Raw genomic sequence first — 57,671 nt, 5'->3', positions numbered from 1 at the left:
CGATGCCCAGGCCGACAATGCCAGCCGCACCAACTACGCGCTGCGCGAAGCGATGATCAAGGAAAAGCACGACAAGCCCGGCGGCGCGACGGCGGTCTCCACCTGCGGCGCCAATCCCGGCATGGTCTCGTGGTTCGTCAAGCAGGCGCTGGTCAACCTCGCCACCGATCTCGGCCTCGAGTTTTCAGAGCCGACGCAGGATGACCGCGAGGGCTGGGCCAAGCTGATGAAGAAGGCCGGCGTCAAGGGCATCCACATCGCCGAGCGCGACACCCAGCGCACCAAGAAGCCGAAGCCGATGGATGTGTTCTGGAACACCTGGTCGGTCGAGGGCTTCATTTCCGAGGGCCTGCAGCCTGCCGAGCTCGGCTGGGGCACGCATGAGACGTGGATGCCGAAGAACGCCAAGAAGCACAAGCACGGTTCGAAGGCCGCCATCTATTTGGAGCAGCCCGGCGCCAACACGCGCGTGCGTTCATGGTGCCCGACGCCTGGGCCGCAATACGGCCTCCTGGTCACGCACAACGAGGCGATCTCGATCGCCGATTTCTTCACCGTGCGCTCCAGGAAGGGCAAGGTTCAATACCGTCCGACCTGCCACTATGCCTATCATCCCTGCAATGACGCGATGCTGTCGCTGGACGAGATGTTCGGCGCCGCAGGCAAGCCGCAGCCTGTGCACCACGTGCTCGACGAGAATGAACTGGTCGACGGTGTCGACGAACTCGGCGTGCTGCTCTACGGCCACGACAAGAATGCCTACTGGTACGGCTCACATCTTTCGCTGGCCGACGCGCGCAGGCTGGCGCCCTATCAGAACGCTACCGGCATGCAGGTCACCTCGGCGGTTCTCGCCGGCATGGTCTGGGCTCTGGAAAACCCTGAAGCCGGTATCGTCGAGGCCGATGAGATGGACTACAAGCGCTGCCTGGAAGTGCAGTCGCAATATCTGGGACCGGTCAAGGGCCACTATACCGACTGGACGCCACTCGATAACCGGCCCGGCCTGTTCCCGGAAGACCTCGACCGCAGCGACCCGTGGCAATTCCGCAACATCCTCGTCCGATAGCGCTCTGCTAGGGATACTCCCTTGCCTTGCAATCGCCCGGAAATCGGGCGATTGAAGGGGTGCGGCCTAGAGCGACGTGCGTCCAATCGGAAGCACAAAGTACGCTCTAGCACTTTGGGTGTGCGCATCGAGCATCCCAAAAATCGATTCCGATTTTTGGGCCGATGCGAGAGGAGAGGATTTCATAATGAACATTGCGCGCAAGATTGTTTGGATGAGCGTTGCAGCAGCTGTAGTGGGACTTGCTGGCTGTGCGACCAGCGGCCCGGATGAACCGCCGATGGCGGCTTCGCCGAAAGGTGTCGAAGGCTCCTGGATCGACGCCAAGGGCACCGGCCTTTCGACCTTCGCCAGCGGCACCTTCACGACCGTCGCCACCGACACCGGCCAGAAGCTTGCCGATGGCAGCTACACCATGACCGGCGCCACGTCGGTGCAGATCAACGGCACGTCGCTGATCCGCCAGACCGCGGTCAGCTTCAACTGCCTGATGGTGTCGACTAGCCAGCTCAACTGCACCAGCTCCAGCGGCCAGAACTTCGTGCTGACACGGCGCACCTGAGCCAGCGAGCATTCGCTTCCCCAGGGGGCGGCGGCCATTGGCCGCCGTCCCTTTTTTATGCCGGCAAAAGTCCCCGGATTTCCGCTTGCGTCATCTGGAACGCGATGGGAACATGCTCCAAACGCCGACTGTTATGTTCCAGTCAAGCAAGAGCGTTAAACGCCTCTGATCAGCCTTCCGGGAGACGAAGATGAAGAAATTTGCCGCCATTGCCGCCCTCTCCGCCTCGACGCTCGCTCTGTCGTCCGGCGCATCCTTTGCCGACTACACGCTGAACATCCTGCACATCAACGACTGGCACAGCCGCATCGAAGGCAACAACAAATATGAATCGACCTGCTCGGCCGATGAGGAGACCAAGGGCGAGTGCATCGGTGGCGCGGGCCGGCTGATCACCGCCATCGCCCAGGAGCGCAAGAAGCTGGAAGGCCAGAACGTGCTGTTGCTCAGCGCCGGCGACAATTTCCAGGGATCGCTGTTCTACACGACCTACAAAGGCAAGGTCGAAGGCGAATTCCTCAACGAGATGAAGTTCGACGCCATGGCGCTCGGCAACCATGAATTCGACGATGGTGAGACGGCGTTGGCGCCGTTCCTCGACATGATCAAGTTCCCGGTGCTCGGCGCCAATGTGAAGGCCAACGCGCAATCCAAACTCGGCGACCGCGTCAAGCCGTCAATCGTCGTCGAGGTCGGCGGCCAGAAGATCGGCATCATCGGCGCGGTGACCAATGACACCCCAGAACTCGCTTCCCCCGGCCCCAACATCACCATCGAGGACGACGTCAAGTCCATCACCGCCGAGGTCGAGAAGTTGAAGGGCGAAGGCGTCAACAAGATCATCGCCGTGACCCATATCGGCTACAAGCGCGAGCGCGACGTCATTGCCAAGATCCCAGGCATCGATGTGGTCGTCGGCGGCCACAGCCACTCGCTGCTGTCGAACACCGACCCGAAGGCGGAAGGCCCCTATCCGACGATGGTCGACAATCCCGACGGCTACAAGGTGCCGGTCGTGCAGGCGGCGTCCTATTCCAAATATCTCGGCGAGTTCAAGGTGGTGTTCGACGACAATGGCGTCGTCAAATCGGCCAGCGGCGACCCGATCTATCTCGACAAGTCGATCACCCCTGACCCGGCTGTGCTCGCCCGCATCAAGGAGCTTGGCGCGCCGATCGAGGCGTTGAAGAACAAGGAAGTGGCCGAGACCACCGACGTCATCGACGGCAGCCGCGAGAACTGCCGCACCCGTGAATGCGCGATGGGCAACCTCGTCTCCGACGCCATCCTCGACCGCGTCAAGGGACAGGGCGTCGAGATCGTCATCTCCAATGGCGGCGGCCTGCGTGCCTCGATCGACAAGGGCACCGTGACCATGGGCGAGGTGCTGACCGTGCTGCCGTTCCAGAACACGCTGGCAACCTTCCAGATTTCCGGCAAGGACCTGGTGGCCGGCCTCGAGAACGGCCTCAGCCAGATCGAGGACGGCGCCGGCCGCTTCCCGCAGGTCGCCGGCCTGAAATATTCCTTCGACAAGTCGGTTGCGCCCAATGCCGGTCGCGTCAAATCGGTGGAAGTCATGGAAGGCGGCGCTTGGACGCCGATCAATCCGAACAAGGACTACCTCGTCGCCACCAACAACTATGTCCGCCAGGGTGGCGACGGCTACAAGATCTTCGCCGACAAGGCCAAGAATGCCTATGACTACGGTCCGGGCCTCGAACAGGTGGTTGCCGACTATCTCGGCGCGCACCGGCCTTACACGCCCAAGCTCGATGGCCGCATCACGGAGATCGCCGCGACCGTCGCGGCGGCGCCAACTGCCCCGGCAGCTGAGCCGGCCAAACCTGCCGAAGCAAAGCCCGTTGAGGCTGCGCCTGCAATGCCCGAACTGCCCGCCAAGTCGGGCGATATTGCCAACACACCGCCGGCCGTATCGACAGAGACAGCGCCGGCCGCACCGGCCAAACCTGCGGAAGCGGCACCGGCGCCCGCCCCCGCCGAACCGGCAAAGCCCGCCGAGGCCGCGCCGGCCGAAAGCAGCCATGTCATCGTTGCCGGCGACACCTATTGGGATCTGGCAAAGAAGGCCTATGGCGATGCGACCAAGTGGAAACTGATCTACGAGGCCAACAAGGGCCAAAGGCCTCACCGGCTTGCGCTTGGCGCAACCCTGACCATCCCGCCAAAGTAAGGTTGCTTCGCCTCTTTCAACGACGCGCCCGCCCGGGAAACCGGGCGGGCTTTTTCGTTGCCTGCTAAGGTGCGGCCAGACGCTGCATTGAAAACTGGCGTGGCATCGCTAGTTTCGCGCCGTGTCCGGAGACCATGTATGACCCTTTCCAGTCCTGCCGATCCCAAAGCCGCGAAGGCCGGCGGCCCGTTGCCCGCCGGGCATCCGCCGGTCAAGGCTGGCAAGATCGGTGTCATGCTGGTCAATCTCGGCACGCCGGACGGCACCGATTTCAAGCCGATGTGGCGCTATCTCCGTGAATTCTTGTCCGATCCGCGCGTCATCGAGCTCAACAGGGCGATCTGGTACCCGATCCTCTATGGGCTGGTGCTCACCAGGCGGCCGAAGGCGTCGGGCGCCAACTACGCCCGGATCTGGAACCGGGACAGGAATGAATCGCCCTTGCGCACCTACACCCGCGCTCAGGGCGAAAAGCTGGCCGAGGCGTTGCGCGATCTGCCGGAGGTCGTCGTCGACTGGGCGATGCGCTACGGCAACCCTTCGACCGCGAGCGTCGCCCAGGGGCTGGTCGAAAAGGGCTGCGACCGCATTCTTTCATTCCCGCTCTATCCGCAGTACTCGGCGACCACCACCGCCACCGCCAACGACCAGCTATTTCGTGCCCTGATGAAGATGCGCCGCGCACCCGCCATCCGCAGCGTGCCGCCTTACTACGATGAACCGGTCTATATCGAAGCGCTGGCGCGTTCGATCGAGCGGCATCTGGCCACGCTGGATTTCGAACCGGAGGTTGTCATTGCCTCCTTTCACGGCATCCCGAAACCCTATTTCGAGAAGGGCGACCCTTATCATTGCCACTGCCAGAAAACGACGCGGCTGTTGCGCGAACGGCTCGGCTGGGATGACAACAAACTGATCATCACCTTCCAGTCGCGCTTCGGCGCGCAGGAATGGCTGCAGCCCTACACCGACAAGACCGTGGAGAAACTGGCCAGGGACGGCGTCAAGTCGATCGCCGTCGTCAATCCGGGCTTTTCGGTCGACTGCATCGAGACGCTGGACGAGATCGGCCGCGAGGCGGCCGAGACCTTCCATCACGCCGGCGGCAAGAACTTCGCCCACATACCTTGCCTCAACGATAGCGCCGAGGGGATGGCGGTGATCGAGGCGATGGTACGGCGCGAACTGTCCGGCTGGGTCTGACACCGGAACAACACAAGCTCCGGGGCGTTGTGCAGCACCTCCGGAGAATTTGATGCCTCGCAAACTTGACCTCAGAAGCGGCCGGCCTGTCTGGTCCGCCTACCGGGCGCCTGCGGTCCCGACGGCCGCGCTGACCCGTGACGCCAAGGCTGACGTGCTGATCGTCGGCATGGGCATCAGCGGCGCCATGACGGCCGAGGCGCTGACGGCGCACGGTCATGCGGTGATCTGCATCGACCGGCGCGGCCCGCTGAAAGGCTCGACGTCCGCCACCACTGCTCTCGTGCAGTTCGAAATAGACCAGCCGCTTTCAGTGCTCTCGAAGATGATCGGCAAGACCTCGGCGGAGCAGGCCTGGCGGCGCTCGCGGCTCGCCGTTTCCAACCTCGCTGCCCGCATTGCCGAACTCGACATCAACTGCAGCCCGAGCTGCAACCCGTCGCTCTATCTGGCGGGCACTCTACTCGGCCCGTCGGAACTCAGGAACGAGGCCGAAGCGCGAAGACAGGCAGGCATCGCCGCGACCTATCTCACGGCGGCACCGCTGGCGGAGAAATTCGGCATCGACCGCGAAGGCGCCATCCTCAGCCACGGCAACATCGCCCTCGATCCGCGCAAGCTGACGGCCGGGCTGCTGCTGAAGGCCGCGGAGCGCAAGGCGCGCTTCCATGCCCCCGTTGAAGCAACGGCGATCGAGGACAGTGCCGATGAGGTGGTCGTGGCAACCAGGGATGGCCCCACCATCACGGCCAGGCATGTTGTTCTGGCCACTGGCTACGAACTGGTCGACATCGTGCCGGCGGCCGCCCACCGGATCATCTCGACATGGGCGATCGCGACACGCCCGCAACCGCGAAAGATCTGGCCGCGGGCAGCGTTCATATGGGAGGCGTCGGACCCGTACCTCTATATGCGCGCGACATCAGACGGCAGGGTCGTCTGTGGCGGCGAGGACGAGGACTTTATCGACGAGACGCGGCGCGACGGGCTGATCGCCGACAAGAGTGCACGCATCGCCGAAAAACTTGGGCGGCTGTTCCCGCATCTCGACGTCAGGCCCGAATTCGCCTGGACCGGTTCGTTCGGCACCACGACCACCGGCTTGCCCTATATCGGCGCCATTCCCAGGCACCCGCGCATCCACGCCGTGATGGGTTACGGCGGCAACGGCATCACTTTCTCGCAGATAGCTTCCGAAATTGTCTCGGCCTCGATCAACGGGCTGAGCGACACGGATGCAGAGTTGTTTGCTTTCAACCGCCGATAGCAAACCTACAAACAATCCATCATCACCTGATTGTAACGCACTTGAAACACACTTAAGTCTTTGTTGAAGCCGGCTGCGAGAGAATGGCTTTCGCGGCCTGCCTCTGAGGGAGAGCCAAATGGATTTCAGTGGTTTCGATATTGCGGTCATTGTTCTGGTCGCGCTTGTCGTGCTGGTGCTGTTCAAAGGCATCAAGACAATTCCGCAAGGCTATAACTATACGGTCGAACGTTTTGGCCGTTACACCAAGACACTGAGTCCAGGCCTCAATCTCATCACGCCTTTCGTCGACCGCATCGGCGCCAAGATGAACATGATGGAGCAGGTGCTCGACGTTCCGAGCCAGGAAATCATCACCCGCGACAACGCCATCGTCGGCGTCGACGGCATCGCCTTCTACCAGATCCTCAATGCGGCGCAGGCCGCCTACCAGGTTGCCGGACTGCAGAACGCCATCCTCAACCTGACGATGACCAACATCCGTACCGTCATGGGCTCGATGGACCTCGACGAGCTGCTGTCGAACCGCGACGCCATCAACGAGCGCCTGTTGCGCGTCGTCGACGAAGCCGCGCATCCGTGGGGCATCAAGATCACCCGCGTCGAGATCAAGGACATCAACCCGCCGGCCAACCTGATCGAATCGATGGGTCGCCAGATGACGGCCGAGCGCAACAAGCGCGCGCAGATCCTCGCCGCCGAAGGCCTCAAGCAGTCGCAGATCCTCGAGGCCGAGGGCCGCAAGGAAGCCGCCTTCCGCGACGCCGAGGCGCGCGAGCGCTCGGCCGAAGCCGAAGCGCGCGCCACGCAAGTGGTGTCGGAAGCAATCTCGAAGGGCGACGTGCAGGCGCTGAACTACTTCGTGGCGCTGAAATACACCGAAGCGCTTGGCAGGATCGGAACGGCCACCAACAGCAAGATCGTGCTGATGCCGATGGAAGCCTCGTCGCTGATCGGCACGCTTGGCGGTATCGGCGAAATCGCCAAGGAAGTCTTCCGCAGCGAAGGCACGGCCGGCGCTGCCCGGCAGGCCGCCCGCCCGCCCGTGGTTCGCCCAAGCGAGAACTGAGGGGTACACTCCCATGTTGGACCGCATCATTTCCGAACTCGGCCCGTGGAACTGGATGGTTCTGGGCTTCGTCCTGCTGGTGATGGAAATCATCGCGCCAGGCATCTTCATGCTTTGGATCGGCATCGCCGCCTTGATCATCGGCGCGGTGTCGCTGTTGATCTGGGATGCCGGTTTCTGGACCTGGCAAGTCCAGGTCCTCGCCTTCCTGGCGCTGTCACTGATCTCGGCCTATGTCGGCAAGAAACTGGTCGGTGGTCGCGATGATCCGACCGACCAGCCGCTGCTCAACCGGCGCGGCGCTCAGATGGTCGGCAAGATGGCGACGCTAGCCGAACCGATCCGAGACGGGCGTGGCCGCATCAAGCTGGGCGATACGCTGTGGCGTGTCTCCGGCCCCGATCTGCCGGCCGGCACCCAGGTGCGGGTGACGGCTGCGGCCGACACGGATCTGGAACTGGCCGTGGAGCGGGTCTGATATCGAAGCATTGGTTTTGGGAAATCCGAGCGTGGCTGGAAAATGTCATCCAGTCGCGATTGTGGCCGCTTCGTTTCTCGCTTTTGTCAGGACGGCATCGTCCCGCGCAACCGCAAACCTGTCACAATACGCATCGAGGTGGTTCTGGCCCCTATCCGCCTCTCTGATGGCGATGAGGACCAAGCCCCACGCGAGGTCCGTTTGCACATAATTTTCCAACGAAAAGCGTCGAAACTCCATCTTCGATCGTCGTTCGAAACTATCAGCAACGTCGTTTAGCGAAGTGATTCCGGACCAGTCCTGTCGTGCCGCATCGAGCACCTTCAAGGCGGCGTGTGCGACTCGATCATCGCGATCATTGCTGTAAAACGAGCACCAGCTAGGGATCCGGCCTGATAAGTCAATGGGGTCGATACAGAGATCGAAGTTTGCCGACTTCGCTGTCCTTTTCCACCGTAAGCTTCCACCTCTGGAAATTGGAACAAAGTCGACTGAGAGGCCCCAGCAGGCAGAGAAGGTCATCCCTTTCATCGCCTGAAATTTCAGCAGATAACGGATATGATCTGTCGAGCTTCCCGCCCAGGACAGATCGCCCACTCGTTGAAAATCAGGCGCCAGGCTGCCTTCCAATGCTCCAGCGACGATGTCGCCCAACACTTTTCCACATTGCGGCGGACGACTAAAGTCCGGCCGCCGACGAAATCTTTCGATTAGGCTGGAGAACATCTGACCTCGTCAACGGCAATCGTGAGCTAGGGCTTTGCAAGCAATCATTGCCGATCGCAACAGGTCGAATCAAGTCGTCCAGAGCGGCTTGAGTTAGACTAGGCCGCGCCGATGCGCAGGAGATCGTGCAGGTGGATCAATCCGACCGGCCGTCTGCCTTCCACCACCATCAGACTGGTGATGGCTGAATTGTTGATCGTCTGCAGCGCCGTTGCCACCAACGTGTCCGGCGACGCCGTCTTCGGTCCTTTTGTCATCACCTCATCCACCGTCATTGCCAGCAGATTGCTGCCGATGTGACGCCTTATGTCACCGTCGGTGATGATGCCCACCAGCGCGCCGTCGGCGTCGGTGATCGCCACGCAGCCAAATCCCTTGCTCGACAGTTCAAGGATCGCGTCCTGCATTCCGGTGCCCGAGACCACCAGCGGCAGCCTGTCGCCGACATGCATGATCTCGTGGATCTGCGTCAGGTTGGCACCGAGCTGACCACCGGGGTGAAAGGTGCGGAAATGGTCCGGCGTGAAGCCGCGCGCTTCGAGCAGGGCGATCGCCAGGGCATCGCCCATCACCAGTTGCAGCAGCGTCGACGTCGTTGGCGCCAGGCCGTGTGGACAGGCTTCAGGCGCGCGGGGCAGCAGCAGCATGACGTCCGCGGCTCGCGCGAGCGCCGATGTCTCTCCGGCGGTGATGGCGATAAGCGGAATGGAGAAGCGCCTGGAATAGGCGACAATGCCCATCAGTTCCCTGCTCTCGCCCGACCACGACATGGCGATGATGGCATCGTCCCTGGCAATCATACCGAGATCGCCGTGATTGGCTTCGGCGGGATGGACGAAAAAGGCCGGTGTGCCGGTCGAGGCCAGCGTCGCCGCGATCTTCGAACCGATATGGCCGCTTTTGCCGACGCCGGTGACGATCAGCCGACCCTCGATCTTCGAGATCATCTCGACGGCCTGGGCGAAAGGCTCAGCCAGTCCGTTCTCGAGTGCCTCGGCAAGGGCCGCGACACCAGCCTGCTCCGTTGCCACCGTTCTCAGCGCCGAAGCGATCGAGGCTTGCCTGTCCAAAGGCTTCTTATTCAGGGATCCCGCATGCATGGCTGATGCGATTAGCGCGTTGCCGCCCGCCTGTCCAACAGAAATGGCCCCACGGTGCTTCGGGACAACGATAAGCAGGCAACCAGAAGGCTTAACGCACGCCGCATGAAACCCTTTGAAAATCGGCACTTGAGGTCGCTGGCGGGTTGCCGCCTCAACCCTCCGTTAACCATCCCCATTTACGGTTCGGTAAGTATGGCGCGCGTGCGCCGCGCAAGCAGTGGTGAAGATGTCCGGGGGCCAGCCAGAAAAATCAGGAAGACGAAAGGGCAAGGCTGCCTGCGCCTTGCTGCTGGCGACCAGCATGCTTGCCTTGCTGCGCCCAACGGCGCTCCATGCCCAGGAAACGGAGCTGCGCGGCGAGGTCTCCGAAACGGCGATCCTGTCCGACCAGCAGCGCAAGGCGAGACAGCTGGCTCTGGCAGCCCAAGGCCAGCAGGCGCCGGCCAACGCCGCGCAGGACAATGCGCCGGCACGAACCTACCTGCCGGCCAGCGCCGGCGCGGTGGCTGACGACACGGATATCGACTCGGCGACTGCGACCGGCAGCGTGTTCGATCCGCCTTCGGCCACCGACGATGCCTCCGCCGATACCGCGGCACCGCCAAAACCTCGTCGCCGGCCATCGACTGCCAGACAAAGTGCGGCGGATCAGGCCAAGGACAAGGCGGCCGGCAAGTCGAAGAAGAAAAAGTCGACGGCCGCGGCCACGGACGCCGCGACCACGGGTGCCATCACCTCCCCGACGGACGACGACACCACCGAAGCGGATCAGGAGGCAGCCAACCGCCGCGCCGTCACCATCGACAGCGTCGACAGTCAGAAGCTTGACCGCGGCGCCGAACGCACCGCCTCCATCGAAGGCCAGGACAAGAAGGCCGAGGACGATCCGTTTGCCGCCACCGGCGTCAAATGGGGCTCTTTCGTCATTCGGCCGACGATCGAACAGGGCCTGACCGCCACCTCGAACGGCGACGCGAGCAGTGCCGGCACGTCGGCGCTGCTGTCCGAGACGGCGCTGCGCTTTTCCGCCGCCTCCGACTGGCGTGAGAACTCGGCGACGATCGACGGCTATGGCCTTTTCCGCGAGACCGTGTCGGGCTATTCAGTTCACAACGAGCAGGGCCGCATAGAAGGCCAGCTCAACGTCGACCTCGACAACGAGCTGCGCGCCATCGCCAAGCTCGGCTACGAGGCGGTGCCGGAATCGGCCTCCTCGCCGGACGCCATTGCTGGCGTCAACACGCAGCCGCTGCGGCAGACCGTGGACGGCAGCCTCGGCATCGAGAAGGACGTCGGCAAGATGCGCTATGCGTTGACCGGCGCGGTGACGCACGACTTCTATGGCGACGCCGAGCTTTCGGACGGCACCACGTTGTCGCAGAAGGACCGCGACTCCACACTCTATACGGCAACCCTGCGCACGGGCTACGAGATTTCTCCGGCACTCACCCCCTTCACCGAAATCGAGGTCGGCCGCCGGACTTATGATCAACGCATCGACACCGATGGGTTCGAGCGCTCGTCGAAGCGGCTGGGCGCGCGCGCCGGCCTTGAGCTCGACATGGGCGAGAAGCTGTCGGGCGAATTCTCGGCCGGCTGGCTGAGGGAGGCGATCGACGACGATCGGCTCGAAGCAATTTCGGGTGCGACCGTCAACGCCGACCTCAAATGGTCGCCGGAACGCGGCACGACGATCGGCCTGACCGGCCTGACCACCGTCGAGCCCACGACCACCGCCGGGCAAAGCGGCGATATCCTTTATTCAGGCCGCTTGACGGGCGAGCGCCAGATCCGCGCCAACCTAACCGGAAATGCGGCTCTGGGCCTGGATTGGCGCGATTATATCGGCGTTGACGGCCATGACAGGACCTTGAGCGCCGAGGCCGGCCTGACATGGTGGCTGAACCGCTATGCCGGCCTCACCACCCGGGTGAGGACCGAAAAACTGACCAGCAACCTGCCGGGCCGCGACTACACGGCCAACAGCATCTTCCTGGGCGTGAAGGTGCAGCGCTAAGGTCTGCACACGCATCAAGGCTATGTCGAGATTTAGGTCGGGCTGGCGTCACCTGAATTATCGACATGGCCCTAGAAGGCGGCGCCGCGACGCTCCGACGGTTTCAGTTCGTCGAGAAGCGTGCGGATGACGCCGGCCATGCTCTCGTTCATGTCGCTGCGCCACAGCGCGAAGGCGACATTGGCCTCGACGAAGCCTTCCGGCGATCCGCAATCGAAGGTACGGCCCTGATAGTGGTAGCCATAGAAGGGCTGCTGCTTTTCCAGCTTCAGCATCGCGTCGGTGAGTTGGATCTCGTTGCCGGCGCCCTTTTCCTGGCCTTCGAGGATCTTGAAGATCTCCGGTTGCAGGATGTAGCGCCCATTGATGTAGAGATTGGACGGTGCGGTGCCGGTCTTCGGCTTTTCCACCATCTCGGTGATGCGGAAGCCGTGATGCGTGTCCTCGCCACGGCCGACGATGCCGTATTTGTGGGCTTCGGCCGGGTCGCATTCCTGCACCGCGATGATGTTGTTGCCGGTTTCCTGGTAGAGTTCGACCATGTCCTTCATGCAGCTCTGTTCTGACTGCATGATCATGTCGGGCAACAAAAGGGCGAACGGTTCGTCGCCGACCAGCTCGCGCGCGCACCAGACGGCATGGCCAAGGCCGAGCGGCACCTGCTGGCGGGTGAAGCTGGTCTGCCCCGGCGCCGGCTGCAGGCGTTGCAGGCGGGCGAGCTGGTCGTCCTTGCCGCGCTGGGCGAGCGTGTCATAGAGCTCGAACTGGACGTCGAAATGGTCCTCGATGACCGCCTTGTTGCGGCCGGTGACGAAGATGAAATGCTCGATACCGGCCTCGCGCGCCTCATCCACAACATATTGGATCACTGGCCGGTCGACGACCGTCAGCATTTCCTTAGGGATGGCCTTGGTGGCCGGGAGAAACCGTGTGCCGAGACCGGCGACCGGGAAGACTGCCTTGCGAACTCTCTTCATACTGTCAATTATCCATTTGATGGCCTGCTCCGCAATCCCCGTTTCAAGACATTTTCACGCCGGAATTGAGGACTACCGAGCAACTGAGGGGAACATTCCCCGGTAAAGCTTTGAGGCGTCTTTTCGTTCCCGGCAGCACCTATGGTAAACTAATTCCTAACCTGGTTCGGCGATGAATGGTCTTTCCTGAGACAGAGAAAGGGGAAAAGATGTCCGTTCGCAGTGCCGCAAAGCGTTTTACCGGCGTCATCGCGGCAGCCAGCCTCTCGCTCGCCCTGCTGATGCCCGGCCCGGCTTTCGCCGATGCCAGCTTCCGGCAGTGGGTCGCCGGCTTCCGCGCCACCGCCGTGCAGAGCGGCGTTTCCGGTGCCCTCTACGACCAGGCCTTCAGGGACATCAGGGATATCGACCCGGTGGTGCTGGAAAAGGCGCGTACGCAGCCTGAATTCACCGCACCCGCCTGGGACTATTTCGACAACCGCGTCCATGACCAGTCTGTCGCCGTCGGCCAGCAAATGGCCAAGAAGTGGAAGCCATGGCTGGACAGGATCGAGGCGAGGTTCGGCGTCGACCGCTACATTCTGCTCGCCATCTGGTCGATGGAATCCAACTATGGCGAAATCCTCAAGCGCGACGACATCATGCGCAACGTCGTGCGCTCGCTGGCGACCCTGGCCTATGCCGATCCGAAGCGGGCGAAATTCGCCCGCACCCAGCTGATTGCCGCACTCAAGATCCTGCAGACCGGCGATATCGACGAAAGCCATCTGAGCGGATCCTGGGCCGGCGCCATGGGCCACACCCAGTTCATCCCGACCAGCTATCTGCACTATGCCGTCGACATGGACGGCAACGGCAAGCGCGACATCTGGAATTCGATCCCCGATGCGCTGGCGACGTCCGCCAATCTGTTGAAGAAGAATGGCTGGCAGGCCGGCAAGACCTGGGGCTATGAGGTCGCCTTGCCGGCCGGCAAGCTTCCTGGCGGCTCGAAGACGCTGTCGCAATGGCAGGCGCTCGGCGTCGTCAGGGCCAACGGCAAGCCGTTCAAGAACGGCTCCGACAAGGCGACGCTGAAAGTGCCGGACGGCCGCGGCGGGCCGGCCTTCCTGATGATCAAGAATTTCTCGGTCATCAAGGCCTACAACAATGCCGACAAATATGCGCTTGCCGTCGGTCTTCTCGCCGACGAAATCGCCGGCTCCAGCGGTCTCGTGCAGGACTGGAAGCGGCCCTTCACCAAGCTCACTTTCGAGGAAAGGCAGGAGCTGCAGAAACGGCTTTCCCAGCATGGCCTCTACGACGGCAAATTCGATGGCAAGATCGGCGACGGCTCGAAAACCGCCATCATGGCCTTCCAGGCCAAGGCCGGATTGGCCCAGGACGGCTATCCGAGCATGGAAGTGCTGAAGTGGCTCCGGCAGAAATAGAGCCACCTGCGGTGCCGCGCGGCCTTTCGGACGCGCAAAGGACACTGTAGCAATCTGTTTGGTGCAATGACCTTCGAAAAGTCGACGCGACTTTTCAAGGCAGTGCGCCACGGGATGGAGGAAACGATTGGCTTCGGCTGCGCGCATCGCAGGGCTTGTTCGTCGCATGCCGGTGCTGATTCTGGCCGTCGTCGTGCTCGCCGTCGGCGTGGCTGGCGCCTTCCATGCGCCGGCCATGGCGCAGGAGCAGCAATACCGCGGCTGGTCGCTGCGCGACCTTTTGTTCCCACGCCGCAGCGAGCGGATCGAGCCGCCGCTGAACATCCAGAAGGCGAAGCCAAAGCCGCGCAAACCCCGCGTCCCGCGTGCGCCGGCCGAGCCGCAAATGCCGATCGCCGAGAAAGTCCCTGATGCCCGCACCGTCCTGGTGGTCGGCGATTTCATGGCGTCCGGGCTTGCCGAAGGTCTCGACACCGCCTTCGCCGAGAACACCGGCATCAGGATCGTGGCTCGCAGCAATGGCTCTTCCGGCTTCGTGCGCGATGATTTCTACAACTGGCCCGAGCAGATCAAGACGTTGATCGAGACCGAAAAACCGGCCGCCGTGGTCGTCATGCTGGGTTCCAACGACCGTCAGCAGATGAAGGTAGGGGATGTGCGCGAGCCGCCCCGATCCGAGAACTGGACCAAGGAATATGAGCGCCGCACCGATGCGCTCGGCAAGGCCATCGCCGACGCCAAGGTGCCCTTCCTTTGGGTTGGCATGCCGGCCTTCCGGGTACCGAAGATGACCTCCGACATGCTCGCCTTCAACGACATCTACCATCAGGCCGCCGAAAGCCATGGCGGCGAATTCGTCGACGTCTGGGACGGCTTCGTCGACGAGAACGGCGCCTTCGTCACCAGTGGACCGGACATGAACGGCCAGCCCGTGCGGCTGCGTGCCGATGACGGCATCAATGTCTCGAAGGCCGGCAAGCGCAAGCTCGCCTTCTATACCGAGAAGCCGCTGATGAAGATCCTCGGCCTCGCCGCGCCGGGAAGCGTGGCCCCGGCGACCGCGCCGGCGGGCGCTCCCGTCGAAGCGCCTGGGCCGGCCGCCGCGCCCATCGTCATCGACCGCACCGCGCCGATGCTGCTCAGCGATCCGGCACTCGACGGCGGCTCCGAACTTCTGGGCGCAGCCCCGCCGGCAAAAGCCAATCCGGATCTGCCCGGTGAAAAACTGGTGGTCGAGGGCAAGGCGCCGCAAGCCTCGCCCGGCCGCGCCGACGATTTCTCCTGGCCACCCCGGACGCAGCCTGCTTCGGCGGCGGCGGCACCCGGCACGACGACGGCGATCAACCCTTAGAAGCTCCCCTGAGCCCGTTTCGAAATTCGCTCCCGCGAGTCATATGGTGGCGGTTTCGAGAACCGGCGCGGAGCGTACGTTTAAGTACGTGAGCACCGGAAGCGCAGAAAACGCCTCCAGATGGCCGCGGGAGTAGAATTTCAAACGGGCTCAGCTCGGCAGTACGGTCGACCCCATCAATGCCTCGTCGATCGAACGCGCTGCCTGGCGGCCCTCGCGGATCGCCCAGACGACCAGCGACTGGCCGCGACGCACGTCGCCGGCCGCATAGAGCCTGTCGACGCTGGTCCTGTAGTCGCGGTCATTGGCTTCGACGTTCCTGGAACGGCGGCTGTCGGTGACGATCTTCATCTGGCCGTCCAATTCCCCAACCAGGCCGGCCGTGGCCGGGCCGGCAAAGCCGATGGCGATGAAGGCGAGATCGGCGCGGATGACGAATTCGGTGCCGGCGATCGGCTTGCGCTTCTCGTCCACCTCGCAGCATTTGACGCCGGTCAACTGGCCTTCCTCGCCGATGAACTCGAGCGTCGCCACCTGGAATTCGCGCTCCGCCCCTTCGGCCTGCGAGGACGAAGTGCGCATCTTGGTCGCCCAGTAAGGCCATACAGACAGCTTGTCTTCCTTCTCCGGCGGCTGCGGTCGGATGTCGAGCTGCGTGACGCGCACGGCGCCTTGGCGGAAGGCGGTGCCGACGCAGTCGGACGCGGTATCGCCGCCGCCGACGACGACGACATGCTGGCCGCCGGCGATGATCGGATGCGACGGCCAGGCCACCGACTGGATCGGCTCGCCGCCGACCCGCCTGTTCTGTTGCACCAGATAGGGCATCGCATCATGCACGCCGCCGAGATCGTCGCCGGGAATGCCGGCCGCGCGCGGCGTTTCGGAACCGCCGCAATAGAGCACGGCGTCATGTTCATCGAGCAGTTCGGCAACCGGCTTGTCGACACCGACATTGACGCCGCAATGGAAGGTCACGCCCTCGCCCTGCATCTGCTCGATGCGCCGGTCGATATAGTGCTTCTCGATCTTGAAGTCGGGAATGCCGTAGCGCATCAGCCCGCCCGGCCGGCTTTCGCGCTCATAGACATGGACGTCGTGGCCGGCGCGGCCAAGCTGCTGGGCAGCCGCCATGCCGGCCGGGCCGGAGCCGATGACGGCGACGCGCTTTCCCGTCTTCTTCTCCGGCGGATAGGGCCTGATATGACCGGTCTCATAGGCCTTGTCGGCGATCGCCTGCTCGACCGTCTTGATGGCGACGGGAATGTCCTCGAGGTTCAGCGTGCACGCTTCCTCGCAGGGCGCGGGGCAGATGCGACCGGTGAACTCCGGGAAGTTGTTGGTCGAATGCAGGTTGCGGATCGCGTTGTCCCAGTCGCCATTGTAGACGAGGTCGTTCCAGTCCGGGATCTGGTTGTGGATCGGGCAGCCCGTCGGTCCATGGCAGAACGGAATGCCGCAATCCATGCAGCGCGCGGCCTGTTTCTCGACCTCCTTGTCCGACATCGGCAGCGTGAATTCGCGGAAATGCCGGATGCGGTCGGAGGCCGGCTGGTACTTGTGCACCTGCCGGTCGATTTCGAGAAAGCCTGTTACCTTGCCCATAGTCCAGTTCCTGCTGTCCAGATGGTGCGGTTTTCGCCGCACCCGTTAACCTCTTGAGGCAGCCATGGCAACCTTGCCTTCGAGGTCAAACTTTCGATGAAAGTGGACCGGGAAACCTGAGCCTCCCGGCAACTGCCAAGTCTATTCCGCCGCCACGCCCATGCGCATGCGTTCCATCTCGATCAGTGCGCGGCGGTATTCGACCGGCATGATCTTGCGGAATTTCGGCCGGAAGGTCGTCCAGTCATCGAGGATTTCGCGACCGCGCACCGAACCGGTGTAGTGCACATGGTTCGAGATCAGCTGGTAGAGCCGCTCCTCGTCATGGCTGGTCATGTCACCGGACACGTCGACGCGACCCTTGTGGTCGAGGTCGCCGCCATGGTGCAGCAGCCTTTCCATCAGGTCGTCTTCTTCCGGAACCGGTTCCAGCTCGACCATCGCCATGTTGCAGCGCTCGGCGAAATCGCCCGCCTCGTCCAGCACATAGGCAACGCCGCCCGACATGCCGGCGGCGAAGTTGCGGCCGGTCTTGCCGATGACGACGACGATGCCGCCCGTCATGTACTCGCAGCCATGGTCGCCGACGCCTTCGACGACGGCGGCCACGCCCGAATTGCGCACGGCGAAACGCTCGCCGGCGACGCCGGCGAAATAGGCCTCGCCCTCGGTCGCGCCATAGAGCACCGTGTTGCCGACGATGATGGACTCCGCCGCGACGATCTTGGCCTCTTCTGGTGGCCGGATGACGATACGGCCGCCCGATAGGCCCTTGCCGACATAGTCGTTGCCGGCGCCGACGAGATCGAACGAGATGCCGCGCGCCAGGAAGGCGCCGAAGGACTGGCCGGCGGTGCCGGTCAGCTTCACCGAAATCGTGTCCTCACGCAGGCCCTTGTGCTTGAAGCGCTTGGCCACTTCGCCCGACAGCATGGCGCCGGCCGAGCGGTCGACATTGCGGATGTCGACCTCGATCTTGACCGGCTGCTTGCTTTCGAGCGCCGGCTTGGACAGTTCGATCAGCTTGCGGTCGAGCACGTCGTCGATCGGGTGCTTCTGCCGCTCGGTCCAGTGCACCGCTTCATGCGGCGCGTCCGGCTTGAAGAACATCTTTGAGAAATCGAGCCCGCGCGCCTTCCAGTGCACGATCAGGTCGCGCTTCTCCAAAAGGTCGGTGTCGCCGATGATCTGGTCGATATGGGTGTAACCCATCTCGGCGAGCAGCTCCCTCACCTCTTCCGCCACGTAGAAGAAGAAGTTGATGACATGCTCGGGTGTGCCCTTGAAGCGCTTGCGCAGCACCGGGTCCTGCGTCGCCACGCCGACCGGACAGGTGTTGAGATGGCACTTGCGCATCATGATGCAGCCGGCCGCGATCAGCGGCGCGGTCGAGAAGCCGAACTCGTCGGCACCGAGCAGCGCGCCGACGATGACGTCGCGGCCGGTGCGCAAGCCACCATCGACCTGCAGCGCCACGCGCGAACGCAAGCCGTTCAGCACCAGCGTCTGGTGCGTCTCGGCAAGGCCCATTTCCCATGGGCTACCGGCATGCTTGAGCGAAGTCAGCGGCGAGGCACCGGTGCCGCCATCATAGCCCGAGATGGTGATGTGGTCGGCGCGCGCCTTGGCGACGCCCGCAGCAACCGTGCCGACGCCGACTTCCGAGACCAGCTTGACCGACACGTCGGCCGCCGGATTGACGTTCTTCAGATCGTAGATCAGCTGCGCCAGATCCTCGATCGAATAGATGTCGTGATGCGGCGGCGGCGAGATCAGGCCGACGCCCGGCGTCGAGTGCCGGACCTTGGCGATGGTCGCGTCGACCTTGTGGCCGGGCAATTGGCCGCCCTCGCCGGGCTTGGCGCCCTGCGCCACCTTGATCTGCATCATGTCGGAATTGACGAGATACTCGGCCGTCACGCCGAAACGGCCCGAGGCGATCTGCTTGATCGCCGAGCGTTCCGGGTTCTTGCCGCCGCCGGGCAGCGGCAGATAACGGTCGGCCTCCTCGCCGCCCTCGCCGGTGTTGGACTTGCCGCCGATGGCGTTCATGGCGCGTGCCAGCGTGGTGTGCGCCTCGCGCGAGATCGAGCCGAAGGACATCGCCCCGGTCGAGAACCGCTTGACGATGTCGGCCGCCGACATGACGTCGTCGAGCGCGACCTTCTTGCGGCCGGTTTCCTCGGCCAGCTTGATCCTGAACAAGCCGCGGATGGTCTGGGCGCGGGCCGTCTCGCTGTCGATCTGCGCGGAATAGTCCTTGAACGTCTCCCACGAGCCCTGGCGCACGGCGTGCTGCAAGGTGGCGACCGCGTCGGGCGACCACATATGCGCCTCGCCGCGCATGCGGAACATGTATTCGCCGCCGACTTCCAGACTGTTGCGCAGCACCGGATCGTTGCCGAAGCCGTCATTGTGGCGGCTGAGCGTCTCGGTCGCGATCTCGTCCAGCCCGACACCTTCGATCAGCGTCGCGGTGCCGGTGAAATACTGTTGGACGAAATCGGTCTTCAGCCCGATGGCGTCGAAAATCTGCGCGCCGCAATAGGACTGGTAGGTCGAGATGCCCATCTTGGACATCACCTTGAGGATGCCCTTGCCGATCGACTTGATGTAGCGCGTGACGACTTCGTAGGCGTCGACCTCTTTCGGCAGTTCGCCGCGCTTGTGCATGTCGAGCAGCGTGTCGAAGGCGAGGTAAGGGTTGATCGCCTCGGCGCCATAGCCGGCAAGGCAGCAGAAATGATGCACTTCGCGCGGCTCGCCGGATTCGACGACGAGGCCGACAGAGGTGCGCAGCCCCTTGCGGATCAGGTGGTGATGTACCGCGGCCGTCGCCAGCAGCGCCGGGATGGCGATGCGGTCCGGCCCGACCTGGCGGTCGGACAAGATGATGATGTTGTAGCCGCCGGCGACCGCCGCCTCCGCCCGCTCGCACAAGCGGTCGATGGCGCCCTGCATGCCCGCGGCCCCTTCATTCGAGCCGTAGGTGATGTCGATCGTCTTGGTGTCGAAACGGTCCTCGGTGTGGCCGATGGAGCGGATCTTCTCCAGGTCGCCATTGGTCAGGATCGGCTGGCGCACCTCGAGCCGCTTGCGGCGCGAATTGCCGACCAGGTCGAATATGTTCGGCCGCGGCCCGATGAAGGACACCAGGCTCATCACCAGTTCCTCGCGGATCGGGTCGATCGGCGGGTTGGTGACCTGGGCGAAGTTCTGCTTGAAATAGGTGTAGAGCAGCTTCGACTTGTCCGACATCGCCGAGATCGGCGTATCGGTGCCCATCGAACCCACGGCTTCCTGGCCCGTCGTCGCCATCGGCGACATCAACAGCTTGGTGTCTTCCTGGGAGTAGCCGAACGCCTGCTGGCGATCGAGCAGGCTGACATCCTTGCGCAGCGCGCGCGGTTCGACCGGCTTCAGGTCTTCGAGGATCAGCTGCGTGTTGGCGAGCCAGGTCTTGTAGGGATGCTTGGTCGCGATCTCCGACTTGAGCTCCTCGTCGGAGACGATGCGCCCCTTCTCCAGGTCGATCAGCAGCATGCGGCCGGGCTGCAGCCGCCACTTCTTGACGATCTTCTCTTCCGGCACCGGCAGCACGCCGGCTTCCGAAGCCATGATGACGCGGTCATCGTCGGTGACGATGTAGCGCGCCGGGCGCAATCCGTTGCGGTCGAGCGTGGCGCCGATCTGGCGGCCATCGGTGAAGACAACCGCCGCCGGTCCGTCCCACGGCTCCATCAGCGCGGCATGGTATTCGTAGAAGGCCTTGCGGTCGGCATCCATGAGCTTGTTGCCGGCCCAGGCTTCCGGGATCAGCATCATCATGGCGTGGCTGAGGCTGTATCCGCCCTGGAACAGGAACTCGAGCGCATTGTCGAAACAGGCGGTGTCGGACTGGCCTTCATAGGAAATCGGCCACAGCTTCGAGATGTTGTTGCCGAACAGTTCGGAATCGACCGATGCCTGTCGCGCCGCCATCCAGTTGTTGTTGCCGCGCACGGTGTTGATCTCGCCATTGTGGGCGACCATGCGGTAGGGATGCGCCAGCTTCCACGACGGGAACGTGTTGGTCGAGAAGCGCTGGTGGACGAGGATCAGCGCGGTTTCGAAGCGCGGATCGGTCAGGTCCTTGTAATAGGCGCCGACCTGATAGGCCAGGAACATGCCCTTGTAGACGACGGTGCGCGCCGACAGCGACACGCAGTAGGAGCCGATGTCCTTGTTGTCGTTCTCGGCATAGATGCGGCCCGATATGACCTTGCGCAGCAGATAGAGCCTGGCCTCGTACTCCTCGTCATCGGGAATGTCTGATGTGCGGCCGATGAAGACCTGCCGATGGAACGGTTCGGACGCGACGATGTCAGGCGCCTTCGACAGCGACGAATTGTCGACCGGCACGTCACGGAAACCGATGAGCGGAAGCCCCTCGGACTGCGCCGATTCGGCGATGATGTCCTCGATATGAGCGCGAAGTGCCGCGTCCTGCGGCATGAACCAGTGTCCGACGCCGTATTGACCCGCCGGCGGCAGTTCGATGCCCTGGGCCGCCATCTCCTCGCGGAAGAAACGGTCCGGAAGTTGCACCAGCACGCCGGCGCCATCGCCGACCAGCGGATCGGCGCCGACGGCGCCGCGATGCGTCAGGTTTTCGAGCACGGCAAGGCCGTCCTCGACGATCTGATGCGACTTCACGCCCTTCATGTTGACGATGAAGCCGACGCCGCAGGCATCATGCTCATTGCGCGGATCGTAGAGGCCCTGGGCGGAAAAGCCGGTTCGGCCAATATTGGATCGGCCAATGTCGGTTCGGGACGCGGTTTTGACGGTTGCCGCTTTCGTCTGCGCGGCCTGGCCGTTCGTCGCAGAGTGCGTCATGTCCGTCATCTCTTGGTCCTCCATTCCCAGCCCTTCGGGCGCTGGTCTGCCCCGGCAAGCGCCTGGCTCACCCTGATCCTTGCGGCACGTCTTGCGAAATCCTTGCCGAACCAGGCGGCTTTCCGCATGGTTCGTATTCGTACAGGCCAGCGTCTGGCTGTCCAACCTGTCGCCCGCAGCAACAGCCGGAGAGGCCCAAATGATACGCCAATCCAGCTCGTTTTGTGCGACAAAATAAGACAGCACTACTGTCCTAAATTTTTATGACAGAATTTCTGGACGCACACAAGACCGATTCACAAAAAACTTGAGCCGCCGGCGACATAAAATTACGTGAAGTTGAGGAGAAACGTAAGCTTCAGTCGCCGCCCGCTGCCCCGGCCATGCCGACTGGCTTTAATGGTTTTCCGGCGCCTGGCCCTTGCGGTCAGCATGCGAAACCGGTCAACCTTAGCCCGATTTCCCCAAAAACACAGGCAGATGCATGTTCTTCGCTTCCGACAATTGGGCAGGCGCCCATCCCAATATCGTTGCCGGCCTGTCGGCCAATGCCGATGGTTTTTCCACCGCCTATGGTGACGGAGCGCTCGACCAGGCCGTCTACCGGCGCTTCAACGAGATTTTCGAGCGCGAGGTCGCGGTGTTCTTCGTGGCGACCGGCACGGCCGCCAACTCGCTGTCGCTGACCACCTTCAACAAGCCTGGCGGCATTTCCTTTGCCCACCGCGAATCGCATGTCATCGAAGATGAATGCGGCGCGCCGGAATATTTTTCCGGCGGCTCGCGGCTGCATGCGATCGATGGCGCATTGGGCAAGATCGACCCGCACAATCTCGAAAGGATCATCGGCCGCTTCGCCCCCGAAATCGTGCATTGGGGACGGCCGATGGCGGTCTCGATCACCCAGTCGACCGAGGTCGGCACAATCTACGGGCTGAACGACATCGATGCGATCTCGGCCATCGCCAAAAAGCATTCCGTGCCGCTGCACATGGATGGCGCCCGCTTTGCCAACGCCCTGGTCGCTCTCGACACGACACCGGCCGAAATGACCTGGAAACGCGGCGTCGACGTGCTGTCCTTCGGCGGCACCAAGAACGGCTGCTGGTGCGCCGAGGCGATCGTGCTGTTCGATCTCGACCGGGCCAGGGAATTGGCCTTCCTGCGCAAGCGCGCCGCCCAGCTGTTTTCGAAATCGCGCTTCGTCGCGGCGCAGTTCGAGGCCTATTTCAAGGACGAATTGTGGCTCGACACTGCCCGCCACGCCAATGCCATGGCCGCGCGCCTTGCGGCGGCGATCGAGGATTCGGCCACGGCAAAGCTGGCCTGGCTGCCGCAGGCGAACGAGGTTTTCGCAGTGATCAAGAAAGCCGAAGCCGAGAAGCTGCAGGCAGCCGGTGCTGCCTTCTACGACTGGCACAGGCCGCATGGCTTTGACGGCCATATCAGCGAGGACGAGTTGCTCTATCGCTTCGTCACCAGTTTTGCCACGACGGCCGATGAGGTCGACCGCTTCGGCCGGCTGATCGCTGGATAGTCCCGGACAACAAGAAAGGCGGCGCCTTTCGGCGCCGCCTTTGCCTTGGGAGGCTATTGGTTTAGTTGGCTGTCCTTAGTTGGCGGTCTTGGCCTCGATCTGCTTGGCCTTGGCCGGAGCCGAGGTGATCGCGATCTTGCGCGGCTTCAACTCCTCGGGAATGTTGCGCTTGAGGTCGACGAACAGCAGGCCGTTCTTCAGCGCGGCGCCGACGACTTCAACATGGTCGGCAAGCTGGAAGCGGCGTTCGAAAGCCCTCGAGGCAATGCCGCGATAGAGCAGTTCGGATCCTTCGCCGGTGCCCTCGTCCTTGCGCTCACCTTTTACCGTCAGCACGTTGCGATGGGCTTCGATCGAGATCTCCTCGTCAGAGAAGCCGGCAACAGCCATCGAGATCCGGTAGGAATCCTCGCCGGTGCGCTCGATGTTGTAGGGCGGATAAGTCTGCGCGCCATCGGGCTGCGCAAGCGAATCGAGCATGGTGAAGAGACGGTCGAAGCCGACGGTCGAGCGATAGAGCGGGGAAAAGTCAACGTGACGCATGAGGTGTTCTCCTGTTGAGCAACATGGTTTGCGTATGGCCGGTGCGAAACCCTTGAGCGGCGTTTCGGCTGGACCAGCGGCCCCGATATTGGCGACCGCATCCGACATTTGGGGAGCGCTCGAATGCATTTCAAGATTTCTCCTGTCGGCAAAAACCCGTGCGGCTGGTCGTTGATGAACGGCAGATGAACCGGCGCTTCGGCGCGCGTTCAGATAGCCGGCGCTAGAGTGAGCCCAAGATCAAGGATTGGCGGCGCCGGACGATGAACCGCTCTTGAGGCGCCGCAACGAGGCCGACCGGGGTGTAACGTCCCTTCCTCCCGGATCGACAGAGGCCGGAAGCCCGCTTTCAAGCGGCTTCCGGCCTTCCCCATTGTGGGTCTCGCGTCACCGGGAATTCCTTTGCTTTTGGCGCATGGGCGTCTATCACCTTAGCAGAGCCAGCCAGCACCGGCCGGCACGAGCACGAAGCGCCGAATGACGGATCTTGTCCCAGACATCCCCCTTTTTCACGAAATCGAGGGCAATCCACGACCGGAAAACGCCAGCGGTGGCTTTTTCACCACCCGTGACCGCAAGAAGATCCGCTACGGCCTGTTCGGCGCGGTCACTCGCCCCTTGAAAGGCACCGTGGTCGTGCTCACCGGCCGCAACGAGTGCATCGAGAAATATTTCGAAACCATCCGAAATCTTGCCGACCGTGGCTTTGGCGTCGCCACCATCGACTGGCGCGGCCAGGGCGATTCTTCCCGTCTGATCCGCAATCGCCAGCGCGGCTATGTCCGTAGCTTCCGCGACTACACCGCCGACTTGGAGCAGTTCTTCGAGGAGATCGTCCTGCCCGACTGCCGCGGCCCCTACTACATCCTCGCCCATTCAGCCGGCGCGGTGATCACGCTGCTTGCCACGCCGTCGATGGTGAACCGCGTGCGGCGCATGGTGCTGATCGCGCCATTCCTGACCGTGCCCGATCTGCCAGTCTCGATATCGACTGTTCGCCGCGTCTGTTCGTTCTTCTGCGCGCTCGGCCTTGGCCGTCTTTATGCCGCCTGGGGTCCACGGCCGAAGGTGACGGCCCCCTTCGAGACCAACAAGCTGACGTCCGACCCGGTACGCTATCGGCGCAACACGCGGATCTACGAAGAGTACCCGCAGCTGGCGCTCGGCGGCCCGACGATCCGCTGGCTGCAGGCTGCCGCCAAAGCATCTGAGGCTGTCAGCGACCCCGACTTCATGGCTCGCATTCAGGTCCCCATGCTGATAATCGCCGCCGGCGCCGACCAGGTCGTCTCGACCAAGGCGGTAGAAGCCTATGCCAGGCGTCTGCGGCTCGGTTCGCTGCTGATGATCGACGGCGCCCGCCACGAAATCCTGCAGGAGGCCGACATGTACCGCGAGCAACTCCTCGCCGCCTTCGATGCCTTCATTCCCGGCAGCGACGACCCTACGGTCTGACGGACGCCGATCGCCGGCTCACGCCTGGCGGGCGAACTCCATGACCCAGTTGGTCTCCCAGCTCGTGCCGCCATCAAGCGAAAAGGCCTGTTCCCAGCGCGCCGAATTCTCCATCATCCGTGACCAGAGGAAACGAACCTGGATCGGCCGTCCGTCGAAGACATCGTCACACAGGAACGTGCCGACACCGTCGGTGAATGCGCCGCGCACCGGCACATCGATGGTCAGCGGGTTGCGACCGTCGATCCACCAGATCGACCATTGCCGCGTCGCCGGATCGAAGGTCCGCACCGTTGCGGCACGATAGGCGCCGCCCGGCAGCTCGATCACATTGTCGTCGACATTGCCGAGACCACCGAGCAGTGGGCGTACCTCGCATGTGCCGCCGAATTCGTCCCAGTTGGTGTCGCCCGCCAGGCGCTTTTGCAGCCTTCGATGGCTGACATCCCAGTTGCCGAAGAAGAAGTCGAAATCGCTGCGCCCGTCCGTCCGACTGTCATTGGCGTGGCTGGCTGTTGATTGCATCGGCATGTCTGGTCCTCCTCTTGGAAAGGCCCTTCCATAGTCGGTGCCAACTGACACCCTGTTGTCAGTAGGGATCGGCCGGCGGCGCCCGCGGCGCGCAAAGTGCTAAAGATTCTGACAGCCCGCGCCGTCCCGGAGTGCTCATCTGCCCGCGTCGAACTGAACGCCATGGAGATGAGATCATGACCGAGAAAACCTGCGCCGCCTGCGATTGCCAGCTGGACGCCAACCCGATCCGCGTCAAGGTCGGCGGCAAGACCGTCGAAGTCTGTTGCGAGGAATGCGCGCAAGCGCTGAACGAAGCCGGCGCCTCGGCAGCCGGCGCCAGGGAGGACTGAGCGATGCGCCCCGATCATACAGCAGCAACGCAATGCCTGGCCGACACGATCCCCGCACTCAAGCCAACGGTTCGCGCATCGGACGCCGCAACGATCCGGCAGGCCCTGCGTGCACAATTCATGGCTGCGGCCAGCTGGGTCAGCTATCAGATGGAGCGGCGTCGAAGCCGGCGCGCCTTGCTCGAGATGACCGACGACCAGCTCAAGGACATCGGTCTGTCGCGCGGTGAAGCCTACTCAGAATCCACGCGCCGGCTGTGGGATTGATGCATGTCGCCCAGAAGTGGTCCCGGTTTCGGGGCGACGACATGCGCGAAACTAAAACTCAAAGCGCGTCGCGTGATTCCATTTTGATGCGACGCGCTTTGAGAAGCAGCCTGCCTGGAAGTCTCCTGACAGGAATGGGCGGGCCGGTTGCGTAGAGTGCCGATCCAGGGCCCATGGCCCGGCACAGGAAAACAACGCAATGGCCATATCGCAATTCACGGTCCAGCCGCTTCTCGACACCGGCACTGTCAGGGTGCGCGACGTCGTCTGCAGCGGGCAATGCCGGCACAGGAGCGAGGAAGAGTGCACGTCGGCGACGCATCTTGTGTTTCCCTATCGCGGCGTCTTCGTGCGCCATGTCGGCCGCAATGACGCCGTCGCCGAAGCCAATCAGCTGCTGTTCTTCAACGAGGCGGAAGCCTATCGGATCAGCCACCCCGTCGAGGGTGGCGACGCCTGCCTCGATCTCGTCGTCGAGGAGGCACAACTGCTGGAGCTGGCGCCGAAGGAACAATTGCGCAGCGGCGCCACCCCGGCATTTCGTCGCCAACGCCGACGCATCGACCCACGGGCCCAGGCTTTGGTGGCTTTGCTGCGCCACAGCCTCAGCCGCAACGTCGCGGAAATACTCGAGGCCGAAACCCTGGCGCTGACGCTGGTGCGGCGCTCTCTCGGCGAGCGGACTTCGCATGTCGCCGGCGCCAGCACGGGCCGGCAGAAACTGGTCGACCGCGCCAAGCTCGTTTTGTCCTCGGATCTGTCGCGACGCTGGACGCTGGCAGAAATTGCCGCCGAGGTCGGCGTCTCGCCGGTCTACCTGACGCAGATGTTCCAGCAGGTCGAGGCCATGCCGCTCTATCGCTATCATTTGCGCCTGCGGCTGGCGCGCGCGCTCGACCTGCTTGGCCGCTACGATAATCTGACGACGCTGGGCATGGACCTTGGCTTCTCCAGCCACAGCCATTTCAGCTCCGCGTTCAGGCAGGTTTACGGCCGCACCCCAGCGGAATTCCAGCGCTCGATCAAGCCGCGCTGACGCAATTCCAGGAAAAGTGTGAGCGGTTTTCCGTTCGGAATTGCGTCGAAGAAAGCGTGGAGAAATCAGCCTCGGAGCGCAGCCATCGCCGCCGCATGCAGCTCCGGCGTCGCCGCTGCCACGACATCGCCGCCCTTCTCCGCCGGCCCACCATCGAATGTGGTGACCACACCGCCGGCCTTTTCGATGATCGGGATCAGCGCCACGATGTCGTACGGCTTCAATCCGGGATCGGCAACGATATCGACGCTTCCCGATGCGATCATGGCGAAGGCATAGCAATCGGTGCCGTAGCGGGCGAGCTGCACCTGCTTTTCGAACTGGTAGTAGCGCTCGCGCGCCTCGCCCTTGAACAGTGCCGGCGTGGTGGTGAACAGCGTCGCTTCGGCGAGCTTCGTCGTCTTGCGGGTTGTCAGCTTGCGCGGGCCACCCGGCCCCTCATAGTGGGAGCCCGAGGCATTGGCGTAGTAGAGCTCGCCGGTGAAAGGTTGCGACATCATGCCGGCAACGGCATCGCCGTCGACGGTCAGCCCGACCAGCGTCCCCCACACCGGCAGGCCGGAGATGAAGGCGCGCGTGCCGTCGATGGGGTCGATCACCCAGACATGCTTGCTCGAAACGTTTTCGCTGCCATGCTCCTCGCCGAGGATGCCATGGTCGGGATATTCAGCCGATATCAGCGCCCGGATGGCGCGCTCGGCCTCGCGATCGGCTTCGGTGACCGGGTCGAAACTGCCCTTTTCCTTGTTGGCGACGGCGCCCTGGCTGCGGAAGCGCGGCAAGGTTTCCGCCGCTGCCGCCTGCGCGATGCGGCGCATGAAATCGATGCTGATGTCCACCTGATTCTCCCGCATTGCAGCATGCCCAAGCCGTGCTCTGCCGCCAATTTCCTGCCAAAACAAGGGTGTTCGACGATTTTCCCGCAGCGGCACCTGTTGCCCGGATGTCACACAAGCGTCACCGAAATGCAATTTCCACATCAGAGTGAATTAAAAAAGCCTGAAGGTCGCTTGACATTTGTGCAGCGCACAATAACCTCAGCCTCGGACAGGTTTTCCTGTCCATGCCCTCCTTGGGCGTTTCCTCCCTAGACTTCGACCGTATCGTGCAAACGATGCGGTCTTTTTTTACGCCGGAGTATCCCGGACCAAAGTTTCACTCCGCCGCCAGCGGCAGGTCGATGAAATGATGGTCGGGCATGGCCATCAGATCCGCCGAAAATCGCGTCAGATCGTCAGCCAGGGCGTCGAAGCCGGCGGCCTTCTCGAATGTCCGCTCGTTCATGTAGAGCCCGCGATTGACCTCTATCTGCAGGGCGTGGAGATGGCGCGCCGGGCGGCCATAGTGCTCGGTGATGAAGCCGCCCGCATAGGGCTTGTTGTGGGCAACGGTGTAACCCATGGCGGTGAGCAGGCTGATCGCTGTCTCGGTCAAGGCCGCGGTGGCCGAGATGCCGAAACGGTCACCGATGATGAAGTCAGGCCTCAAGCCGTTGTCGCCGACGCGGATGCTCGCCGGCATCGAATGGCAATCGATCAGCACGGCAAAGCCGAAACGCGCATGGGTTCTGGTCAAGAGCCGTTTCAGCGTCTCGTGATAGGGCTTGTAGACAGCCTCGATGCGAGCGACCGCTTCGGACAGCGGCAAGCGGCCGGAATAGATATCGAGCCCCTCGCCGACCAGCTTGGGCACCGTGCCAAGCCCGCCGGCGACCCGCGCCGAGCGGATGTTGCAGAACGACGGCACCGGCTCGGCGAACATGCGCGGATCGAGTTCCCACGGCTCGCGGTTGACGTCGAGATAGGCGCGCGGGAAATTCGCCGCCAGCATTGGCGCCCCCAGCGCCACGGCACCGCCGAACAGTTCGTCGACATAGCAGTCTTCCGAACGGCGGATGGCGTTGCGGTCCAGCCTTGCCATGGCAAGGAAGCGCTCCGGATAGTAGCGGCCGCTATGCGGTGAGTTGAAGAGGAAGGGGACGCGCTGCTCGGCGCCCGACCGGATTTCGAAGGGTGGAAAGACCGAAAAATCCTCGGCTGCCGTCTTCAATTTGAGCGAACCCGCAAACACCAGTGCATCATGATGTGAAGGTGCCACCTTGCTGGCCGCGTGTCCAGTATTTCAGCAGCAGCACAGGCCGGGCAAATATGAACCGTCCCGGCTCACGTTCACTTGATGTTTACCCTCACCTCCTCATATACAGGATGGTTAACGGGCTTGCCCAACGGCAATCTCGAGCGGGTGATTCGGACGGGACATCATGGCACGCATTCTTCTGGCGGAAGACGACGACGATATGCGTCGGTTCCTCGTCAAGGCGCTGGAGCGCGCCGGTTACCAGGTCAGCGATTTCGACAATGGCGCCAGCGCCTACGAGCGGCTGCGCGAGGAACCGTTCTCGCTGCTTCTGACCGACATCGTCATGCCGGAGATGGACGGCATCGAACTGGCGCGCCGCGCCACCGAGATCGACCCCGACCTCAAGGTCATGTTCATCACCGGTTTCGCCGCGGTTGCGCTGAACCCCGATTCCAAGGCGCCGAAAGACGCCAAGGTGCTGTCGAAGCCGTTCCACCTGCGCGACCTCGTCAACGAGGTCGAAAAGATGCTGCAGGCGGCCTGAGCCGCTTTCCGAGTAAGGCGTAAGCACCCTTGTCGCCACTGCGGCGAGACGACGCCTTCTTTCCTTTTTCCTGCTATTGACGCGCTGGATCAAAAATGGTGTATGCGCGGCTTCGGATGGGCGTGTAGCTCAGCGGGAGAGCACTGCATTGACATTGCAGGGGTCACAGGTTCAATCCCTGTCACGCCCACCATCCTTTTGAAAAACAATGGGTTACGCTGAGTTTTCGCTGGTGAGGCATCCAAGGGATGCACCAGAATGCGGAATCCGACTTATCTCGAACTCTCCCGAAACCGGATTTTCTATTTTCGCTGGCCGCTGACAAAGCCTTGTGCTGGCAGCAGTGGAAAACCTGCGAGCCTCAAAATCTCACTTCGTACGCGGGCCGACTCGGAAGCCTTGTACCTAGCTCGGCACCTAAGCTATGTCGGCCAAGTCCTTATGAAACGGTGGTCTGCATCCAGCATGCGCTACGATGAAATACGTGCTGCACTCACAACGCACTTTCGAGACGCGCTGGAACGCCGCAAAAACGAGATAGCTGCGGAAGGCCGGCTAAGACCCGAGACGTTGGCGGCCCTACAGAACGGGGTAGCGTTTGCCGACGACGCGATATTGACGGGCGGCGATATCTTTCCCCATGAGACAGACGACTCGCTAGCTATGCGCTTTGCCGAGTCACACCAGCTTGCGTTGGCTCCAGGCTCTGATGCCTTCGTGACATTCAAAAGCGAGATGAAGCGGGCATACAAGGCGTACTGCTCTGCGGTGCTAGCCCATGATCAGTCTTTTGACAGTTTCGACTTTGACAAAGCCGCCCTTCCCTCAGGGACGACATTCGCGAAACCAGCGGCCAGCTCGAAAGACACTCTTGGTGAAGTTGCTATGAAATTCATAGCTGAGGAGAAGAAAGCGGGACGCTGGGTCAAACGGTCAGAGGATCAGAAACGCCAGCATATCGAACTTTTGTACGAGGTTCTGGGGCGTGAGATCGAGATTGCCCAGGTCACATCTTCGGACGCGCAACGCGTGAAAGAGATCCTCCTAAATTATCCTCGAAATAGGAACAAAATCGAAGCCACTCGCAACCTGTCTATCGATGAAATATCGAAGCTGCATGGGCACAAGACGCTCACTGTCCGCACCATCAACACCTATCTCCAGACCTATGCTGGCCTTTTCTCTTGGGCAAAGAGAAACAGATATGTCGCAGAAAATTTGTTCGACGGAGCCACACTTAGAGAAAGCAAGAAGAATGACGAAGAGGCTCAGAGAGAGCCGTTTTCTCAAACTCATATCGATCTGATGCTTAGCGAGCTTCTTAATAACACACGAGGTTTGCTGAACAGGGAATATCAAAAATGGGGGCCGTTGATTGGGCTCTACACAGGCGCCAGATTGAATGAGATAAGTCAGTTAGAAGTAGCAGACATTAAAATGACTGACGGAGTCTGGTGTTTCGACTTCAACGACGAAGGAGAAGGAAAGAGCCTAAAGAACTCCGCATCTCGGAGAGTGGTGCCCATACACGACCGGCTCCTGGAGCTAGGAATTTTGGGATACTTGCAAACGCTCAAGTCGCGAGGCGAGACACGTTTCTTTCCTGAGTTCCAGTTCACCTCGAAGGAGGGCTATGGTCGAGCCCTTGGGCGTTGGTTCAATGTACGCTTCCTCGTTCAGCTTGGCATCAAGTCAAAGGACCTAGTGTTTCACAGCTTCCGGCACACCATGATCACAAAGCTACTGCAGGCTGGCGTAGAGGAAAACCTCGTAAAGGCGATCGTCGGTCATACGCGGCATGGCGTGACCCAACAGCATTATTTCAAGCAGGGATACACAATCGCACAGATGCAAGCTGCGCTACGCAGTTTCTAGCTGTCTGTTAACTTTTTCATAAGAGCTGGTACGTCCAGTTCGATGATTGCGGCTATGTCGAGAAGTTCAACTAGGTCGACTCGACGTTGTCCGCTCTCGATGTTCGCAATGAAGGGCTGATGCCGACCCATCGCTTTCGCAACTTGGGTTTGGGACAAGCCTTTCGAACGCCTCTGATCCGCCAACGCTTTGGCGATCATCACATGACGAGTTGAGTGCAGGGACTTTGGCATTGGCCCGTTGACGAAAGGTCTGACGGGCGGGTAATCCGAAATTCAGATTATCCAAAAATTGGATATATGGGCACACGCTCTGGGACTTAGCAGAGCACACAGGGGGCTAACATGGAAACTTTGCTAGTGCTGATCGTGCTTGGAGCGGCGGTATTCTATTTCCTCAAAGGCATTGTTCAGCGAGGCGCAGAGACTGTAAGAGCATCGATATTCCTGACCGGCTTAGAGTCTGGCGGCACGGTAGCTGATGCCAACATGGTGGCAAGCATCGATGCAGAGCATATGCCAGCCTCCATGATCCATGACGCGATGGACCACGTACGGCTCATGTACGGAGGCAAGCAGTTGCCCATGATTGAAGAGGCATATCGCAAGGGTATGAAGCCTAAGCTCGCCCTCTGGAATCAAGTCCTGATAAACATCTTTCATTCCTCTGTCCCGGAACGCAGCAGCGGGAAGCAAAAGGCTGACAGCACGGACACTCCAGGACACCGCAATGATCTTTACCAAGAGGTTGTGGAAGCTAACAAAACGCGAAACCAGCGGATGGGTTTCGACAAATATCTCAGCGCCGTTGTAGCAGAGGCCAAGCGCTTAGACGGCAAAGCTGCCACCGACTTGCATTGGATCGAATTGACTGACGACGAAGGCACAAAGCGCGCTTATGCTGATGGAATAGACCCTGAGAGGCTCGCAACGGAAATTTTGAAGTTTGGGCCACCGCCACCTTGGCGTGTTGGCTAGTTTCCGCCAGAGAGGCCCGCAGGATTCGTTCGGTGCTCTGGCGCAGGATTGGACGGCGGAAGTTCCCTGTCGCCTCTCAGCCGCCTTCCCTGGCCGATTTGAGACCCATTGCTAATGCCCCCACGCCAACAGCGCCGCTTCGGCTTGATCGGGCGCTGACTTGATGCGCAAGACCGTCTGCCGTGTTAGGTCCGATGCCTTGGCAATGGCAGATGCTCCAGCGCCACCTGCGAGCATATCCAGCACCAGTTGATACTGGCTTCGGTCATAGGTTGGCTTGCGGCCACGGTACTTCGTATCCTTCGCCCTGGCGTGAGCTATACCCGCGCGCTGCGCTTCTTTCGTTGCCTCCGCTTGTGCCTGAGCAGTTGCCGCCATGAACGCAATGAGCGCATCCCGTACTGCTTGCTGAATGGGGTCCGTAGTAGCGCCATCGAATGTCACGTTGTTAATCACGGTTCGAATGGTAACGCCCTTGCGCATGAACTCCCTGATCGCATCGCAGACATCTTGGTAGTTTCGGCCGAGCCGATCCACCCATCGCACCACCAGCGTGTCACCCTTGCGTAGCATATCGTAGAGGCGCCGACCTTCCGCGCGCTCTCTAAGTAGGGTGTTCAAGCCGGAACTACCGCGGTCGGCAATCACAGTGTCAATCTCGAAGCCAGCGTTCCTGGCCTGCGTCTCTTGATGCTCAATGGTTTGATCAGCTGTGGAAACTCTGGCGTAAAGGATAACGGACATCATAGACTCCCATATGTACGTTAGGGTTATGTCCGTATATATGACTGTCCGTTGATCGATGTCAACCCTTACGTACACCTCGATGTAAGCCGGATCGTATGCCCGCTAGGGTATAGCCTAACGGACGCAACCCCTATAGAAACCTTACAAGATCGGCTGAGTCGCCGGCCACTAGGACTGTTACCAAGGTCGGTATTTAATATAGCATTGTAGCCGAAGCTATATAGTGAGTGCCTGATAGGCATAGCCAGATGCATAACATGGCGGAGCGTTAGCGACCCATGGATTAAAGTAATAGATTAGATACTATTATAGTATCCTATTTATATTAGTATATCTAATACCTAACATAGTGGTCTATATAGTTTATCTATCATAGCAGTGTACCTTATGGCAGCTCCGATAGTGTACACTGTACTATCTCTATCTATATACCACATACACTACATAGTACCTAGCTATAATATAGTATTGGTATCTCAGTATCTATCCACATCGTCGCTATATCAGTGTCTAGATATTAATACAAGTATCTTCCTAATCTATGTATTATGTTCCCATCTTCGATGGATAAGGCTCAAACTGATACCATTTAATCTGTGCATAGCTTCACGCCATGTACATCATAGTCCAATCATCATAGCTATTCGTCATAGCCGTATTCAGAATATGCGGCTATATATTCCACATAGGGAGCAATTAGCTTGCCGTTCATAGCCCCCATCATACCTGTATGATCTCAACCGAGTTGTGATTTAAACCATCCGGCAGAGGGCTACCTAGGCCCATACGCGTATTACCCCAGCTCGTAGCTCCGAACACGAATGAGGTTTCCAATCGCAGTGGCAACTGCGTAGACAAATCCTGGCAACCCGATGGGGGAAGTTGCGCCTATGACTAAGATGAAAACCCTCGCGAAAAATTTCGTCGTTTGTGGCTTTACGCACATCGAGCTCCGGCCTCTAAAGGGAGGCCAGCACTGAAAACAACGGGTCTCATGGCCCCTTTTAGAACTTAGACCAACATAGAAAATACCCATAGATTGACTCTAGCTAGATAGAAGCGGCGATATGTACATACACAATAGTACTAAATGGAATAACGAGACAGAAACGATACTGATCGCAATATAAGTTTCATACCAACGCAGTAGATTTGTCTTTTTCAATTCTTGCCGCTTCATCTTCATAGCATATAGCTCGATCTCAATCTGCTCTTTACGATAGCTTAGCCAAGCCAAAGCTCCCCCAATCAGCAAAGTTAGGCAGATTGTAGCCAGCAATAAATTCATGGCGAAGATCGCCCAACTCGCCATCTTAGCAACTTCTGCTGAGACGCCCCTACTAAGAAAATCCTTTACGACCGCAAACTCTCCTGCAAACAGTACAACAATGACGGCCTGATACAGAGCAGCAATCTTAAACGTTGTTTCGTTTAGTGCTTTTTTCTGATCAAGTATGTACTTATAGCGCTCTAGAAGAAACTCACCTGCACTGTCTGACACTCTGCAACCTCCACACGGCTAGAATGGAAAATCATCCGCAGATTTTTGATCTCGGCGGTCCCAAGCAAACGGATTGAAACTCCTCACCTTTGTCATAAGAGCAGCGTTTGCGAAGCCATCATTGTCATTGAGGTACAAGCGCAGATCCTCAAACAAGTCGCCCTCTGTAGCTCGGCCAACGAGCTCAGGGGTAACTAAATCCCATGAGACGCTTAAATTAATCAGATATTCGAGGACGAGAAAGTATACAGCAAGAGAGCGCTGCTTCTCTACGTCGGCGCGATCTTGCTTGTTATATAACCATAAAGATAGAGGCTCATTCGGCACGAGGTAACGCTCCCGATTGGCAACAAAGCTACCATAGGCATCCAAGCCTGTAGCCTTGACGTGCGGGCCTGGAACGTTGATACCACCGATGGCTGTAGATCTGCCACCTCTAACACGTTCCCTAACCGTCGCTAGGGCTCTCCAAAACTTAACGTCTCTGGTACCAAGTTGCTCGAAGAGCTTCGTACTTGAGAGCCACAGATCTCCGTTACGCTCTCGCTTAATCCATCTCAGCTCGATTTGGCGAGCTTCCTCCGAAGCCCTAATCTCAGTCACCTCAAAATTTCTCTTTATATTATCCTCAACGTATTGCGAAGTATTGAGATTACATACTATAGGCCCAAGCTTGCCAGTAGCCTTGTTCCCAAGGATTGACAGGATATTCTGGGCAGTAATGTCTGCCGGCGCCTCTCTGACGAAATACTCTATCGATCGATATAGGGAAGACTCAACAGTCCAGAACTCCTTTAGCTCAGCTATACTCTTGAACGATACATTCTGCCGCTTGTCCATATCCTCTAACAGGACGAGAGGGACCTCAGACATAGCTTCGATTAAGAGCGCAGGCTTGGAGGCGGCGCCAAGCTGTCCCGTAAGTGGGGCCGCAATAAACGGAGCAACGCCTACCGCACGGGAAAGGGAGTGGCTTTCAGTAGATGAGAGCCGGGCTATCTCATCCGTAATATGATGAGAGTACAATGAGTAAATCGTCTCGAGCATTTGGCGCTGCTCATTTGTATCCTCAAGTGCAGACCGTGCAACATTGGTTCTCGGGGCTTGAGGTCCTATTGCGTCTGCAATCGCCAAAATACTTCGGGCTCGAAAGCCCGGGGTGGTTTGCTCTACGGCAACGCCCTCTACACACGTTGCTATAGGAATAAAAATATCGTCGTCAGGTCGCCGGTCTCGCGATATCTCGACAAAGCCCCAGTCTTGGAATAGCTCATCCTTAGCAACCGCAAAAGCCAATTTCACGCCGGATTGCTCGAACTGCTTCACCTTGTATTCCCGCTTGTAGCCCGTCCGCGCGACCGATGTGGCCTCGATATAAGCGCTGAGCGCTTCCTTTGGCTCTACGTAACCAATCTGGACCGGCTCGTCGCTGTCGATAGTCACACGCACCCTACATCGTGGGAACATCAGCCATGATCTTGCGACCATCAACACATCACCGACATCAGCCGTAGGTCGCAAAATCAATCTCACGGACGTCCCATGGGGCAACATAGGAAGCTGCGGTCGGTCCGATATCTTATTCAGAAGTTTTATCAGGTACTTCCCATGAACCGACCTTAAGGCGATGCGTCTCGCGTCTTCCTCGTCTTCACTACAGGTTGTGATCTCCACATCATCCGAAACCATGAAAGCGGATAGGACGCCGATCCCAAAGCGACTGATTGAATGGAACCCCGGATGTTTTTCTTTAAATTTCGGATCTTGATACCTAGAGGAGCCCACCTTTAATAGATGGCTCTCTATTACCTCCTGCGACATACCTGTGCCATTGTCAGTAACAGTCAAAGATCTTTTAGCGCTGTCCCACACTATATCGACCTGACCGTACTCCGCAGACGAATTCTTATCGATGTCGGCCTGCAATCTCACTGCGTCTAAAGCATTCTGCGTCAGCTCCCTGAGCACTACTTTAGTGTCATTATAAAGTGTATGTCCGGTAAGAAGATCAAGTATCTTATGTTGATCTAGCTCAAACTCAAATGAGTCAGTCAAAAATCCTTCGGTGTCTATGTACTTTAGATCAATTTCTCTCCATGGAAATAGGTAATTTCTTATAACGTCTTTTGACGATTTCTGTATGGCGATATAGGATCGCGTCAGTTCAATTTGCGCATACCTCAAATAACTTGTAAGTCCAAAAAATCCGTCGGGTTCTTTAAAGGTTGCGTGCACCTCTACGGTATCCGACAGCGCGGTCTCGCTAACATGTCCGTCTCTGTCTCGACCGAGCGCCGGGCGCACTGTCCGTACCGCATTCTGCTTCTGCCACTCAGTCTGGCTATTTGGATCACCGGGGTTTACTAATTGGTATAGAACGCTAGGGGCTCTCCTGCGAGTGATTTGCAGGAGGTCTACGGTTCTTAATATCACGGCGCAGTATTGGAGATTCGCAGTTTCCTCGGGTCCTCCGTAGGGCTGGGAAAGCTTGTAAGTATTTATATCATCAATATTTCCTTGAGTGTGGCTTTCACACAGAAGTGCCAAGTCCTTCTTTATGGTCAAATCAAGATTGCCTAAAAGATCATGGATCACGGACCTCATCTGTTCGGTTGATTTTCCATCATCTAGGGCGGAACCGTCCAACCATGCACGCACCCGCTTGCCATGCGTGTATCTAACAAAGTCCTGATACCGTAAGCGATCCGCCAAATCGGACGACATTTGAGACAGACGAGCATTGTAATCTTTATATTTTTCAGCCGAAATAACCGGATTAGCCAGGTAGTTCTTATAGTCCGTATTGTTAAATCGATTTTCAAATTCGTTCTTAGTTATCAATAGACCTATATCATGGAAATATACCGAAAGAACCAGTAGTATCCAATCAGCAGGAGTCATCGATTCTTTTGTATCGTTCGGTATTATCCAATCCAGCGTTTTTAGCATGTCGTATACATGGGAGAAACTATGGTCTGTGTAGTCATAAAAGAATCCAGATGACTTCCAGTCATTTAGAATCGATTGTACGTGCTCTCTAATCTTGTGAAGATTGACTGGAAACGCCGATAGTTTTGTTGCGGCATCTGCACGCTGCTCTGCGCTTGTCAGTTGGATGTCCACTGCTTGCCCCCGGTACCAGCGGCTTAAGCCGCAATCTGTTCTTACCTACTATGGTCTCGTATCGATCGAATTTCGTCAAATCCCATCTGTAATTTTGAAGGCCAGCTTGGCGGCTAGTTTGCATAGTTGAGCGAGCAATGACAGCACCTATGCCAATCCGACCTAGGCGACTGGCCCGCTCCGATCACCCTGCCGACTGCGACCCTTTGTTGATCAGTATGGCCTTTACAATATCAACCGTACCGTTTGCCTCGATTCGGCATAGCTGGTATGAGGAGACACTAGAGGGAGGCATTTTGTCTCCCGTCCTTGCCAGTATGCCCGGTAGCATTGGGCTTCAAGACGATGGTGGGTAGCCCTGTCACGCCCACCATCCAATACCAGACGAACGCCGAGTTTCCGCTGGCCAAGCATCCAAAGGCCAGCTCAGCCCTGCTTTTCCTTGTAGAGCAGCAATTCAGGCCGGTATTCGAAATGCATGGTGTCGTAGTGATACCAGCGCCCACCCCAGATAAAACCCTGCCTTTCAAACAGCGTGACGATTGATAAGGGAATGCGGTTCTTGAACGGGATCCGGCCCTTGCTGTCGGGCTTGTTCCAGAACCAATAGTCGGAATAACCGACATTGATGTCGAACGCGGCCCCGAAGGAATGGACGCTGAGTTGATCCGTGCCGGCGATGACCCGCCAATTGAAACCGCCGCCCGGTTTGAGGCCGAAGCGGCTCATGTCGGCGGGCAACTCCTGCAAGGCATTCGAGATTTTGGCGAGGCGCTCGTCAACACCGAAGAGTGAGGTTATCCGAACCGGATACTTGCCCAGTTTGGGCAGCCACTTGACGGTCGTTAAATGATGGCCGACCGCCGCGGCACTGGCCCCATAGAGTTTTTTGAAAAAAGCCTCGTTGCGAATCCGCCCCGGATCGAAATCCACGTCAGGGACAAGGTCTCCGGCACTGGCTGTCGGATAAACGTAGTGGAACATGTCCTCGATATCGGGGGACTTGATCAACTCCTCGGGCGTGCATGCCTTGCCATCATCCCACACCATCGTGGCACCATGCGACCACATCACTGTATTGCCCGAGACGGTAAAAAGGCCGGGGTAAGCTTCGAGCAGCGCAGCCTTGGCGTCAGCCTGATCGACGCCATCACCGCCTTGCGCGGCTGACATGGGGATCGCCGCCATCAAAACCACGAAAACGATGGAAATCCTTGGCTTCATCGCCAGCATGGCCCCCGAAATCGCACGCCTACCCTTTCGATCATAAACGAAAAGGGAATGTGGATCAGGGCACGAGCCTACATCTATTCCGAGACGCCTGCGACGGCACACAAACCTCTCATCCTGGCCACCGCCAGCTCCGGATCGGCCAGCAAACCGGCCTGGTCGGCAAGGCGGAAGACATCGGCATAGTGACGGATACCGCGCGCCGACTGCATGCCGCCGACCATGGCGAAATGGTCCTGATGGCCGTTCAACCAGGCCATGAAGACGATGCCGGCCTTGTAGTATTCGGTCGGCGCCTCGAAGATTTTTCGCGATAGCGGCACTGTCGGCGCCATCAGCGCGTCATAGCCGGCACGGTCGCCGTCCGCCAGCTTCGCCAGTGCCGCATTGGCGACCGGCGCGATCGCATCGAAAATGCCGAGCAGCGCGTGCGAGTGCCTCCTGCTGTCGCCGGCGATCAGCTCGGGATAGTTGAAGTCGTCGCCGGTGAACATGACGACGCCGTCCGGCAGCCGGTTCCTGAGCGCGACCTCCTTGCCGGCATCGAGCAGCGAGATTTTTATCCCTTCCACTTTGCCGGCATGGCGTTCGATGATGGCGACGACTGTGTCGAGCGCGGCCTCGAAATCGCTGCTGCCCCAGTAACCTTTCAGTGCCGGATCGAACATGTCGCCCAGCCAGTGCAGGATGACTTTTCCGGACGCCTGGCTCAGGATCCGGTCGTAGACACGGGCATAGTCGTCCGGACCCTTGGCGACAGCCGCCAGGGCGCGGCTGGCCATCATGATCGCCTTGCCGCCCTGCCCTTCGATGAAAGCGAATTGCTGCTCGTAGGCCGCGATGACATCGTCGAGCGTCCGGGCGGCGCTAGGCGCCAGATGGTCTGTGCCGGCACCCGAAGCGAGATCGGCGCCTTCGACGGTGCGCGCTTCAGCGATCGAACGGCGGATCAACTCCTGCGCATTTGTCCAGTCGAAACCCATGCCGCGTTGCGAGGTATCCATCGCCTCGGCGATGCGGAAGCCGAGCCGCCACAGGTGATGACGAAACGCCATCGTCCTGTCCCAGTCGACCACCGGCTTCGACCACGGATCGGTCATCGCAAGCGGATCGGCAACGACATGGGCTGCAGCATAGGCGATGCGCGAAAACCGCGCGCCGACCACCGGCTGCACCGGTTGGCCGACCAGCGCATAGCGGGTGCTGCGGCCACCCTCACCAGGCAAGACAATGTCCATCGTTCTCTCCCTATCGTCGTGCCTATAAATGGAACGTTCCAATAAATCAAGAACCTTTACGATTCGTCGTTCATTCGCGGAAAAAATGCTGCGCCGCAACACAGAAAGCCTTATAGAGTGGGCTTGCAGGCCTTATCATGTCAATTCTTCGAAATTCGGAAAGAACCCCAATTGACTCCGAATGGGAGTAGTGATTAGAACGTTCCAATAGATCGACGTTGGAAAGCGGGAGGATGCATCTGGATGGCCAGCCGGGCCAAGGCAACGATATTCGACATCGCCCGCGAGGCAGGCGTGTCCAAATCGACGGTGTCGCTCGTGCTCCAGGGCAGCGGGCTGATCCGGCCTGAGACCGCGGTCAAGGTTCGCAAGGCGATCGAGGATGTCGGTTACGTCTACAACCGTGGCGCCGCCAATCTGCGCAAGGCTCACTCCAACGTCATCGGCATGGTCATCAACGATCTCACCAATCCCTTTTTCGCCGAACTGGCGGTCGGCATGGAGCGCGTCTTCCAGTCGGCCGGCATCGTGCCTTTCATCGCCAACACGGCGGAGAATCCGGTGCGCCAGGAAGAGGTGCTGAAATCTCTCATGGAACAAGGCGTCGCCGGCCTCATCGTGTCGCCGGCGCGCGGCACCACGCCGGGCGCTTTCCGTCGCCTGGAGATGGCGGGCGTTCCGGTCGTCTTCGCCATGCGCCGGCTGCCCGAAAGCCGCATTCCGGTGATCACGCCCGACAATCATCGCGGCGCCTACCTGGCCGCCGCCCATCTCATCGGCAAAGGACATCGCCGGCTGGCCTTCTTCGGCGGCTCGGCCGACCTCGTGGTCTATCAAGAGCGGCTGGGCGGCTTTCGCGAAGCCTGCGAGACGCTTGGCATCGCCGCCCGCGACATCACCGTGATCGAAGGCGAGACCAGCCGCAGGGGCGGCATCGCCTGCCTGGATACCGCTCTCGCAACATCCGAACCGCCCACCGCGGCACTGTGTTTCAACGATGCGGTCGCCTTCGGCGTCATGCTGGCGCTGCGCAAGCGTGGGCTTGAGCCCGGACCGGATTTCGCCGTCGTCGGCTTCGACGACGTGGTCGAGGCCGAGCACTACATGCCGGCCTTGACCAGCGTTTCGGTGGACACGGCCGGCCTCGGCGAACGTGCCGCCCATGTCATGCTCAAGATGATCCAGTCGCGCACGACGCGGGCCGAAGATCATATCGGTGCGGTCAATCTGGTGATCAGGGAAAGCTGCGGCCCGGATCGCCGCGCCCGAAACAGGCCCGCAGGAATGGGGGACGCGGCATGAGCGTCAGATGGGGCTTGGTCGGCGCCAGCACGATCGCCAGACAGTTCATGATCAACGCCATCCGCGCGCAAGGCGATGGCGAGATCGCGGCGGTGATGAGTTCCAGTCAGGAGCGCGCCACGGCCTATGCCGCGGAGAACAACATCCCGCTGGCTGTTTCGACGCTTGATGCTCTGCTCGGCGCCGACATCGACGCGGTCTACATCTCGACCACCAACGAACTGCATCTCGAGCAGGCTTTGGCCGCCACCAAGGCGGGAAAACATGTGTTGTGCGAAAAGCCGCTGGCGCTGACCAGCGACGACGCGCGCACAATGGTCGCCACGGCAAAAGCCGCCGGCGTCGTGCTCGGCACCAACCACCATCTGCGCAATGCCGGCGCGCACCGCGCCATGCGTGACGCGATCGCAGCCGGCCGTATCGGCAAGCCGATCGCCGCGCGCGTCTTCCATGCCGTCTACCTGCCGGAAAACCTGCAGGGCTGGCGCATCACGAAACCTGAGGCAGGCGGCGGCGTGGTGCTCGACATCACGGTGCACGATGCTGACACGCTGCGCTTCGTGCTCGGCGACGATCCCATCGAAGTCTCGGCCTTCACGCAGTCAGCCGGCATGGCCGGCAGCGGGCTGGAAGACGGCGCCATGTGCATCTGGCGCTTCAAGTCGGGCGTCATCGCCCAGTCGCATGAAGGCTTCACCACCAAATTCGCCGACACCGGTTTCGAGGTGCATGGCTCGGAGGGCTCGCTTATCGCCAGGAATGTGATGACGCAGAAGCCGGTCGGCTCAGTAACCTTGCGCACGGCAAAAGGCGAAGAGGAACTAAGCTTCGACCGCGAGGACCTTTATTCCCGGTCGCTGCGTCAGTTCCATGCCGCGATCCGCGGTGAAGGCCAACCTTCCGCCACCGGCGAGGACGGCATCTGGTCGCTCACTGCCGCCGAAGCGGCCCTGCAATCGGCCAGTTCCGGCAAGGCCGTCAAGATCGACCCGAAACTCGGGAGCATGAATTGAGCAAGGTCGTTTCCGCTGCTGAAGCCGCAGGCCTGATCAGGGATGGCATGGTCGTATCCGTGTCGTCGTCGAGCGGTCTCGGCTGTCCGGACGCGGTGCTGGCCGCCATTGGCGAGCGCTTCGACAGCGAAGGCCATCCGAAGAATATCACCACGCTGCACCCGATCGCCGCCGGCGACATGTATGGCATCAAAGGCATCGACCATCTGGCCAAGCCTGGCCTGTTGAAGCGCACTCTGTGCGGCTCCTATCCGTCGGGCCCCTCCTCGTCCGAGCCGCCGCAGATCTGGAAGATGATCGGCGACAATTCGGTTGCCGCCTACAATGTGCCGTCGGGTATATTGTTCGACATGCACCGCGAGGCCGCCGCCAAACGGCCGGGCGTGCTGACCAAGGTCGGCCTCGACACCTTCGCCGACCCCCGCCACCAGGGCTGCGCCATGAACGCGGCCGCCAGCGAGCCGATCGTTTCGGTGCAGCAGTTCGACGGCGAGGAATGGCTCTATTTCCGCTCGATCGTGCCGCAGGTCTCGATCATCCGCGCCACAACGGCCGACGAGCGCGGCAACCTCACCTACGAGCATGAGGGCGCCTATCTTGGCGGCCTGGAGCAGGCGCTCGCCGCCCGCAACAATGGCGGCGTCGTCATTGCCCAGGTCAAGCGCGTCGTCGAGAACGGCACGCTGAAGCCGCATGATGTGCGCGTGCCCGGCGTGCTGGTCGACCACATCGTCGTCGCGCCCGACCAGTTGCAGACGACGCTGACGCCCTATGATCCGGCAATCTCGGGCGAGGTCTTCCGGCCGCTGTCTAGCTTCCGCAATGCCGAAATGAACGTACAGAAGGTGATCGCGCGCCGCGTCGCCTTGGAACTCCGCGACGGCATGGCCGTCAACATCGGTTTCGGCATCTCGGCCAATGTGCCGCGCATCCTCCTCGAGGAAGGCCAGCACGGCAAGGTCACCTGGGTGATCGAACAGGGTGCCGTCGGTGGCGTGCCGCTGCTCGACTTCAAGTTCGGCTGCGCCTCCAACGCCGAGGCGATCATGCCCTCGCCGCACCAGTTCATCTATTTCCAGGCCGGCGGCTTCGACGCGTCGCTGCTGTCCTTCCTGCAGATCGACCGCCACGGCTCGGTCAACGTCTCGAAACTGTCGGCACGGCCGCATGTCACCGCCGGTGCCGGCGGCTTTGTCGACATCACCGCGCGGGCAAGGAAGATCGTCTTCTCGGGCTTCTTCAACGCCGGGGCGAAACTCTCCTTGGCCGATGGCGGCATCCGAATCGACCAAGAGGGCAAGGTCAAGAAGGTGGTCAACGAGGTCGAGCACATCTCCTTCTCGGGCAAACGCGCAGTCGCGCAGGGACAGGACATCACCTATGTCACCGAGCGCTGCGTGATGAAGCTGACGCCGGAGGGTCTGGTCGTCACCGAACTCGCACCCGGCATCGACCTGCAGCGCGACGTGCTGGCCCAGGCCGAGATCCCCCTCGGTGTCGCCGAGGACCTCAAGACGACACCGGCGGCGCTCTACCTGGACCAGCCGATCGGGCTGTCGCTGAATGGCGGCGCCTCGCTTGGAGGCGCGAATGGCTGAGCGTCTTGTCACCTTCGAGCAGGACGGCGCCATCGGCATCGTCACCTTGTGCCGGCCGGAGAAATTCAACGCGCTGGATATTCCGATGCTACGCGCGCTGGAGGCAGCGCTGGACGAAGCGGAGATGGCGGAAGGCGTTCGTGTCGTGCTGCTGCGCGGCGAAGGCAAGGGCTTTTGCGCCGGCGGCGATGTCGAGGCGTGGGCGCAGATGAGTGCCGCCGACTTCCAAGTGCAATGGGTGCGCTACGGCCATCGTGTCTTCGACCGGCTGGCGCGGTTGCGGCAACCGACCATCGCCGTGCTGTCGGGCCATGCGCTGGGCGGCGGGCTGGAACTGGCGGTCGCCTGCGACTTCCGCGTGGCGGAGACACAGGTGAAATTGGGCTTCCCCGAAACCTCGATCGGCGTCGTCCCCGGCTGGTCCGGCACGCAACGCGCGGTGCGCCGCTTCGGCGCGCAGACAGTGCGGCGTATGGCGCTGGGCGGCGAGATTCTGCTCGCTCCCGAAGCGGTGGCGCTCGGCGTGGTCGACCGGGTGGTCGCAACCGGCAGTGGCCTGACCGAAGCCAAGGCGTGGGCCGAAAAGATCGCCGAGCGCGGCCCGCTGGCGACGGAAGCCGCCAAGCTGATGATCGCGATCGCCGAAGGCGAGGAAAGTGCAGCGGCGACGGAAGCGCTGGCCAGCGGCTTCATCACCCTGACCGGCGATCTCAAGGCCGGCGTCGGCGCTTTCAAGACCAAGCAAAAACCAGCATTTTCAAGATCGTGAGGATTACACAGTTAGATGAACGCCCCTCTCAACATCATCATGCCCGCCGAGGCATCCACAGCGCCAAGAACCTATCGGCTGCTGATCGACGGCAAACATGTCGATGCCCGCGATGGCCGCACGCTGGAACGCAAGAGCCCTGGCCACGGCTTCACCGTCTCGCACTATGCACAGGCCGGCGAAGCCGAAGTAGAAGCCGCGGTGCAAGCCGCGCACAAGGCGTTCGAGACAGGCCCATGGCCGCGCATGAAGGCGGCCGAGCGCGCCGCGATCCTGCTCAAGACGGCCGACCTGATAGAGACGCGGCTGGAGGAGATCGCCCGGCTCGACGCACTGGAATCCGGCAAGCCGATCGCCCAGGCGCGCGGCGAAATTGGTGGTGCTGTCGACATCTGGCGCTATGCCGCCTCGCTCGCCCGCACCCTGCACGGCGAATCCTACGCCAATCTCGGCGACGCCATGCTTGGCGTGGTGCTGCGCGAGCCGATCGGCGTCGTCTCGATCATCACGCCATGGAATTTCCCTTTCCTCATCGTCAGTCAGAAACTGCCCTTCGCGCTCGCCGCCGGGTGCACGGCGGTGGTCAAGCCGAGCGAAATGACCTCGGCCTCGACCTTTGTTCTCGGTGACATCCTGATGCAGGCCGGCCTGCCCGCCGGCGTCGTCAACATCCTCGCCGGTCTTGGCGCCGATGTCGGCGCGCCGATGGTCAGCCATCCCCTGGTCGAAATGGTCTCGTTCACCGGCTCCACCCGCGTCGGCAAGATGACCATGGCCTCGGCCGCGCAGTCGCTGAAGAAAGTCTCGATGGAGCTCGGCGGCAAGAACGGCCAGATCGTCTTTCCAGACGCGGACCTCGAAGCGGCCGCCGACGCTGCCGTGTTCGGCGGCTTCTTCAATGCCGGCGAATGCTGCAATGCCGGCAGCCGGCTGATCGTGCACAAGGCTATCGCCGATGATTTTCTCGGCGCGGTCAAGGCGCTCACCGCCCGGGTGACGGTCGGCGATCCGCTCGACGACAACACCAAGGTCGGCGCGATGATCTCGTCCGACCATCTGGCCAAGGTAGCCGGCTACGTTACGGCAGCGGCGAGCGACGGCAGCAGTGTCTACAGCGGCGGCAAACAGCTGGCCTCGAATGCCGGCCAGTACCTTGATCCCACCATCATCCGCGGCGTCACCGAAGATATGGCCATCGCGCGCGAAGAAGTGTTCGGCCCGGTGCTCTCGGTGCTGACTTTTGAATCGATTGATAAGGCGTTGCACATCGCCAACAACACGCCCTATGGTTTGTCCGCGGGCGTATGGAGCGCCAACATCGACACCTGCATGTCGGTGGCGCGGAATGTGCGTTCGGGAACCGTCTGGGTGAACACGTTCATGGAAGGTTATCCCGAACTGCCATTCGGAGGCTACAAGCAGTCCGGTCTCGGACGCGAACTCGGCAAACGCGCCGTCGAGGATTATACCGAAGAAAAGACAATCCAGTTTCATCGCGGCCAGCGCACCGGGTGGTGGGTCGGCTGAGTTGGGAAGAACCCGGCGGGCATCCGCCGGTCGTGTAGATGCAACAAGGGAGGAAGTACATGTTGCGCAAATTGCTTATCGGAACGGCCCTCGCATCGGGCTTTGCTTTCGCGGCCCATGCCGAGGACGTCAAGGAAGTGCAGATGCTGCATTGGTGGACGTCGGGCGGCGAAGCGGCTGCCCTCAACGTGCTCAAGCAGGACCTTGCCAAGGAAGGCTATGCCTGGAAGGACGTGCCGGTGGCCGGCGGTGGCGGTGACCCCGCAATGGTTGCGCTGAAGGCAATGGTGGCTGCAGGCAATCCGCCGACGGCTTCTCAGATGCTCGGCTACACCGCGCTCGACTATGCGGCGGCCGGCAAGATGGGCGATATCACCGCCATCGCCGTCAAAGAGGGCTGGGACAAGGTTGTTCCCGCGGCGCTGCAGAAGTTTACCGTCTATGACGGCAAATGGGTCGCGGTGCCCGTCAACGTCCATTCGGTCAACTGGTTGTGGATCAACAAGGCGGTGATGGACAAGATCGGCGGCACCGAGCCGAAGACCTTCGACGACCTTATTGCGCTGCTCGATAAGGCCAAGGCGGCCGGCGTCATTCCACTCGCCCTGGGTGGCCAGAACTGGCAGGAAGCCACCATGTTCGACTCGGTCGTGCTGTCGACCGGCGGACCTGAGTTCTACAAGAAGGCCTTCAACGACCTCGACGATGCATCGCTGAAGTCCGACACGATGAAGAAGTCGTTCGACAACCTCGCCAAGCTCGTCACCTATGTCGACCCGAACTTCTCGGGCCGCGACTGGAACCTCGCCACAGCCATGGTCATCAAGGGGGATGCCCTGGTTCAAGTCATGGGCGATTGGGCCAAGGGCGAGTTCCACGCCGCCAACAAGACCCCGGGTACCGATTTCCTTTGCTACCGCTTCCCGGGCACCGACGGCAGCGTCGTCTACAATTCCGACGTGTTCGGCATGTTCGACGTATCTGACGACCGCAAGGCCGCCCAAGCGGCACTTGCCACCGCCACTTTGTCGAAGAGCTTCCAGTCGGCCTTCAACGTCGTCAAGGGCTCGGTTCCGGCCCGCACCGACGTTCCGGACACCGACTTCGACGCCTGCGGCAAGAAGGGCATCGCCGACCTTAAGGCCGCCAACGAGAAGGGCACGTTGTTCGGTTCGCTGGCCCAGGGCTATGGCGCCCCGCCCGCGATCGCCAATGCCTACAAGGATGTCGTGACCAAGTTCGTCCACGGCCAGATCAAGACCTCGGACGAGGCCGTGACCGAGCTGGTCAAGGCGATCGACGACGCCAAGTAAGCGCCACACACCAAAAACGCCTTCCCCGCCCCGGCGGGGAAGGCTCCGATCCGCGAACCTGGTTGGCCTCGCGTCGACGGGAGGAGCCCTATGAGCACGGTAGCGACAAGCCAGATCAAGCTGACGCCGGAGCACGCCCGTCCGCGCGCCTCGGTGCGCTCGCGCCTGCAGGATGCCCTGCCGAAGATCGTGCTGGCGCCGAGCTTCGCCATCACCATTATCTTCGTCTACGGCTTCATTCTGTGGACGATCTATCTGTCCTTCACCAATTCCAAGACCTTCCCGTCCTATGTCATCACTGGCTCGCGCGCCTATCGGCGGCTGTGGGGCTGGACCTTCGACACCGACCCGCCATCGAGCTGGTACACGTCGATCACCAACATGGGCATTTTCGGCTTTCTCTACATCTTCATCTGCCTGGCGCTCGGCCTATCCCTGGCCATCCTGCTTGACCAGAAGATCCGCGGCGAAGGCGTGCTGCGGCCGATCTATCTCTACCCGATGGCGCTGTCCTTCATCGTCACCGGTGTCGCCTGGAAGTGGTTCCTCGATCCTGGCCTCGGCCTCGAGCAGACCTTGCATCAATGGGGCTGGACGAGCTTCCATTTCGACTGGATCAAGAACAAGGACTTCGTCATCTACACCGTGGTCATTGCCGGCGTCTGGCAGGCCTCCGGCTTCATCATGGCGATGTTTTTGGCCGGCCTGCGCGGCATCGACGGGGAGATCATGAAGGCGGCGCAGATCGATGGCGCCACCACCTTCCAGCTCTATCGCCGCATCGTCATCCCGCTGCTGCGACCGATCTTTCTGTCGGCCTTCATCGTGCTCGCGCACCTTGCCATCAAGTCGTATGATCTTGTCGTGGCGCTGACCAGCGGCGGGCCGGGCGGCTCGGCCTGGCTGCCGTCGAACTTCATGTATGAATACACTTTCAAGCGCAACGAGATGGCCGTCGGCTCGGCCAGCGCCGTGATCATGCTGATGACCATCGTCGCCATCATCGTGCCCTATCTCTATTCGGAACTGCGGGAGAAGCCGCGATGAGCGCCATCACCACGCCCGCCCGTCAACCCTCCGGCGGTGTCAACGCTAGGATCGTCAACCGCATCGTCATCTACGGGCTGCTGGCGCTGTTCGCGCTGTTCTACCTGATGCCGCTGTTCGTCATGCTAGTCACCTCGTTCAAGACCATGGACGAGATCCAGAACGGCAACATGCTGGCGCTGCCACAAGCGCCGACCTTCGAGCCATGGATAAAAGCGTGGAGCGAAGTTTGCTCGGGCCTGACCTGCGTCGGCATGAAGGGCTATTTCTGGAACTCGATCAAGATGGTGGTTCCGGCAGTCATCATCTCGACCCTGCTCGGCGCGCTCAACGGCTATGTGCTGACGAAGTGGCGCTTTCGCGGGGCGACGCTGGTGTTCGGGCTGATGCTGTTTGCCTGCTTCATCCCGTTCCAGTCGGTCCTCTTGCCGATGGCAACGGTCCTCGGCAGCTTCGGCAGGTTCGGCGTCAAGCTGCAGAACGCGACCGGCTTCACCTTCGGCTTCGGCAATCCGACCGTGAACCTGGTATTCGTTCACGTCGTCTACGGCATCGGTTTCACCACCCTGTTCTTCCGCAACTATTACGAGACGTTTCCGAACGAGCTGGTGAAGGCGGCGCAGATCGACGGGGCAAGCTTCTTCCAGATCTTCCGGCGCATCATGCTGCCCAACTCGCTGCCGATCATCGTGGTGACGGTGATCTACCAGTTCACCAACATCTGGAACGACTTCCTGTTCGCCTCCGCCTATGCCGGCTCCGGCGACGTGATGCCGATGACGGTGGCGCTCAACAATGTCGTCAATACCTCGACCGGCGTCGTCGAATACAACGTCAACATGGCAGCCGCGATGATCGCGGCACTGCCCACCCTTCTCGTCTACGTGCTCGCCGGCCGCTATTTCGTGCGCGGTCTGATGGCTGGCGCCGTCAAAGGATAATCTGATGGCTTTTCTGGAAATCAATGGTCTGAAAAAGCGCTTCGGCCAGGTCGAGATCCTCAAGGGGATCGATGTCGAACTCGAGAAAGGCGGCTTCCTGGTGCTCGTCGGGCCGTCCGGCTGCGGCAAGTCCACGCTTCTGAACACCATCGCGGGCCTGGAGACGATCACCTCGGGCGAAATCCGTGTCGAAGGCCGCGCCATCAACGATCTGCATCCGTCCAAGCGCGACATCGCCATGGTCTTCCAGAGCTATGCGCTCTATCCGAACATGACGGTGGCCGGAAACATCTCCTTCGGCATGGAGATGCGTGGCGTGCCGGCGGCAGAGCGCCAGCAGGCCATCGACAAGGTGGCCAAGGTGCTGCAGATCGGCCACCTCCTGCAGCGCAAGCCAAGCCAGCTTTCCGGCGGCCAGCGCCAGCGGGTTGCCATGGGCCGGGCGCTGGTGCGCGACCCCAAACTGTTCCTGTTCGACGAGCCGTTGTCCAACCTCGACGCCAAGCTGCGTGTCGACATGCGCATCGAGATCAAGCGCCTGCATGCCACCACCGGCACCACCATCGTCTATGTCACCCACGACCAGATCGAGGCGATGACGCTGGCGACCAAGATCGCCGTCATGCGCGACGGCGAAGTGCAACAGTTCGGCACCCCGGCCGAGATCTACAACAACCCGACCAATCTCTTCGTCGCCGACTTCATGGGTTCCCCGGCAATGAACCTGATCCCGGCGACGATCGGCACCAACGGCAACGCGCTGTCCGTCGTGCTGCAGCGCGAGGCACGCGAGCCGATCTCGCTGCCGATGGCCAACGCGCCGACGGGCCTGTCTGCATTTCAGGGCAAGCCGATCATCTTCGGTGTCCGCCCCGAAGCTCTGACCGATCCGGAAGGCGCCGAGCGCAATGCCTCGAACATAGCCACCGCCGACTGCTTTATCGAGGTGGTGGAGCCGGCAGGCTCCGACACCTTCGCCGTCACCAATCTCGGTGGCAAGGGCGTAGTGGCGCGGCTGCGCGCCGACGCCAACATCCAGCCCGGGACCAACACGCCGCTCGCCTTCAATCTGACCAAGGCGGTGTTCTTCGATCCGGCGACCGAAAACCGCATTCTCTGACCGAGATGACCAATCCCGATATCGTCATCATCGGCTCCGGCATCGGCGGCGCCACGATCGCCTCCGGTCTGGCCGGCAGCGGCGCCTCGATCCTGATGCTGGAGCGCGGCGAACCCCTGCCGGCAACGCCGCATGCGCGCGACACGCGTTCGATCTTCGTCGACGGTCATTACCGGCCGAAAGAGATGTGGCGCGAGGCCGGCGGTGCGGCCTTTAATCCCGGCAACTACTACTATGTCGGCGGCAATTCGAAATTCTACGGCGCGGTCCTGATCCGCTACCGCAGGGAAGATTTTGCGGCCATGGAGCATTTCGGCGGCGTCTCGCCGGCCTGGCCGTTTTCCTATGAAGAATTCGAACCCTGGTATTCGAAGGCCGAGCAGCTGTTTCGCGTGCGCGGCTCACTGGGCGAAGACCCGACCGAGCCGTTTCATTCGATCCCCTATGACTTCAAGCCGGTGCCCGACGAGGCGCCGATCGCGCGCGCCCGCGCCGAGCTCAAGGGCCTCGGCCTGCATCCGGCCTCGCTGCCGCTCGGCGTCGACATCGACGCCTGGCTGAAAGATGGCAAGACCGGCTGGGACGCGTTTCCCAACACCGGCCAAGGCAAGGTCGACGCGCAAACGGGACCCCTGACGGCGGCGCTGACCGACCCGAGCATAAAGTTAGAGACCGGCGCCTATGTCGAGTATCTCGAAGCCTCGGCCGACGGCAAAACCATCGTCGCTGTTCACTATCGCCAGAATGGCGCGTTGAAAAAGCTGACGCCGAAGCTGGTCATTCTCTCCGCCGGTGCGGTCAATTCGGCCGTCATCCTGCTGCGTTCGCCGTCACCCGCCACCGGCAAGGGAGGTGGCAAGGGCCTCGCCAATCGCTCCGACCAGGTCGGCCGCAATTTCATGAACCACAATTCCAGCGCCATGCTGGCGATCGATCCGCGCCGCCGCAACGATGCCGTCTACCAGAAGACGCTGATGCTGAACGATTATTATCTGTCCGACGGCAGGGGCGGCAAGCCGCTCGGCAACGTCCAGCTGCTCGGCAAGATCGACGGCAACATCCTCAGCGCCAATGTGAAGTTCGCGCCGAAATTCGCGCTCGATTTCATGGCCGGCCATGCTGTCGACTGGTACTTGATGTGCGAGGACCTGCCTGATCCCGAAAGCCGCATCATGGTCGACGGCAAGGACATCGTCATGCAATGGCGGCGCTCCAACATGCAGTCGCTCGACGGCTTGACCAAGGTGATGCGCGAAAACTTCCGCGCCTGCGGCTATCCGATCGTGCTGTCGCGCCCCTTTGACAAGCGCACGCCGTCGCACCAGTGCGGCACGGTAAAGATGGGTGACGATCCGGCCACGTCGCCGCTCGATCCATATTGCCGGTCGTTCGACCACCAGAATCTGTTCGTTGTCGATGGCGGCTTCCTGCCGAACTCGGCCGCCGTCAATCCGGCGCTGTCGATCGCCGCGCAAGCGCTGCGTGTCGCCGACCATATTCGCAAGACAGAGCTTTCGGCATGAGCCGCCCGGCGGCCATCGTCACCGGCGGCGCACGCGGCATCGGCCTTGCCTGCGCCCAGGCGTTGGCCGATGCCGGCTTCGATATCCTCGTCGCCGACCTTGCCGAAAAACCCGCTGACGGGTTAGCCGAGGACATCACCACGCACGGCGCGAAGTTCGCCTATGTCAGCTGCGACATCGCCGATCTCGGCGGCCATGCGGCACTGGTCGACGCCGCGATGCGCGCCTTCGGCCGCATCGACTGCCTGGTCAACAATGCCGGTGTCGGCGCCGTGGTTCGCGGCGACCTCCTGGAGCTGAAGCCGGAGAACTTCGACAAGGTGCTCGGCATCAATCTGCGCGGCACCGTGTTCCTCAGCCAGGCCGTCGCCAAGGCGATGCTGGCTGCACCTGGCGATCACCCGAAATCGATCATCACCATCACCTCGGTCAGCGCCGAAATGGCGTCGCCGGAACGGCCGGACTACTGCATCTCGAAAGCCGGGCTTTCGATGTGGGTGAAGACCCTGGCGCTCAGGCTCGCCGCCGAGGACATCGCTGTGTTCGAGGTGCGGCCGGGCATCATCCACACCGACATGACATCAGGCGTCACCGCCAAATATGGCGCCTTGATCGACGGCGGGCTCGTGCCGGCAAAGCGCTGGGGCGAAGCATCGGACATCGGTGCCGTGGTGGCGACGCTTGCCGGCGGCAAGCTCGGCTTTTCGACCGGCTCGATCATCAATGTCGACGGCGCGCTCTCCGTGCCGCGGCTGTAAGGTGGATAGTGTCATGACCGACTACATCATCGTGGGCGCCGGCCCGGCCGGCTGCGTTCTGGCCAACCGGTTGAGCGAGGATCCGACGCATCAGGTGCTGCTGCTGGAAGCCGGCGGAAAAGACTGGCATCCCTACATTCACATGCCGGCGGGCTTCGCCAAGATGACCAAGGGCATTGCTTCGTGGGGTTGGTCGACCGTTCCACAGAAGCACATGAAGGACCGCGTCTTCTGGTATACCCAGGCCAAGGTGGTCGGCGGCGGTTCTTCCATCAACGCCCAGATCTACACGCGCGGCAATGCCCGCGACTATGACGCCTGGGAGAAGGAAGAGGGTCTCGCCGGCTGGGGCTATCGCGATGTGCTGCCCTATTTCAAGCGCGCCGAGAACAACCAGCGCTACGCCAACGACTTTCATGGCGACCAGGGCCCGCTTGGGGTGTCGAACCCGATCTCACCGCTGCCGATCTGCGAGGCCTATTTCCGCGCCGGCCAGGAGATGGGCATTCCCTTCAACCCGGATTTCAACGGCGCCAGCCAGGAGGGCGTCGGCTACTATCAGCTGACCCAGAAGGATGCGCGGCGTTCCTCCGCTTCGGTCGCCTATCTCAGGCCGATCCGCGCGCGCAAGAACCTCACTGTCAGGACCGATGTGCTGGTGACCCGCATCGTCGTCGAGAAAGGCCGCGCCATTGGCGTCGAGATCGTCGACAGGCCGGGCGGCGAGAAGAGAATCCTGCGCGCCGACCGCGAGGTGATCGTCTCGTCCGGCGCCATCGGCTCGCCGAAGCTGTTGATGCAGTCGGGCATCGGCCCGGCCGAGCATCTGAAGTCGGTCGGCGTCAGGCCAGTGCATGACCTGCCCGGCGTCGGCTCCAACATGCAGGACCATCTCGACCTGTTCGTCATCGCCGAATGCACCGGCGACCATACCTATGACAATTACGCCAAGCTGCACCGCACGGCCTGGGCCGGCCTGCAATATCTGCTGCTGAAGAAGGGGCCGGTGGCTTCCAGCCTGTTCGAGACCGGCGGCTTCTGGTACGCCGACCCGACCGCCGCCTCGCCCGACATCCAGTTCCACCTCGGCTTGGGCTCCGGCATCGAAGCCGGCGTCGAGAAGCTGAACAACCCGGGCGTCACCCTGAATTCCGCCTTCCTGCGGCCGCGCTCGCGCGGCACGGTGCGGCTTAAGAGCGCCGACCCTGCCGACCATCCGCTAATCGATCCGAACTACTGGTCCGACCCCTACGACCGCGCCATGTCGATCAAGGGACTGCGGCTGGCGCGCGAGATCATGCGGCAGAAGGCGCTTGCGCCCTACGTGTTGCGCGAGGTGCTGCCCGGCCCGTCGCTCGCCAGCGACGACGAGCTGTTCGACTATGCCTGCCGCAGTTCCAAGACCGACCATCATCCGGTCGGCACCTGCCGCATGGGCCATGACGACATGGCCGTGGTGACGCCGGATCTGCGACTGCGCGGCATCGAGCGCCTGCGGGTCTGCGACGCCTCGGTGATGCCGCGCGTGCCCTCCTCCAACACCAATGCGCCGACCATCATGGTCGGCGAAAAGGGTGCCGATCTGATCCTCGACCGCGAGCCGCTGCCGCCGGCCGTGTTTTCCGGAAACCGGGCGGCTTAGGAGCAAAAGATGATCAGGCACTGTGTCTTCGCCAGGTTTCGCAACGATGTTCCCTCCGCCGAGCGCATGGCGATCCATGCCGACCTCGAGGCGCTGCGACAGGTGATCGACGGCATGGACACGGTCCAACTCAGCGCCAATGTCAGCCCTGAGCCGTTCGCGCGCGGCTTCACCCATGGCTTCACCATCGATTTCCGCGATGCCGCCGCCCGCGACGCCTATCTGGTGCATGAGGCGCATCAGCGCGCCGGCGCCCGACTGGTCGCCGCACTCGAAGGCGGCACCGACGGATTGATGGTCTTCGATCTCGATCTTACGAAAAAGTGACCGCCGGTTTTTCGAAAGCCGGCTGACCAGCTGTTCTCTTTTGCCGACCGGGCGACATATCGTTGCCCGGGGACGGCAAAGGAGGAACGTCTTGAACCTCAATTCCCAACAGAAGAAAACCGTCCTGGCTTCATTTTTGGGCTGGACGCTCGACGCTTTCGATTTCTTCCTCCTGACATTCCTGCTCACGGATATTGCGACTGAATTCCAGACCGACGTTCCGGCCGTCTCGAAGGCGCTGTTCCTGACTTTGGCGACACGCTTCATCGGCGCGTTTTTCTTCGGCATGCTTGCCGACAAATACGGGCGCAAGCCCATCCTCATGCTCAACATCGTCAGCTATTCGGTGATTGGCGCGCTGGCCGCCTTCTCGCCCAATCTCGGCATCTTCCTGGCACTGCGCGCCCTGTTCGGCATTGCCATGGGCGGCGAATGGGGACTTGGCAGTTCGCTCGCAATGGAGTCTATCCCGCCCAGCGCGCGCGGCATGGTCTCGGGCATCCTGCAATGCGGCTATCCGACGGGCTACCTCTTGGCGGCAGTGGTCTATGGCCTGCTCTATCAGCAAACGATCGGCGGCTACACGATCGGCTGGCGCGCCATGTTCCTGCTCAGCTTCGTGCCGGCATTGATCGTGCTGTTCATCCGCTCGCACGTGCCGGAATCGCCGGCCTTCGTCGACGCGCAGAAGACCGCCAGGCCGGGACTGTTGGAAACCCTGCAAAAGCACTGGGGCGTCGCCCTCTATGCCGTCGTGCTGATGATGTTCTTCAATTTCTTCAGCCATGGCACACAGGACCTCTACCCGACCTTCCTGAAGAAGCAGCACGGCTTCGATCCGCATACGGTGAGCTGGATCACCATCGTCGCCAACATCGGCGCCATCTGTCCGAGAAGATCGGCCGCGTCAACGCCATCACCCTGGCGTGCCTGATTGCCTTGCCGTCGATTCCACTGTGGGCCTACAGCACAACGCCCTTCACGCTCGCCATCGGCGCCTTCGTCATGCAGGTCGCGGTCCAGGGCGCCTGGAGCGTCATCCCGGTGCATCTCAACGAGCTTTCGCCGGGGTCCGTGCGGGCGACCTTGCCCGGCTTCATCTATCAGGCCGGCAATCTCGCAGCGTCCTATGGCGGGCCTTACCAGGCAGGCATCGCGGAAGCCCCTGGAGGCAGCTACGGCTATGCGCTGGCGCTCTTTGCCGGCGTGGTTGCCGTCTGCATCATCGTCGTCATCCGCTTCAGTCCGGAGCGACGCGGCCAGGTGATGACCGTGCTGGGCTAACGGCGACAGCTAGCCTAGTCGGAGCGCAACAACGCCGGCGACGATGCTGAGCGCCGCGGCGGCGCGCCAGCGCGTCATCTTCTCGCCGAGGGCGAAGACCGAGATCATCATGGCGAACAGGATCGAGGTCTCTCGCAGCGACGCGACCGAGGCGATCGGCGCCTTGGTCATCGCCCACATCACGATCCAGTAGGCCGCGCCGCTGAGCACGCCGGTGAACAGGCCCGCCTTCCAGTCGCGTGCCAGCACCGGCAGCGCTTTCGGCCCACGGAAGATGAGGCAGAGCACCAGCGCTCCAAGCGCATCGCAGATGAACAGCCAGGCGGCATAGCTTTGCGCCGTGGCCGCCAGCCGCGCGCCGCTGCCGTCGGACAGCGTGTAGCTGGCGATGAAGATCGACGTGCCCAACGCAAAGCCGACCGCGCGCAGGTTCAGCTTTTCCAGATGCGCACCGCCGCGAAACGACATCACCAACGTGCCGGCCGACAGCAGGAAAATGCCCAGAATGGCAAGCGGTGCCGGCACCTCGGCGACGACGAACATACCGCCAAGGGCTGCCAGCA

General features: G+C 61.1%; 47 protein-coding genes, 1 tRNA gene and 1 pseudogene (2 of these 49 running past the window's edge). 33 read left to right on the top strand and 16 right to left on the bottom strand.

Going from position 1 to position 57,671, the window contains the following annotated elements; all coding sequences use genetic code 11:
- The 7 genes from AC1DZU_RS15215 to AC1DZU_RS15185 all read left to right on the top strand — a co-directional run.
- Positions 1-1,069: the 3' portion of a homospermidine synthase gene (locus AC1DZU_RS15215; RefSeq protein WP_477285906.1), read on the top strand. The gene continues 377 nt to the left of window position 1, outside the view; only the last 1,069 of its 1,446 coding nucleotides appear in the window; its start codon lies off the left edge, out of view; the stop codon is at positions 1,067-1,069.
- A gap of 187 nt (positions 1,070-1,256) precedes the next feature.
- Positions 1,257-1,631, top strand: coding sequence for an outer membrane lipoprotein Omp10 (omp10, locus tag AC1DZU_RS15210; protein ID WP_184876625.1), 375 nt, complete (start codon positions 1,257-1,259; stop codon positions 1,629-1,631).
- A gap of 190 nt (positions 1,632-1,821) precedes the next feature.
- Positions 1,822-3,825 (top strand): 5'-nucleotidase C-terminal domain-containing protein, encoded by a 2,004-nt coding sequence (locus AC1DZU_RS15205; protein WP_477285904.1) that lies wholly within the window; start codon positions 1,822-1,824, stop codon positions 3,823-3,825.
- Between the two features lie 138 nt (positions 3,826-3,963).
- The gene (gene hemH / locus AC1DZU_RS15200) at positions 3,964-5,028 is read left to right on the top strand and encodes a ferrochelatase (RefSeq protein ID WP_477285902.1); all 1,065 of its coding nucleotides are present in this window, start codon (positions 3,964-3,966) and stop codon (positions 5,026-5,028) included.
- 52 nt (positions 5,029-5,080) lie between these two features.
- Positions 5,081-6,295 (top strand): NAD(P)/FAD-dependent oxidoreductase, encoded by a 1,215-nt coding sequence (locus tag AC1DZU_RS15195; protein WP_477285900.1) that lies wholly within the window; start codon positions 5,081-5,083, stop codon positions 6,293-6,295.
- Positions 6,296-6,413: 118 nt separating this feature from the next.
- A complete protein-coding gene (locus AC1DZU_RS15190; RefSeq protein ID WP_477285898.1) occupies positions 6,414-7,364 on the top strand; it encodes an SPFH domain-containing protein in 951 nt (316 codons plus the stop codon).
- 13 nt (positions 7,365-7,377) lie between these two features.
- A complete protein-coding gene (locus AC1DZU_RS15185) occupies positions 7,378-7,842 on the top strand; it encodes an NfeD family protein (RefSeq protein ID WP_477285896.1) in 465 nt (154 codons plus the stop codon).
- Between the two features lie 45 nt (positions 7,843-7,887).
- On the opposite strand, the gene AC1DZU_RS15180 is transcribed toward AC1DZU_RS15185, so the two are convergent.
- Together AC1DZU_RS15180 and AC1DZU_RS15175 are read right to left on the bottom strand one after the other, a co-directional pair.
- Positions 7,888-8,496 (bottom strand): hypothetical protein, encoded by a 609-nt coding sequence (locus tag AC1DZU_RS15180; RefSeq protein WP_477285894.1) that lies wholly within the window; start codon positions 8,494-8,496, stop codon positions 7,888-7,890.
- 170 nt (positions 8,497-8,666) lie between these two features.
- A complete protein-coding gene (locus tag AC1DZU_RS15175; protein WP_477285892.1) occupies positions 8,667-9,668 on the bottom strand; it encodes a KpsF/GutQ family sugar-phosphate isomerase in 1,002 nt (333 codons plus the stop codon).
- Positions 9,669-9,897: 229 nt separating this feature from the next.
- On the opposite strand from AC1DZU_RS15175, the gene AC1DZU_RS15170 reads away from it, so the two are divergent.
- Entirely contained in the window at positions 9,898-11,688 is a 1,791-nt protein-coding gene (locus AC1DZU_RS15170) for an outer membrane beta-barrel protein (protein ID WP_477285890.1), read from the top strand.
- Between the two features lie 71 nt (positions 11,689-11,759).
- Here AC1DZU_RS15170 and galU read toward each other — a convergent pair whose 3' ends face one another.
- On the bottom strand, positions 11,760-12,665 hold the full coding sequence (gene galU / locus AC1DZU_RS15165) for a UTP--glucose-1-phosphate uridylyltransferase GalU (RefSeq protein WP_477285888.1): 906 nt from the start codon (positions 12,663-12,665) through the stop codon (positions 11,760-11,762).
- A 209-nt stretch (positions 12,666-12,874) separates the two neighbouring features.
- On the opposite strand from galU, the gene AC1DZU_RS15160 reads away from it, so the two are divergent.
- Positions 12,875-14,095: a lytic murein transglycosylase gene (locus tag AC1DZU_RS15160; RefSeq protein ID WP_477285886.1), complete on the top strand. Its 1,221-nt coding sequence runs from the start codon at positions 12,875-12,877 to the stop codon at positions 14,093-14,095.
- Between the two features lie 127 nt (positions 14,096-14,222).
- Positions 14,223-15,446 (top strand): SGNH/GDSL hydrolase family protein, encoded by a 1,224-nt coding sequence (locus AC1DZU_RS15155; RefSeq protein WP_477285884.1) that lies wholly within the window; start codon positions 14,223-14,225, stop codon positions 15,444-15,446.
- Between the two features lie 150 nt (positions 15,447-15,596).
- Here the strand turns inward: AC1DZU_RS15155 and AC1DZU_RS15150 are convergent, their stop codons facing one another.
- Both AC1DZU_RS15150 and gltB read right to left on the bottom strand, forming a co-directional pair.
- Positions 15,597-17,051 carry a glutamate synthase subunit beta gene (locus tag AC1DZU_RS15150; RefSeq protein WP_477285882.1) on the bottom strand — a complete coding sequence of 485 codons (1,455 nt, stop codon included), beginning with the start codon at positions 17,049-17,051 and terminating at the stop codon, positions 15,597-15,599.
- 141 nt (positions 17,052-17,192) lie between these two features.
- Positions 17,193-21,938 carry a glutamate synthase large subunit gene (gltB, locus tag AC1DZU_RS15145; protein ID WP_477285880.1) on the bottom strand — a complete coding sequence of 1,582 codons (4,746 nt, stop codon included), beginning with the start codon at positions 21,936-21,938 and terminating at the stop codon, positions 17,193-17,195.
- 475 nt (positions 21,939-22,413) lie between these two features.
- Here gltB and AC1DZU_RS15140 point away from each other — a divergent pair, with 475 nt between their 5' ends.
- Positions 22,414-23,466, top strand: a complete 1,053-nt coding sequence (locus tag AC1DZU_RS15140; protein WP_477285878.1) for a threonine aldolase family protein — start codon at positions 22,414-22,416, stop codon at positions 23,464-23,466.
- A 75-nt stretch (positions 23,467-23,541) separates the two neighbouring features.
- Here AC1DZU_RS15140 and AC1DZU_RS15135 read toward each other — a convergent pair whose 3' ends face one another.
- Positions 23,542-24,009 carry an Hsp20 family protein gene (locus AC1DZU_RS15135; RefSeq protein ID WP_023759726.1) on the bottom strand — a complete coding sequence of 156 codons (468 nt, stop codon included), beginning with the start codon at positions 24,007-24,009 and terminating at the stop codon, positions 23,542-23,544.
- A gap of 477 nt (positions 24,010-24,486) precedes the next feature.
- On the opposite strand from AC1DZU_RS15135, the gene AC1DZU_RS15130 reads away from it, so the two are divergent.
- Positions 24,487-25,464, top strand: a complete 978-nt coding sequence (locus AC1DZU_RS15130; RefSeq protein ID WP_477285876.1) for an alpha/beta fold hydrolase — start codon at positions 24,487-24,489, stop codon at positions 25,462-25,464.
- A gap of 18 nt (positions 25,465-25,482) precedes the next feature.
- On the opposite strand, the gene AC1DZU_RS15125 is transcribed toward AC1DZU_RS15130, so the two are convergent.
- Positions 25,483-25,995 (bottom strand): DUF1579 family protein, encoded by a 513-nt coding sequence (locus AC1DZU_RS15125; RefSeq protein WP_477285874.1) that lies wholly within the window; start codon positions 25,993-25,995, stop codon positions 25,483-25,485.
- Positions 25,996-26,171: 176 nt separating this feature from the next.
- On the opposite strand from AC1DZU_RS15125, the gene AC1DZU_RS15120 reads away from it, so the two are divergent.
- The 3 genes from AC1DZU_RS15120 (at position 26,172) to AC1DZU_RS15110 (ending at position 27,630) form a co-directional block, all read left to right on the top strand.
- Complete coding sequence (locus tag AC1DZU_RS15120; protein WP_477285872.1) at positions 26,172-26,327, top strand: hypothetical protein; 156 nt, start codon at positions 26,172-26,174, stop codon at positions 26,325-26,327.
- 3 nt (positions 26,328-26,330) lie between these two features.
- Complete coding sequence (locus tag AC1DZU_RS15115; protein ID WP_477285870.1) at positions 26,331-26,594, top strand: DUF1127 domain-containing protein; 264 nt, start codon at positions 26,331-26,333, stop codon at positions 26,592-26,594.
- 205 nt (positions 26,595-26,799) lie between these two features.
- Positions 26,800-27,630: a helix-turn-helix domain-containing protein gene (locus AC1DZU_RS15110; RefSeq protein WP_477286083.1), complete on the top strand. Its 831-nt coding sequence runs from the start codon at positions 26,800-26,802 to the stop codon at positions 27,628-27,630.
- A gap of 65 nt (positions 27,631-27,695) precedes the next feature.
- Here AC1DZU_RS15110 and hisN read toward each other — a convergent pair whose 3' ends face one another.
- Positions 27,696-28,469 (bottom strand): histidinol-phosphatase, encoded by a 774-nt coding sequence (gene hisN, locus AC1DZU_RS15105; RefSeq protein ID WP_477285868.1) that lies wholly within the window; start codon positions 28,467-28,469, stop codon positions 27,696-27,698.
- 316 nt (positions 28,470-28,785) lie between these two features.
- The gene (locus AC1DZU_RS15100; protein ID WP_477285866.1) at positions 28,786-29,727 is read right to left on the bottom strand and encodes an N-formylglutamate amidohydrolase; all 942 of its coding nucleotides are present in this window, start codon (positions 29,725-29,727) and stop codon (positions 28,786-28,788) included.
- A 163-nt stretch (positions 29,728-29,890) separates the two neighbouring features.
- Between AC1DZU_RS15100 and cpdR the strand changes: the two genes are divergently transcribed.
- The 3 genes from cpdR (at position 29,891) to AC1DZU_RS15085 (ending at position 32,128) form a co-directional block, all read left to right on the top strand.
- Positions 29,891-30,253, top strand: a complete 363-nt coding sequence (gene cpdR / locus AC1DZU_RS15095; protein ID WP_006199474.1) for a cell cycle two-component system response regulator CpdR — start codon at positions 29,891-29,893, stop codon at positions 30,251-30,253.
- 118 nt (positions 30,254-30,371) lie between these two features.
- Positions 30,372-30,446: transfer RNA gene (locus AC1DZU_RS15090), tRNA-Val, on the top strand.
- 272 nt (positions 30,447-30,718) lie between these two features.
- Positions 30,719-32,128 carry a tyrosine-type recombinase/integrase gene (locus AC1DZU_RS15085; protein WP_477285864.1) on the top strand — a complete coding sequence of 470 codons (1,410 nt, stop codon included), beginning with the start codon at positions 30,719-30,721 and terminating at the stop codon, positions 32,126-32,128.
- Here the strand turns inward: AC1DZU_RS15085 and AC1DZU_RS15080 are convergent.
- Positions 32,125-32,328 carry a helix-turn-helix domain-containing protein gene (locus AC1DZU_RS15080; protein ID WP_477286081.1) on the bottom strand — a complete coding sequence of 68 codons (204 nt, stop codon included), beginning with the start codon at positions 32,326-32,328 and terminating at the stop codon, positions 32,125-32,127. The two genes, AC1DZU_RS15085 and AC1DZU_RS15080, sit on opposite strands and share 4 nt — an antisense overlap.
- 144 nt (positions 32,329-32,472) lie before the next feature.
- Between AC1DZU_RS15080 and AC1DZU_RS15075 the strand changes: the two genes are divergently transcribed.
- Positions 32,473-33,105: a hypothetical protein gene (locus tag AC1DZU_RS15075; protein ID WP_477285862.1), complete on the top strand. Its 633-nt coding sequence runs from the start codon at positions 32,473-32,475 to the stop codon at positions 33,103-33,105.
- 111 nt (positions 33,106-33,216) lie between these two features.
- Here AC1DZU_RS15075 and AC1DZU_RS15070 read toward each other — a convergent pair whose 3' ends face one another.
- The 5 genes from AC1DZU_RS15070 to AC1DZU_RS15050 form a co-directional block, all read right to left on the bottom strand.
- Positions 33,217-33,849, bottom strand: a complete 633-nt coding sequence (locus tag AC1DZU_RS15070) for a recombinase family protein (protein WP_477285860.1) — start codon at positions 33,847-33,849, stop codon at positions 33,217-33,219.
- Between the two features lie 1,048 nt (positions 33,850-34,897).
- On the bottom strand, positions 34,898-35,353 hold the full coding sequence (locus AC1DZU_RS15065) for a hypothetical protein (RefSeq protein WP_477285858.1): 456 nt from the start codon (positions 35,351-35,353) through the stop codon (positions 34,898-34,900).
- Between the two features lie 18 nt (positions 35,354-35,371).
- The gene (locus AC1DZU_RS15060) at positions 35,372-38,476 is read right to left on the bottom strand and encodes an HD domain-containing protein (protein ID WP_477285856.1); all 3,105 of its coding nucleotides are present in this window, start codon (positions 38,474-38,476) and stop codon (positions 35,372-35,374) included.
- Positions 38,477-38,902: 426 nt separating this feature from the next.
- Entirely contained in the window at positions 38,903-39,709 is an 807-nt protein-coding gene (locus tag AC1DZU_RS15055; protein WP_477285854.1) for a M15 family metallopeptidase, read from the bottom strand.
- 74 nt (positions 39,710-39,783) lie between these two features.
- A complete protein-coding gene (locus AC1DZU_RS15050) occupies positions 39,784-40,944 on the bottom strand; it encodes a dihydrodipicolinate synthase family protein (RefSeq protein ID WP_477285852.1) in 1,161 nt (386 codons plus the stop codon).
- A gap of 243 nt (positions 40,945-41,187) precedes the next feature.
- Between AC1DZU_RS15050 and AC1DZU_RS15045 the strand changes: the two genes are divergently transcribed.
- The 14 genes and pseudogenes from AC1DZU_RS15045 to AC1DZU_RS14980 all read left to right on the top strand — a co-directional run bounded on the left by AC1DZU_RS15045 (position 41,188) and on the right by AC1DZU_RS14980 (position 57,108).
- A complete protein-coding gene (locus AC1DZU_RS15045) occupies positions 41,188-42,246 on the top strand; it encodes a LacI family DNA-binding transcriptional regulator (RefSeq protein ID WP_184876671.1) in 1,059 nt (352 codons plus the stop codon).
- Positions 42,243-43,259, top strand: a complete 1,017-nt coding sequence (locus tag AC1DZU_RS15040) for a Gfo/Idh/MocA family protein (RefSeq protein WP_477285850.1) — start codon at positions 42,243-42,245, stop codon at positions 43,257-43,259. The genes AC1DZU_RS15045 and AC1DZU_RS15040 overlap by 4 nt, the downstream gene beginning before the upstream one ends.
- On the top strand, positions 43,256-44,857 hold the full coding sequence (locus AC1DZU_RS15035; protein ID WP_477285848.1) for an acyl CoA:acetate/3-ketoacid CoA transferase: 1,602 nt from the start codon (positions 43,256-43,258) through the stop codon (positions 44,855-44,857). Before AC1DZU_RS15040 ends, AC1DZU_RS15035 begins: the two co-directional genes overlap by 4 nt.
- Positions 44,850-45,626: an enoyl-CoA hydratase/isomerase family protein gene (locus AC1DZU_RS15030; protein WP_477285846.1), complete on the top strand. Its 777-nt coding sequence runs from the start codon at positions 44,850-44,852 to the stop codon at positions 45,624-45,626. Before AC1DZU_RS15035 ends, AC1DZU_RS15030 begins: the two co-directional genes overlap by 8 nt.
- 15 nt (positions 45,627-45,641) lie before the next feature.
- Positions 45,642-47,153: an aldehyde dehydrogenase family protein gene (locus AC1DZU_RS15025; RefSeq protein WP_477285844.1), complete on the top strand. Its 1,512-nt coding sequence runs from the start codon at positions 45,642-45,644 to the stop codon at positions 47,151-47,153.
- A gap of 59 nt (positions 47,154-47,212) precedes the next feature.
- On the top strand, positions 47,213-48,466 hold the full coding sequence (locus tag AC1DZU_RS15020; RefSeq protein WP_477285842.1) for an ABC transporter substrate-binding protein: 1,254 nt from the start codon (positions 47,213-47,215) through the stop codon (positions 48,464-48,466).
- A 90-nt stretch (positions 48,467-48,556) separates the two neighbouring features.
- A complete protein-coding gene (locus AC1DZU_RS15015) occupies positions 48,557-49,513 on the top strand; it encodes a carbohydrate ABC transporter permease (protein ID WP_477285840.1) in 957 nt (318 codons plus the stop codon).
- Entirely contained in the window at positions 49,510-50,454 is a 945-nt protein-coding gene (locus AC1DZU_RS15010) for a carbohydrate ABC transporter permease (RefSeq protein WP_477285839.1), read from the top strand. Before AC1DZU_RS15015 ends, AC1DZU_RS15010 begins: the two co-directional genes overlap by 4 nt.
- 4 nt (positions 50,455-50,458) lie before the next feature.
- Complete coding sequence (locus tag AC1DZU_RS15005; RefSeq protein WP_477285837.1) at positions 50,459-51,574, top strand: ABC transporter ATP-binding protein; 1,116 nt, start codon at positions 50,459-50,461, stop codon at positions 51,572-51,574.
- Between the two features lie 5 nt (positions 51,575-51,579).
- Positions 51,580-53,097, top strand: coding sequence for a GMC oxidoreductase (locus AC1DZU_RS15000; RefSeq protein WP_477285836.1), 1,518 nt, complete (start codon positions 51,580-51,582; stop codon positions 53,095-53,097).
- Positions 53,094-53,855, top strand: coding sequence for a 3-ketoacyl-ACP reductase (locus AC1DZU_RS14995; RefSeq protein ID WP_477285835.1), 762 nt, complete (start codon positions 53,094-53,096; stop codon positions 53,853-53,855). Before AC1DZU_RS15000 ends, AC1DZU_RS14995 begins: the two co-directional genes overlap by 4 nt.
- Before the next feature lie 13 nt (positions 53,856-53,868).
- Positions 53,869-55,497: a GMC family oxidoreductase gene (locus AC1DZU_RS14990; RefSeq protein WP_477285834.1), complete on the top strand. Its 1,629-nt coding sequence runs from the start codon at positions 53,869-53,871 to the stop codon at positions 55,495-55,497.
- 9 nt (positions 55,498-55,506) lie between these two features.
- Positions 55,507-55,824: a Dabb family protein gene (locus AC1DZU_RS14985; RefSeq protein WP_477285832.1), complete on the top strand. Its 318-nt coding sequence runs from the start codon at positions 55,507-55,509 to the stop codon at positions 55,822-55,824.
- 91 nt (positions 55,825-55,915) lie between these two features.
- A pseudogene (locus tag AC1DZU_RS14980) lies at positions 55,916-57,108 on the top strand (MFS transporter).
- Between the two features lie 9 nt (positions 57,109-57,117).
- On the opposite strand, the gene AC1DZU_RS14975 reads toward AC1DZU_RS14980, so the two are convergent.
- Positions 57,118-57,671: the 3' portion of an EamA family transporter gene (locus AC1DZU_RS14975; protein WP_477285830.1), read on the bottom strand. It continues 292 nt past the right edge of the window; 554 of the gene's 846 nt are visible here — the last part of the coding sequence; the start codon falls outside the window, past its right edge; its stop codon occupies positions 57,118-57,120.

Source organism: Mesorhizobium sp. P2_A12 (assembly GCF_056405075.1).
Note: the sequence above shows the minus strand (reverse complement) of the source record. Positions and strands in the feature narration are given on the sequence as shown.

Excerpts from the sequence above, each read along its gene's own strand:
- AC1DZU_RS15045 (WP_184876671.1), top strand. The coding sequence starts at position 41,188 with ATGGCCAGCCGGGCCAAGGCAACGATATTCGACATCGCCCGCGAGGCA.
- AC1DZU_RS15135 (WP_023759726.1), bottom strand. The coding sequence starts at position 24,009 with ATGCGTCACGTTGACTTTTCCCCGCTCTATCGCTCGACCGTCGGCTTC.
- AC1DZU_RS15075 (WP_477285862.1), top strand. The coding sequence starts at position 32,473 with ATGGAAACTTTGCTAGTGCTGATCGTGCTTGGAGCGGCGGTATTCTAT.
- AC1DZU_RS15010 (WP_477285839.1), top strand. The coding sequence starts at position 49,510 with ATGAGCGCCATCACCACGCCCGCCCGTCAACCCTCCGGCGGTGTCAAC.
- AC1DZU_RS15205 (WP_477285904.1), top strand. The coding sequence starts at position 1,822 with ATGAAGAAATTTGCCGCCATTGCCGCCCTCTCCGCCTCGACGCTCGCT.
- AC1DZU_RS15015 (WP_477285840.1), top strand. The coding sequence starts at position 48,557 with ATGAGCACGGTAGCGACAAGCCAGATCAAGCTGACGCCGGAGCACGCC.
- gltB (WP_477285880.1), bottom strand. The coding sequence starts at position 21,938 with ATGACGGACATGACGCACTCTGCGACGAACGGCCAGGCCGCGCAGACG.
- omp10 (WP_184876625.1), top strand. The coding sequence starts at position 1,257 with ATGAACATTGCGCGCAAGATTGTTTGGATGAGCGTTGCAGCAGCTGTA.
- AC1DZU_RS15195 (WP_477285900.1), top strand. The coding sequence starts at position 5,081 with ATGCCTCGCAAACTTGACCTCAGAAGCGGCCGGCCTGTCTGGTCCGCC.
- AC1DZU_RS15175 (WP_477285892.1), bottom strand. The coding sequence starts at position 9,668 with ATGCATGCGGGATCCCTGAATAAGAAGCCTTTGGACAGGCAAGCCTCG.
- AC1DZU_RS15120 (WP_477285872.1), top strand. The coding sequence starts at position 26,172 with ATGACCGAGAAAACCTGCGCCGCCTGCGATTGCCAGCTGGACGCCAAC.
- AC1DZU_RS15005 (WP_477285837.1), top strand. The coding sequence starts at position 50,459 with ATGGCTTTTCTGGAAATCAATGGTCTGAAAAAGCGCTTCGGCCAGGTC.
- galU (WP_477285888.1), bottom strand. The coding sequence starts at position 12,665 with ATGAAGAGAGTTCGCAAGGCAGTCTTCCCGGTCGCCGGTCTCGGCACA.
- AC1DZU_RS15190 (WP_477285898.1), top strand. The coding sequence starts at position 6,414 with ATGGATTTCAGTGGTTTCGATATTGCGGTCATTGTTCTGGTCGCGCTT.
- AC1DZU_RS15125 (WP_477285874.1), bottom strand. The coding sequence starts at position 25,995 with ATGCCGATGCAATCAACAGCCAGCCACGCCAATGACAGTCGGACGGAC.
- AC1DZU_RS15025 (WP_477285844.1), top strand. The coding sequence starts at position 45,642 with ATGAACGCCCCTCTCAACATCATCATGCCCGCCGAGGCATCCACAGCG.
- AC1DZU_RS15040 (WP_477285850.1), top strand. The coding sequence starts at position 42,243 with ATGAGCGTCAGATGGGGCTTGGTCGGCGCCAGCACGATCGCCAGACAG.
- AC1DZU_RS15070 (WP_477285860.1), bottom strand. The coding sequence starts at position 33,849 with ATGTCCGTTATCCTTTACGCCAGAGTTTCCACAGCTGATCAAACCATT.
- AC1DZU_RS15050 (WP_477285852.1), bottom strand. The coding sequence starts at position 40,944 with ATGGACATTGTCTTGCCTGGTGAGGGTGGCCGCAGCACCCGCTATGCG.
- AC1DZU_RS15115 (WP_477285870.1), top strand. The coding sequence starts at position 26,331 with ATGCGCCCCGATCATACAGCAGCAACGCAATGCCTGGCCGACACGATC.
- AC1DZU_RS15055 (WP_477285854.1), bottom strand. The coding sequence starts at position 39,709 with ATGCTGGCGATGAAGCCAAGGATTTCCATCGTTTTCGTGGTTTTGATG.
- AC1DZU_RS15130 (WP_477285876.1), top strand. The coding sequence starts at position 24,487 with ATGACGGATCTTGTCCCAGACATCCCCCTTTTTCACGAAATCGAGGGC.
- AC1DZU_RS14990 (WP_477285834.1), top strand. The coding sequence starts at position 53,869 with ATGACCGACTACATCATCGTGGGCGCCGGCCCGGCCGGCTGCGTTCTG.
- hemH (WP_477285902.1), top strand. The coding sequence starts at position 3,964 with ATGACCCTTTCCAGTCCTGCCGATCCCAAAGCCGCGAAGGCCGGCGGC.
- AC1DZU_RS15170 (WP_477285890.1), top strand. The coding sequence starts at position 9,898 with ATGTCCGGGGGCCAGCCAGAAAAATCAGGAAGACGAAAGGGCAAGGCT.
- AC1DZU_RS15160 (WP_477285886.1), top strand. The coding sequence starts at position 12,875 with ATGTCCGTTCGCAGTGCCGCAAAGCGTTTTACCGGCGTCATCGCGGCA.
- AC1DZU_RS15185 (WP_477285896.1), top strand. The coding sequence starts at position 7,378 with ATGTTGGACCGCATCATTTCCGAACTCGGCCCGTGGAACTGGATGGTT.
- AC1DZU_RS14985 (WP_477285832.1), top strand. The coding sequence starts at position 55,507 with ATGATCAGGCACTGTGTCTTCGCCAGGTTTCGCAACGATGTTCCCTCC.
- AC1DZU_RS15140 (WP_477285878.1), top strand. The coding sequence starts at position 22,414 with ATGTTCTTCGCTTCCGACAATTGGGCAGGCGCCCATCCCAATATCGTT.
- AC1DZU_RS14995 (WP_477285835.1), top strand. The coding sequence starts at position 53,094 with ATGAGCCGCCCGGCGGCCATCGTCACCGGCGGCGCACGCGGCATCGGC.
- AC1DZU_RS15150 (WP_477285882.1), bottom strand. The coding sequence starts at position 17,051 with ATGGGCAAGGTAACAGGCTTTCTCGAAATCGACCGGCAGGTGCACAAG.
- AC1DZU_RS15080 (WP_477286081.1), bottom strand. The coding sequence starts at position 32,328 with ATGATCGCCAAAGCGTTGGCGGATCAGAGGCGTTCGAAAGGCTTGTCC.
- cpdR (WP_006199474.1), top strand. The coding sequence starts at position 29,891 with ATGGCACGCATTCTTCTGGCGGAAGACGACGACGATATGCGTCGGTTC.
- AC1DZU_RS15000 (WP_477285836.1), top strand. The coding sequence starts at position 51,580 with ATGACCAATCCCGATATCGTCATCATCGGCTCCGGCATCGGCGGCGCC.
- AC1DZU_RS15085 (WP_477285864.1), top strand. The coding sequence starts at position 30,719 with ATGCGCTACGATGAAATACGTGCTGCACTCACAACGCACTTTCGAGAC.
- AC1DZU_RS15030 (WP_477285846.1), top strand. The coding sequence starts at position 44,850 with ATGGCTGAGCGTCTTGTCACCTTCGAGCAGGACGGCGCCATCGGCATC.
- AC1DZU_RS15020 (WP_477285842.1), top strand. The coding sequence starts at position 47,213 with ATGTTGCGCAAATTGCTTATCGGAACGGCCCTCGCATCGGGCTTTGCT.